General features: G+C 68.6%; 47 protein-coding genes, 1 tRNA gene, 1 pseudogene and 1 riboswitch. Of the genes and pseudogenes, 20 read left to right on the top strand and 29 right to left on the bottom strand.

What is annotated here, in order from left to right; translation table 11 throughout:
* The 3 genes from ACWCP8_RS17265 to ACWCP8_RS17255 form a co-directional block, all read left to right on the top strand.
* Positions 1–307, top strand: a 307-nt coding sequence (locus ACWCP8_RS17265) for a DUF5753 domain-containing protein (RefSeq protein WP_451116678.1), incomplete at its 5' end; no start/stop codon positions are given.
* A complete protein-coding gene (locus ACWCP8_RS17260; protein WP_451116676.1) occupies positions 307–519 on the top strand; it encodes a DUF397 domain-containing protein in 213 nt (70 codons plus the stop codon). The genes ACWCP8_RS17265 and ACWCP8_RS17260, both read left to right, overlap by 1 nt.
* A gap of 105 nt (positions 520–624) precedes the next feature.
* Positions 625–1,005: a DUF397 domain-containing protein gene (locus ACWCP8_RS17255; RefSeq protein WP_451116941.1), complete on the top strand. Its 381-nt coding sequence runs from the start codon at positions 625–627 to the stop codon at positions 1,003–1,005.
* On the opposite strand, the gene ACWCP8_RS17250 is transcribed toward ACWCP8_RS17255, so the two are convergent.
* Positions 947–1,168, bottom strand: a complete 222-nt coding sequence (locus ACWCP8_RS17250) for a hypothetical protein (RefSeq protein ID WP_451116674.1) — start codon at positions 1,166–1,168, stop codon at positions 947–949. The two genes, ACWCP8_RS17255 and ACWCP8_RS17250, sit on opposite strands and share 59 nt — an antisense overlap.
* Positions 1,169–1,413: 245 nt before the next feature.
* Here ACWCP8_RS17250 and ACWCP8_RS17245 point away from each other — a divergent pair, with 245 nt between their 5' ends.
* The gene (locus tag ACWCP8_RS17245; RefSeq protein WP_451116672.1) at positions 1,414–2,484 is read left to right on the top strand and encodes a hypothetical protein; all 1,071 of its coding nucleotides are present in this window, start codon (positions 1,414–1,416) and stop codon (positions 2,482–2,484) included.
* A gap of 222 nt (positions 2,485–2,706) precedes the next feature.
* Here ACWCP8_RS17245 and ACWCP8_RS17240 read toward each other — a convergent pair whose 3' ends face one another.
* The 3 genes from ACWCP8_RS17240 to ACWCP8_RS17230 form a co-directional block, all read right to left on the bottom strand.
* Positions 2,707–5,802 (bottom strand): family 20 glycosylhydrolase, encoded by a 3,096-nt coding sequence (locus ACWCP8_RS17240; protein ID WP_451116670.1) that lies wholly within the window; start codon positions 5,800–5,802, stop codon positions 2,707–2,709.
* A 402-nt stretch (positions 5,803–6,204) separates the two neighbouring features.
* Positions 6,205–6,393: a hypothetical protein gene (locus ACWCP8_RS17235; protein ID WP_451116668.1), complete on the bottom strand. Its 189-nt coding sequence runs from the start codon at positions 6,391–6,393 to the stop codon at positions 6,205–6,207.
* A gap of 82 nt (positions 6,394–6,475) precedes the next feature.
* Positions 6,476–7,009: an HPP family protein gene (locus tag ACWCP8_RS17230; protein WP_451116939.1), complete on the bottom strand. Its 534-nt coding sequence runs from the start codon at positions 7,007–7,009 to the stop codon at positions 6,476–6,478.
* A gap of 705 nt (positions 7,010–7,714) precedes the next feature.
* On the opposite strand from ACWCP8_RS17230, the gene ACWCP8_RS17225 reads away from it, so the two are divergent.
* From ACWCP8_RS17225 to ACWCP8_RS17215, 3 genes are all read left to right on the top strand, one after another.
* The gene (locus ACWCP8_RS17225) at positions 7,715–9,436 is read left to right on the top strand and encodes an NAD-dependent malic enzyme (protein ID WP_451116666.1); all 1,722 of its coding nucleotides are present in this window, start codon (positions 7,715–7,717) and stop codon (positions 9,434–9,436) included.
* A gap of 294 nt (positions 9,437–9,730) precedes the next feature.
* Positions 9,731–10,168, top strand: a complete 438-nt coding sequence (locus ACWCP8_RS17220; protein WP_352262543.1) for a cupin domain-containing protein — start codon at positions 9,731–9,733, stop codon at positions 10,166–10,168.
* Between the two features lie 244 nt (positions 10,169–10,412).
* Positions 10,413–11,144: an SDR family oxidoreductase gene (locus tag ACWCP8_RS17215; RefSeq protein WP_352262545.1), complete on the top strand. Its 732-nt coding sequence runs from the start codon at positions 10,413–10,415 to the stop codon at positions 11,142–11,144.
* Between the two features lie 14 nt (positions 11,145–11,158).
* On the opposite strand, the gene ACWCP8_RS17210 is transcribed toward ACWCP8_RS17215, so the two are convergent.
* The 3 genes from ACWCP8_RS17210 to ACWCP8_RS17200 form a co-directional block, all read right to left on the bottom strand.
* Positions 11,159–11,728: a hypothetical protein gene (locus ACWCP8_RS17210; protein ID WP_451116663.1), complete on the bottom strand. Its 570-nt coding sequence runs from the start codon at positions 11,726–11,728 to the stop codon at positions 11,159–11,161.
* Positions 11,729–11,792: 64 nt separating this feature from the next.
* Entirely contained in the window at positions 11,793–12,383 is a 591-nt protein-coding gene (locus tag ACWCP8_RS17205) for a TetR/AcrR family transcriptional regulator (RefSeq protein ID WP_451116661.1), read from the bottom strand.
* Complete coding sequence (locus tag ACWCP8_RS17200; RefSeq protein ID WP_451116659.1) at positions 12,380–13,882, bottom strand: MFS transporter; 1,503 nt, start codon at positions 13,880–13,882, stop codon at positions 12,380–12,382. Before ACWCP8_RS17200 ends, ACWCP8_RS17205 begins: the two co-directional genes overlap by 4 nt.
* Before the next feature lie 194 nt (positions 13,883–14,076).
* On the opposite strand from ACWCP8_RS17200, the gene ACWCP8_RS17195 reads away from it, so the two are divergent.
* Positions 14,077–14,379, top strand: a complete 303-nt coding sequence (locus ACWCP8_RS17195) for a hypothetical protein (protein ID WP_451116657.1) — start codon at positions 14,077–14,079, stop codon at positions 14,377–14,379.
* A gap of 140 nt (positions 14,380–14,519) precedes the next feature.
* Here ACWCP8_RS17195 and ACWCP8_RS17190 read toward each other — a convergent pair whose 3' ends face one another.
* The gene (locus ACWCP8_RS17190; RefSeq protein ID WP_352262554.1) at positions 14,520–15,914 is read right to left on the bottom strand and encodes a DUF445 domain-containing protein; all 1,395 of its coding nucleotides are present in this window, start codon (positions 15,912–15,914) and stop codon (positions 14,520–14,522) included.
* Between the two features lie 152 nt (positions 15,915–16,066).
* Here ACWCP8_RS17190 and ACWCP8_RS17185 point away from each other — a divergent pair, with 152 nt between their 5' ends.
* Entirely contained in the window at positions 16,067–17,320 is a 1,254-nt protein-coding gene (locus ACWCP8_RS17185; RefSeq protein WP_352262556.1) for an SGNH/GDSL hydrolase family protein, read from the top strand.
* A gap of 69 nt (positions 17,321–17,389) precedes the next feature.
* On the opposite strand, the gene ACWCP8_RS17180 is transcribed toward ACWCP8_RS17185, so the two are convergent.
* The 4 genes from ACWCP8_RS17180 to ACWCP8_RS17165 all read right to left on the bottom strand — a co-directional run bounded on the left by ACWCP8_RS17180 (position 17,390) and on the right by ACWCP8_RS17165 (position 20,875).
* Positions 17,390–18,055, bottom strand: a complete 666-nt coding sequence (locus ACWCP8_RS17180; RefSeq protein WP_451116654.1) for a DUF1707 SHOCT-like domain-containing protein — start codon at positions 18,053–18,055, stop codon at positions 17,390–17,392.
* Between the two features lie 102 nt (positions 18,056–18,157).
* On the bottom strand, positions 18,158–19,147 hold the full coding sequence (locus ACWCP8_RS17175) for an ABC transporter ATP-binding protein (protein ID WP_451116652.1): 990 nt from the start codon (positions 19,145–19,147) through the stop codon (positions 18,158–18,160).
* A gap of 26 nt (positions 19,148–19,173) precedes the next feature.
* Positions 19,174–20,082, bottom strand: a complete 909-nt coding sequence (locus ACWCP8_RS17170; protein WP_451116650.1) for an ABC transporter permease — start codon at positions 20,080–20,082, stop codon at positions 19,174–19,176.
* Positions 20,075–20,875, bottom strand: coding sequence for an ABC transporter permease (locus tag ACWCP8_RS17165; protein WP_352262561.1), 801 nt, complete (start codon positions 20,873–20,875; stop codon positions 20,075–20,077). The genes ACWCP8_RS17170 and ACWCP8_RS17165 overlap by 8 nt, the downstream gene beginning before the upstream one ends.
* Positions 20,876–21,065: 190 nt before the next feature.
* On the opposite strand from ACWCP8_RS17165, the gene ACWCP8_RS17160 reads away from it, so the two are divergent.
* Positions 21,066–23,474: a transglycosylase domain-containing protein gene (locus tag ACWCP8_RS17160; RefSeq protein ID WP_451116648.1), complete on the top strand. Its 2,409-nt coding sequence runs from the start codon at positions 21,066–21,068 to the stop codon at positions 23,472–23,474.
* A gap of 18 nt (positions 23,475–23,492) precedes the next feature.
* Here ACWCP8_RS17160 and ACWCP8_RS17155 read toward each other — a convergent pair whose 3' ends face one another.
* From ACWCP8_RS17155 to ACWCP8_RS17145, 3 genes are all read right to left on the bottom strand, one after another.
* Entirely contained in the window at positions 23,493–23,813 is a 321-nt protein-coding gene (locus ACWCP8_RS17155) for a DMT family transporter (protein WP_030971037.1), read from the bottom strand.
* A 39-nt stretch (positions 23,814–23,852) separates the two neighbouring features.
* A riboswitch (guanidine-III (ykkC-III) riboswitch) is annotated at positions 23,853–23,918 on the bottom strand.
* Between the two features lie 59 nt (positions 23,919–23,977).
* Positions 23,978–24,316 (bottom strand): GroES family chaperonin, encoded by a 339-nt coding sequence (locus ACWCP8_RS17150; protein WP_327274989.1) that lies wholly within the window; start codon positions 24,314–24,316, stop codon positions 23,978–23,980.
* Between the two features lie 55 nt (positions 24,317–24,371).
* Complete coding sequence (locus ACWCP8_RS17145; RefSeq protein WP_352262564.1) at positions 24,372–24,692, bottom strand: DUF3618 domain-containing protein; 321 nt, start codon at positions 24,690–24,692, stop codon at positions 24,372–24,374.
* A 127-nt stretch (positions 24,693–24,819) separates the two neighbouring features.
* Between ACWCP8_RS17145 and bcp the strand changes: the two genes are divergently transcribed.
* The 5 genes from bcp (at position 24,820) to ACWCP8_RS17120 (ending at position 28,604) form a co-directional block, all read left to right on the top strand.
* Positions 24,820–25,287 carry a thioredoxin-dependent thiol peroxidase gene (bcp, locus tag ACWCP8_RS17140; protein ID WP_451116645.1) on the top strand — a complete coding sequence of 156 codons (468 nt, stop codon included), beginning with the start codon at positions 24,820–24,822 and terminating at the stop codon, positions 25,285–25,287.
* 112 nt (positions 25,288–25,399) lie between these two features.
* Entirely contained in the window at positions 25,400–26,896 is a 1,497-nt protein-coding gene (proP, locus tag ACWCP8_RS17135) for a glycine betaine/L-proline transporter ProP (RefSeq protein ID WP_451116643.1), read from the top strand.
* Between the two features lie 154 nt (positions 26,897–27,050).
* Positions 27,051–27,671, top strand: coding sequence for an HNH endonuclease (locus tag ACWCP8_RS17130; protein WP_451116641.1), 621 nt, complete (start codon positions 27,051–27,053; stop codon positions 27,669–27,671).
* Positions 27,668–28,513, top strand: a complete 846-nt coding sequence (locus ACWCP8_RS17125) for an HNH endonuclease (protein ID WP_352262570.1) — start codon at positions 27,668–27,670, stop codon at positions 28,511–28,513. The genes ACWCP8_RS17130 and ACWCP8_RS17125 overlap by 4 nt, the downstream gene beginning before the upstream one ends.
* Before the next feature lie 14 nt (positions 28,514–28,527).
* Positions 28,528–28,604: transfer RNA gene (locus tag ACWCP8_RS17120), tRNA-Leu, on the top strand.
* Positions 28,605–28,654: 50 nt separating this feature from the next.
* Here the strand turns inward: ACWCP8_RS17120 and rdgB are convergent.
* The 4 genes from rdgB to ACWCP8_RS17100 form a co-directional block, all read right to left on the bottom strand.
* Positions 28,655–29,257 carry an RdgB/HAM1 family non-canonical purine NTP pyrophosphatase gene (rdgB, locus tag ACWCP8_RS17115; RefSeq protein WP_326629983.1) on the bottom strand — a complete coding sequence of 201 codons (603 nt, stop codon included), beginning with the start codon at positions 29,255–29,257 and terminating at the stop codon, positions 28,655–28,657.
* A gap of 34 nt (positions 29,258–29,291) precedes the next feature.
* Entirely contained in the window at positions 29,292–29,690 is a 399-nt protein-coding gene (locus ACWCP8_RS17110) for a hypothetical protein (RefSeq protein ID WP_352262572.1), read from the bottom strand.
* 103 nt (positions 29,691–29,793) lie between these two features.
* Positions 29,794–30,531, bottom strand: coding sequence for a ribonuclease PH (gene rph, locus ACWCP8_RS17105; protein ID WP_326629982.1), 738 nt, complete (start codon positions 30,529–30,531; stop codon positions 29,794–29,796).
* A gap of 89 nt (positions 30,532–30,620) precedes the next feature.
* Positions 30,621–30,884: a PTS glucose/sucrose transporter subunit IIB gene (locus ACWCP8_RS17100; RefSeq protein WP_352262574.1), complete on the bottom strand. Its 264-nt coding sequence runs from the start codon at positions 30,882–30,884 to the stop codon at positions 30,621–30,623.
* A gap of 192 nt (positions 30,885–31,076) precedes the next feature.
* Between ACWCP8_RS17100 and ACWCP8_RS17095 the strand changes: the two genes are divergently transcribed.
* Together ACWCP8_RS17095 and ACWCP8_RS17090 are read left to right on the top strand one after the other, a co-directional pair.
* Positions 31,077–32,387, top strand: coding sequence for a PTS transporter subunit EIIC (locus ACWCP8_RS17095; protein WP_352262575.1), 1,311 nt, complete (start codon positions 31,077–31,079; stop codon positions 32,385–32,387).
* A gap of 261 nt (positions 32,388–32,648) precedes the next feature.
* Entirely contained in the window at positions 32,649–33,953 is a 1,305-nt protein-coding gene (locus ACWCP8_RS17090; RefSeq protein WP_352262577.1) for a PTS transporter subunit EIIC, read from the top strand.
* Positions 33,954–34,028: 75 nt separating this feature from the next.
* On the opposite strand, the gene ACWCP8_RS17085 is transcribed toward ACWCP8_RS17090, so the two are convergent.
* Positions 34,029–34,781, bottom strand: a complete 753-nt coding sequence (locus ACWCP8_RS17085) for an MBL fold metallo-hydrolase (protein ID WP_352262580.1) — start codon at positions 34,779–34,781, stop codon at positions 34,029–34,031.
* 182 nt (positions 34,782–34,963) lie between these two features.
* On the opposite strand from ACWCP8_RS17085, the gene ACWCP8_RS17080 reads away from it, so the two are divergent.
* On the top strand, positions 34,964–35,443 hold the full coding sequence (locus ACWCP8_RS17080) for a type II toxin-antitoxin system PemK/MazF family toxin (RefSeq protein ID WP_352262582.1): 480 nt from the start codon (positions 34,964–34,966) through the stop codon (positions 35,441–35,443).
* A 198-nt stretch (positions 35,444–35,641) separates the two neighbouring features.
* Here ACWCP8_RS17080 and ACWCP8_RS17075 read toward each other — a convergent pair whose 3' ends face one another.
* The 7 genes from ACWCP8_RS17075 to clpS form a co-directional block, all read right to left on the bottom strand.
* Positions 35,642–36,592 carry a PLP-dependent cysteine synthase family protein gene (locus tag ACWCP8_RS17075; protein ID WP_451116636.1) on the bottom strand — a complete coding sequence of 317 codons (951 nt, stop codon included), beginning with the start codon at positions 36,590–36,592 and terminating at the stop codon, positions 35,642–35,644.
* The gene (locus tag ACWCP8_RS17070; RefSeq protein ID WP_030971063.1) at positions 36,592–36,870 is read right to left on the bottom strand and encodes a MoaD/ThiS family protein; all 279 of its coding nucleotides are present in this window, start codon (positions 36,868–36,870) and stop codon (positions 36,592–36,594) included. Before ACWCP8_RS17070 ends, ACWCP8_RS17075 begins: the two co-directional genes overlap by 1 nt.
* Positions 36,871–36,971: 101 nt before the next feature.
* Positions 36,972–37,097, bottom strand: coding sequence for a putative leader peptide (locus tag ACWCP8_RS17065; RefSeq protein WP_352262585.1), 126 nt, complete (start codon positions 37,095–37,097; stop codon positions 36,972–36,974).
* Between the two features lie 134 nt (positions 37,098–37,231).
* The gene (locus ACWCP8_RS17060; RefSeq protein ID WP_030923086.1) at positions 37,232–37,663 is read right to left on the bottom strand and encodes a Mov34/MPN/PAD-1 family protein; all 432 of its coding nucleotides are present in this window, start codon (positions 37,661–37,663) and stop codon (positions 37,232–37,234) included.
* Between the two features lie 89 nt (positions 37,664–37,752).
* Complete coding sequence (locus tag ACWCP8_RS17055) at positions 37,753–39,192, bottom strand: amino acid permease (RefSeq protein ID WP_352262587.1); 1,440 nt, start codon at positions 39,190–39,192, stop codon at positions 37,753–37,755.
* Between the two features lie 378 nt (positions 39,193–39,570).
* Positions 39,571–40,152: a DUF2017 domain-containing protein gene (locus ACWCP8_RS17050; RefSeq protein WP_267004940.1), complete on the bottom strand. Its 582-nt coding sequence runs from the start codon at positions 40,150–40,152 to the stop codon at positions 39,571–39,573.
* Positions 40,153–40,216: 64 nt separating this feature from the next.
* Positions 40,217–40,531: an ATP-dependent Clp protease adapter ClpS gene (gene clpS, locus ACWCP8_RS17045; RefSeq protein ID WP_030971071.1), complete on the bottom strand. Its 315-nt coding sequence runs from the start codon at positions 40,529–40,531 to the stop codon at positions 40,217–40,219.
* 79 nt (positions 40,532–40,610) lie between these two features.
* On the opposite strand from clpS, the gene ACWCP8_RS17040 reads away from it, so the two are divergent.
* Both ACWCP8_RS17040 and ACWCP8_RS17035 read left to right on the top strand, forming a co-directional pair.
* Positions 40,611–41,939, top strand: a complete 1,329-nt coding sequence (locus ACWCP8_RS17040) for a nicotinate phosphoribosyltransferase (RefSeq protein ID WP_451116633.1) — start codon at positions 40,611–40,613, stop codon at positions 41,937–41,939.
* Between the two features lie 166 nt (positions 41,940–42,105).
* Complete coding sequence (locus ACWCP8_RS17035; protein WP_352262590.1) at positions 42,106–42,690, top strand: isochorismatase family protein; 585 nt, start codon at positions 42,106–42,108, stop codon at positions 42,688–42,690.
* Positions 42,691–42,798: 108 nt separating this feature from the next.
* Here ACWCP8_RS17035 and ACWCP8_RS17030 read toward each other — a convergent pair whose 3' ends face one another.
* Together ACWCP8_RS17030 and ACWCP8_RS17025 are read right to left on the bottom strand one after the other, a co-directional pair.
* On the bottom strand, positions 42,799–43,131 hold the full coding sequence (locus ACWCP8_RS17030; protein ID WP_326629964.1) for a hypothetical protein: 333 nt from the start codon (positions 43,129–43,131) through the stop codon (positions 42,799–42,801).
* Between the two features lie 124 nt (positions 43,132–43,255).
* Positions 43,256–43,622 (bottom strand): annotated as a pseudogene (locus tag ACWCP8_RS17025) (immune inhibitor A domain-containing protein); the annotation flags it as partial.

Raw genomic sequence — 43,622 nt, 5'->3', positions numbered from 1 at the left:
GTTCCCCCGAATCATGCGCGATCAACTGGGTCACCTGCTGGAAGCCAACGACTCGCAACACATCACCTTGCAGATCCTGCCGTTCTCCAAGGGCGCTCACGGCGCGGCCTTGGGAAGTTTCGTGATTCTCGGCGGGGTCGAGACAAGCTTGGACGTCGTGTACGTCGACCTGCATGTCGGCTCGCTCTTCATGGAGAAGGACGAGGAACTCGACCGATACAGACTTGCGTTCGACTACCTGCGTGCACAAGCGTTGGACATGGCCACGTCGTCGGCCTTGATCGAGCGCGTTCGCGAGGAGATGTAATGCATTCGGTTCCTCACTCCCACAGGCCTCTCAGCTGGTTCAAATCGTCCTACAGCGGTGCGAACACAACTGAGTGCGTTGAAGCCGCCCACCTCCCACAGGCCATCGCGGTCCGCGACTCGAAGTCCCCTGACGGTCCGACGCTGACGTTCGGCAGCGCCTCGTGGGCGGGGTTCCTCACCGCCGTACGACATCAGCAGCTCGGCGCGTGATAGACCCACCTCCTGTGAGGGTTGCCTCCGCGCTGCCTCATAGGAAAGGTCTCCAGTGCCAGGTCTGCGCGCACCGACTCCCTTCAGTCGCAAGCATGGGTGCTCATGATGGATCGGCCTCTCGTCGTCCCCAAGTGGCGGAAGAACAGTCGTAGCGGTGGCAGCGACACGGAGTGCGTCGAGGTTGCTGACCTCCAATCGACGGCCGACGTACGGGACTCCAAGCAACCCTGCAGGCCCCACATAGCCGTAAGCCGCAGCGGGTGGACACGGCTCGTTGTTTCTCTGCGCACCCAGCAGGTCGGCATCCGATCGAGCGTGGCGCCCATAGTCAGCGAGCGCCGAGGCTCCGGCGCACCTGAGCGATCGCGTGTTGCGCCTCGGCTCCGAACACGGCGGATTCGCTCAGGGTCTGCCGCACCTGCGGCTACGTGGCGAGGGCGTCCGCGTCGTCGAGCCACAGCTCGGCGTGCCAGTCCTCAGTGATCACGAGGCGACCGTCGAAGCTCCAGAAGCCGTCGACCGGAGGGACCTTCACCGTTCCGCGGAGGGGGACGATTCCGAGGTCGACGGTGTCCATGCCGATGACGCCGGCCAGGCGGTCCGGTTGCGCGACCAGGACCCGCAGAGAGCAGATCAAGGTGCGCAACGCAGCTTCCCACCCGCAGTGTGCTGACCAGCTCCGTACACCCGCACCTCATCGTCCAGTTCAACCGGCCACGGCTGCCACCGTGGCCAATGCCTTCCCCGCCTGCCCGCTCGTGATCACTGATGAAGATCATGGCGGATCGGGGCGAGACCGGTCAGGATGGGGTGTTCCCAAGAGCCCGTCCGAGTCGATGCAGCCATCTGCGTCGGCGTCTGATCAGACCGCCTCGCCCGCCGGAGGACTCCGTGCTCGCCGCCCGTCTCACCGCCACCGTCCGCACTCCGCTGGACCCAGACACCGCCGACGTCCCCGAAGTGCTGTACGAAGCCGGGCGCAGGCTGGTGGTGCAGCGTGCAGACACCGAACTCGTGTCCCTTGACTATGAGTTGGGTACCGTGACCCGCTTTCCCGCCCCCTGGCCCCGCGACTTCGGGACCGTCACGGTCTCCCCGGACGGTGACACGGCCGTGTACTGCGGGACGCACGCGGTACGCTGCGTCGACGCCTCCGGGGCCACCCGCTGGGAGGTCCGGCACGCCTGCTGGGCCGGTGAACGCCCGCACATGCACGAGGAGTTCGCAGAGTACGCCTACGACGACGAGCATGCCGCGCCCGACAGCGGCTCGGCCGCCTTCTCCAGCGACGGCAAGCTCCTCTGGGCGCACGTGCGAGGCCCCCTGGCGGCGGACGGTGACAGCGAAGCCGAGGACGAACTCTGGCTCGTCCTCGACGCGTCGGACGGCCGCGTCCTGGCCCATGCGGACACCGGCACCTTCGCCTCGGGCTCGCATCACACCCCCCACCCCGACCCGGCGCAGATGGGCCTGAGCATCGGCGAGGGCGAGGAGGGGTCGCCCGCGCTGTGGGGCCGCTGGGACGGCAAGGCCCTGGCCGTCCACAAGATTGACGACGAGACGGTGCTGCTCGACGTGAGCCCGTCGGGCCGCCACCTCCTGGCCACCGACGTCGGACAGGACGCCCTCTATCTGCACGCTGCCGACGGCGGTGCGATCCTGCGAGACCTGGACGCGGAGGGCACCGTACCTGGGCACCAGGACGGCGGACGGGTGTACTGGGACTTCGAAGCGGCCTTCATGGACGAGGACACCGTCGTCGCGAGCACGGCGGGGAGCGACGCGGGACACGGCCCGGCCCGGCACTGGCTGGTGTCCACAGGCGACATGACCCTGCGCGGCGGGATCACCTACCCTCACCCGGTCACAGGACCGGCCCGAATGGCGGGGAACGGCACCTGGTACACGGTGTCCGAGGACCGGAAGACCGTGTCCGTCTGGGAGTTGACGAACGCGGGCTGACACCGGCCGACGCGGCACGGCCCGCCGGTCCGAAGACCGGCGGGCCGCTCTCATTGAGGTGTTCAGGCCGTGCCTAGTACCGCGTGGCCAGCCAGAACATACGGAACCGCGTCTTGTCGCCCCGGCCCCGGAACGTCTTGCCACCCGACCGCCGATGAGGTCCTCGACAAGGTCGCCACCTCCTGCCGAGGAATGTCTGGCTCAGGGCACTGGGCCACGCCGTCAGGAGCAATGCACGAGGGCGTCCGCCCAGTCGACGGCGTCGTGATCGAAACCGTCCCCGGCGTTGTCGGTCACCAGACTGAGGGTGTCCGCGCCGGTGACGTCCACGTCCACATCCTTCACGGTCTCCCGGGTGATGAGCCCGCTCTCGTAGACCTTCTTGCCGTCGACGAAGACGAAGAAGTGCGACGTGCCGCCGTCCGTCGAGGAGTCCGCGGCATCGTCGATCCCGATCGTCGCCGTCAGCCGCGAGCACTTCTTCCCCAGCTCGAATGAGACCTTCGAATTGCCCGCTGCACCGAGGCCCTTCTGATATCGCACACCGTTCAGCGTCATGGGATCGCTGCTGCCGACGTACGTGTCCCGCGTCACGACGTCCCACTCGCTCGTCGCCTCGGACCAGTCGAGGTCGGACAGGTAGGGGTGGAGGCGGCTGTGAATGCGCAGTTCCACCGAGCCGGCCCGGATCTCGGGCTGCCCTGCGGAGCTGGCCGTGAGATCCAGGCGCAAGGGGGGTGTGGGGCCGTCGGCGTTGCCGGACGCCGTGGCCGTGAGGTGGGCAGACGTCGTGCCGCCCGGGGGGACCCTGACCGTGCCGGTTGCCGCGCGGATCGTGTAGCCCGGGTTGGCAGTGGGAGACCGCACCTCGTTCCAGGCGACCTCGACGGTCGCCGCGGCATGGTTGGTGACCTGCAGCTGCGTGCCGGCGGAATCGCCCGCATCGAGACCGACGGCCTCGGGACCGAGACGTGCGGTCAGTGCCTGGCCGAGCGTCGAGCGGGTGAAGCCGACACTCTCGTGGCGGGGCTCGCCCTTGCCCTGCTGGTCCTGGTAGCCGGCCCGCCCGACGAGGTGGTAGGTCCCGGTCGCCGCATCGAGCGGGACGGTGACCTTCCAGCGGGTCGAGACTGTCTGGCCCGGCTTCACGGCGGCGAATCGTGAGGCATCCAGTGCTCGCACCTGACGGGTGGTCCGATCCTGGGTGGATTCGGCGGCGAGGCTGAGCCGGACGTCGTGAAGCGGGTGGTCGCTGTTGTTGCGATAGCTCGTGACCACCCGGTTGTGACCGAGTTGACGCAGCTCGGAGGGTCCCTCGACGCTGACGTGGTCACTGCCGCCGGGGGGCGCGATGAACTCGATCTCGGCGACGCTGCTGTAACCGTCATCGGGGCTGACGTAGCGCAGCCAGCGGAAACGGGCAGGGTTGTCCACGGCGAGTTCGTTCCAGCCGAACTCCGGCCGGTCCTTCACGGTCGCCAGCGTCCGGCACCCGTCGGCCGGCCCGTCGGTGCAGCCCTCGAACCGGCCGCCCGTCATCCGGTCGAGCTCCGTGTCATTGGCACCGGGGAAGAACCGGACCAGCGAGACCCTGGAGGCGTGGTCGGCGCCGAGGTCGATGCCGGTGTAGCCGCCACTGGGTTCGGCGTAGAGGAAATTGGTGCCCGGCTCGCTGTCGAAGGCCTTGTCGAAGGTGCTGGAAGAGTGGTCCCAGGCCGGACTTGTCCCGTACGGGGTGCCGGTCAGCCTGCCGGGCAGCGCGTACTCGGGCACGCCGGGCGGCGTACCGATGGCATCGGCCCGGGCGAAGAAGTCTTCCACCGTGCCGTCCCGCGGGCCGCCCCAGAGCCGGTCGGCCAGGACCTCCCGCGGCCGCCGCAGATAGGCGTCGAAATAACTGTCGGGGCGAGTGATCGCGTTGTCCGACCACACCGAGATCAGATACCCGGACAGGCGGGGGTGTTGCTGCGGTGTCCACTTCTCGTAGAGGTACTTCGCATCCGGCAGCAGCGGGAATCCCGGAGTGACATAGAGCGTGTCACTCGCGGAGACCACCACCTCGTAGCCCTGGTCGAGGTACTTCTGCGGGCTGTGGTCCTCGCTCGTCTCCCCGCCCGTGGTCCAGGCCTCGACCTTGATGTTCTTGTCCGGGTGGATGGTGGGGGTCTGGTCGACGTCCCACCAGTTCCAGATCACCATGCGCTTGCCCTGAGAGCGCACGACCTTGTTCATCTCGTTGATGTAGTCCACGAAGACATCCGCGGTGGAACCGAACCCGTGCTCCTTCGCGTACTTCACGAGTTGCGGGCACTTTTCCTGTTCGGCCTGGCGGGCATATTCGTCGGTGGCGATGTGGAATTCCGGCCCGGAGAAGAGCGGGGCGAACTCCTCGATCAGCCCCGCGGTGAACTTCCGCGCCTCCGGGTTGGTCACATCCAGAGTTCCGCCGGACAGCGCCTGACACGGGAAGGCCAGGTCGGGCCTGCCTTTGAGGATCGCCGAAGCGTGCGACGGCATCTCGATCTCGGGAATGAGCGTCACGTGGTACGTGCGGGCCGCGGCCTCGAACCGCCGGATGTCCGCCCTCGTGTACGCCTGCGGGGCGGCGAGCCACGGGTGACGTTCGCTGACCAGCCGGAACGCGTTGTGGTCACTCAGATGCAACTGCAGCGTGTTCAGCCGCAGGTACGACATCTCCCGGATCGTCTGCACGACGAAGTCCGGGGAGTAGTACTTGCGCCCCGCATCCAGCAGGTACCCGCGCTCGCGCTGCTTCGGCCAGTCACGCGCTTCGCCCCGCGGCAGGGCCCGGTGGCCCGGTGTCGTCCTCAGGGCCTGCAGCAGGGTCTGCGTGCCGTAGAACACGCCGGTGTCGTCGTTGGCACGTATGACGGCCACATTGCCGACATCCAGTGCGTACCCCTCCGGGCCGAGTTCCCGGTCGGCACCCTGCACGGACAGAAAGATGTCGCCGTCGCGCGGGTGTGAGGCCGACACCATGGGCACATCGAGCCCGGCGACCTCGGCCAGCTCATCGCGAAGGGTCCGTGCCTCATCGGTCAGCGTCTTCTCGTTGTCGTCGTCCACCACGATCCGCGAGCCCTGTCCCAGGGCCAGCGTTCCTTGGCCTCCGGACCATTCACGCAGAGCGGGAACGACCTTCGGCGCCGGATTGCGCGACTCCCCGACCGGTGGTCGGCCTCCCCGCCCCCACACAGCGCTGGTCGCCGAGGCCGTCGGCGTCACGCTCAACAGAACGGCCAAAGTGGTGAGCAGCGCGGCGCCGAGCCGCGCCGTCCGGGCAGATGCACGGGGCATGAGAGTCCCTTTCGGGCAAGGTCAAACCATCGAGAAGATCGGCCAGTCTGTGATCGCCGATGAACGTAAGGGGGCGTGGTGGTGCGCGCAATAGCTTGAACTGAGAAAGTTTCAAACTGGTTCACGCAAGGAGGCGGGATCCGCAGGTGGCACTCAAGGTGAGGCGGGGCGCTGACTTCGAGGAATTCCGGCCAGGTCGAGCAGCTCGTGAAGGCGCTCGGCGGGCAGGCTCGGATTGCTCGCTGCTGCTTCCGCGGCCTCCGGGCCTGCAGGAGTGCCGCTGTCAGATCCGGCGGGAGCAGCGGGCCGGCGCCGGCGGCCCGGCGGACGCGCGCATCGGGGTCGGAGAGCATGGCGACAGGCGGTTCGTCCAGGGTCGCGTCGGCAGCCGCGAGCGCGGACTCAAGGATCTTGGTGATCGAGGAGCGCGTTCAGACCGATGCGCGGCAGACCGGGGTGGATCGGGAGGTACGGGCGCTGACGGGGGCCGGCAATGAACGCTTCGAGGAGGAGCTCGGGCGGCGCGAGCGGGTGGTTGTGGGCCAGGAGATGCCGGACGTGCGGATCCGGGTCGATGGCCAGGCGGCTCATCTGCTCCGCAGGCAGCTCCGGGTACGGGGTGCCTCAGAGGCGCACGCGGGTCACCTCCTCGCCGGTTCACGACCGCGTCAGCTCACCACCAGGAGGTGGGATAGACCTCTCGCTGCAGACGGGCGGAGACCATCTGCACCATGACGAGCAGCACCGCGCCGGCGGCCAGCAGGGGTACGAAGCGGGTAGCAGGCGGGTCGGTGAGCATGATCATGACGGCGGTCGCCATGGCTGGTGGATGGGCCGCCTTGAGCGCGAGCACAAGTCCGCAGGCGATGCCGCAGGCCACGACAGCGGCCCAAGGGCCGTGCCAGCCGAGGGCCAGCACCGTGAAGCAGACAAGGCAGGACAGCATGTGGCCGCCGATGACATGGCGGGGCTGCGCTAGAGGCGAGCCGGGAGTCGCGGTGACGATCGCCATCGTGGCCGCGAGCGGCGGTACAAGCACCGTCTGGTGCGTGAGGGCCCCCACGGCCACCAACAAGGCCAATCCGACCGACGTAGTGATGGCCGCCGACGCGACCGTGCGCGGGGGCAGTTGCGGCTCGTCGGATTTCCACCAGCGAATCGGAGGCCGCTTCGGTGGGTGGGTTGAGACATCCAAGGCTTTCGGCATCCCGGGCGCGTCATATGCCACGAATGCGACATTCTTGTCCGGACGGGAGACGGATGGCCGCAGAGCCGCCCAGCCGCCCCGCAGCGTGCGTCCGGGTCAGGCGGACAGGAGGCGCAGCGATCTCTGGACTGCCGGGCGGGGCACAAACCTGCTGGGCACACGGAATCAGCACGGGAACTCCTGGGAACTATCCCCGCTTCCGGCCCACGGCGGCTCGTCGTCCGTGAAGACGGGGGATCACGCCCAGCATCCTGACGTCGGCGACCAACGCCCGTCCAAGAGCATCTCCTTATCGCCCGATTGAAGGCCTCTATCCAACCGCCCCGCCAAGGTCACCGAGCAACCACCACCCCCTCGGTGGTCGACGTGTACTGCTCTTTGCACTCGGAAAACCGGTCCCGGTCGGCTCTGCCGGAGTCGTCCAAGGCCGATCGAATGCCGGCTTGGTCGACCCTCAAGGGGAAGCAAGATGTCGCCGATGGACGTCCGGCTTTCTCCAGTGGCGCCATTGGGGTGAGCCGATGGAACATGGCAATGCGCGGGCCGGAACCCACGGAGGCATGCCCATGGACGACTTTTCAGGCACACGCACATGCCTCACATGCCTCCTGTCCTTCTGGATCCGCTGATCAAGGAGGTCACCTGCATCCCCGCGTACCCCAGAATCCGACCGCGCCGACGAGGGCCGAGGACGGGAGACCGCTCATGGGCACCCAGTGGATCGCCGGGGAACACCGCTTCGAGACCACCGCGACGGGCCGGGCCGTACTCGCCGATCCACGGCTCAACCGCGGCACCGCCTTCACCCCGGAGGAACGCGCGACACTGGGCCTGGTGGGTCTGGTGCCGTCGCAGACCCTCACCCAGGACCAGCAGGCGGTGCGCGCCTACGCGCAGTACCGTTCGCAGCCCAGCGACCTCGCCAAGAACGTCTATCTGACCGGTCTGCGCGACCGCAACGAGGTGCTGTTCTACCGGCTCGTCGGCGACCACCTCGGCGAGATGCTGCCGATCGTCTACACCCCGACCGTCGGCACCGCGATCCAGCGCTACAGCTACGAGTTCCGCCGCCCGCACGGAATCTATCTCTCCGTGAACGCCCCCGAGGAGATCGAGGACGCGCTGCGCGGCTCCGGTCTCGGGGCCGGCGACGTCGACCTGATCGTGGCGACGGACGGTGAGGCGATCCTGGGCATCGGCGACTGGGGCGTCGGCGGCATCGACATCTCCGAGGGCAAGCTCGCCGTCTACACCGCGGCCGGCGGGGTCGATCCCAACCGCACGCTCGCAGTCATGCTGGATGTCGGCACCAATCGGCAGCAACTGCTGGAGGACCCCCTCTACCTGGGCAACCGCCATCCGCGCGTGGACGAAAAGGCGTACGACGCCTTCATCGACGCGTACGTGACCACCGCGAACAAGCTCTTCCCCGACGCGCTGCTGCACTGGGAGGACTTCGGCACCGCCAACGCCCGCCGCATCCTGGACCACTACCGCGACCGGGTGTTCACCTTCAACGACGACGTCCAGGGCACCGGGGCCGTCAATCTCGCCGCCGTGCTGTCAGCGACGAAGGCCAGCGGCATGGCGATGACCGACCACCGCATCGTCGTCTTCGGCGCCGGAAGCGCCGGCACGGGCATCGCCGACCAGTTCCGCGACGCCCTGGTGGCCGACGGGCTGCCGGAGGAGGAGGCCGACCGCCGCTTCTGGGCCGTGGACCGGTACGGCCTGCTGACCGACGACCAGGACGGCCTGCGCGACGCCCAGATCCGCTACGCCCGTCCGGTGGCCGAGGTGGCCGGCTGGGAACGGGAGGCGCAGCACGGCGGCGTCGCCCTCGCCGAGGTGGTCCGCCGGGTCCGGCCGACGGTGCTGATCGGCACCTCCGGGCAGGGCGGTGCCTTCACCGAGCAGGTCGTACGGGAGATGGCCGCCCACACCCGGCGGCCGGTCATCCTGCCGATGTCCAATCCGACACCGCTGGCCGAGGCCACCCCAGCCGACCTGCTGAAATGGACCGACGGGCGGGCGCTGGTGGCCACCGGCAGCCCCTTCGAACCGGTCGAGTACCGGGGCGTGACGTATCTGATCGGTCAGGCGAACAACGCGCTGATCTTTCCCGGGCTGGGCCTGGGTGCCATCCTCGCCCGCGCCACCCGTGTCACCGACGGCATGCTCGTCGCCGCCGCCCACGCGGTGGCCGGACAGGTCGACGGGGGTACGCCGGGCGCGCCCGTCCTCCCGCTGCCCGCTGCGCTGCGCGCGACCTCCGCTGCGGTGGCGGGAGCGGTCGGCCGCGCCGCGGCCCGCGACGGCGTCGCGCGCACGGAGGTCGACGACGGCTTCGGCAAGCTGGTGCGGGGCGCCATGTGGCAGCCGGTCTACCCGGAGATCAGGGCCATCCGCGACGCCGGAGGATCCTGACCGGGTCGTCGCCCCCTGCACCGGCTGAGACCGGCCCGGCCCGGCCCGGCCGCGCCCGAGCAGGCCGGCCCGCCAGGACTCTCGACGGTGTCAGGCTCCTGGCTCAATGCGGGTCACTGTTTCCCCGCGATGATCCTGATCGACATGCCATGGCACCCGGTGGAGGCCTCGGCCCCGCCGAGCCGACGTCACACGCGCCCGGGACGGTGCCCGAGCCGTGCATCGGGCGACAGGCGACACGTACGGGCCGGTGCGAGACTGAGCCGTGCAGCCCAGGCCACTGGAGGCTTCACCATGTCGAGCAACGAGCCCGCGAACACGGAGCAGGAACCACGGTCCGAAGCATGGAAGACCGCGCTGACCGTGCTGCAGACGGCCAAGCCGCCGTTCATCCCGGAAGGGGCCGAGGCGATGACCGTTCTCATCGAATTCCCCCCGGGCGACCCGGGCACGCCTCCGCATCGGCATTCAGGGCCGGCATTCGGCTACATGCTGGAGGGGGAGATGCTCTTCGAGCTCGAAGGTGAGCCGGAGCGTGTGATCAAGGCCGGGGAAACCTTTTGGGAGCCGGGCGGCGATGTAATCCACTATCAGGACGGAAACAACCGAACGGACTCCCGGAGCCGTTTCCTCGTGACGATGATGTGCGCGCCGGGCCAGCCCATGCTTACCCTGGTCGATGACGAGGAGCTGGCACAGCGCAAGGACCGGCGGGCTCCGCGGCCTGCCTGACCGCGATCATCCGGGCCGCGACGTGAACTGGTTCCCGGACGCCGGCGAATCGACCGGCATACGGCTGATGACCCACCGCGCGATCGCATCACGGTGAAGAAGAAATCGTCGGCCCATTGCCGGAGAGTGAAGCGAAGAAGGGGCACCGGTCCCGATTCGGATCCGCTGTCAGCGCCCTTTCCCTCCCCAGTGCGCCATCGGGGCTCCAGAGAGCCACCCAGTGGTGCGCGACGAAAGGTGACCCATGAAGTTCGCAGTAATGGGCGGTACCGGCCGGATCGGGTCGCAAGTCGTGAAGAAGCTCAAAGCGGCGGGACACGAGGTCGTGCCGCACTCGCTGTCCACCGGTGTCGACATCATCACCGGCCAGGGCCTGGAGGAGGCGGTGGCCGGCGTCGATGTCGTCGTCAACCTGACGAATTCCCCGACCTTCGACGATGCCTCCCCTGCGTTCTTCCAGACCTCGATGGACAACCTCCTGGCCGCCTGCCGGAAGGGCGGGGTGGGCCATGTCGTCATCCTGTCGATCGTTGGCATCGAACACGTGCCGGACCTCGACTACTACCGGGCCAAGGTCCTCCAGGAAAACATCCTCAAGACCGGGTCGATCCCCTACTCGATCGTTCGCGCCACTCAGTTCATGGAGTTCATGGATTCGGTTCTGGCCATGACCACCGATGGCGACACCGTCCGCCTGCCTCCTACGCCGATCCAGCCGATCGCTGCCCAGGATGTCTCCGACGCTGTCGCCGAAGTCGCTGCCGGCACCCCTCTGAACGGCATCCTGAACGTTGCCGGGCCCGACGTCTTCCCTCTCGACGAACTCGGCCGGATGACCCTGAACGCCCGCCCCGACGGCCGCACTGTCGTCACCGACGACACCGCCGGCATGTTCGCCGCCGTCCGGGGTGACGTCCTCACCGCCAAGGGCGACGCCCGTATCGCCCCCACCCACTACGCCGACTGGCTCTCCTGAACGACGCGGTTCCGTCAGCGGTAGTCCTCCGGGTGGCCCTGCATCCACGTGTTGATGCGGTCGCGCGTGCCGAACAGATCGGAGCGGTGCTTCTCCAGGTTCTCCGTGGAGGTGTCGCCCCTCAGCGTCCTGTCCAGGGTGGTCATCCAGGCCACGGGCTCCTTGAAGTGCCCCGGGTCCTTCGGATACGCCTTCATCGACGCCTCCAGGCCCGCCAGTTCGTCGTGGACCCGGCCCAGGACATAGGCGCAGTCGCCCGTGCCCGCGATGCAGGTGTCGTCCAGGGTCGCCTGGAGGGTGGCGAACGCGTCGCGGACCTGCGCCGGCCTGCTCGCGGGCTTGTCGGAGGACATACGGGCGGCGTCCTCCGCATCGGCCGACGCCTGGGCGTCCGCTTCCGCCTGCGCCTGCGCCGCCCGGGACGCGGCCGCCGCGTTCGCCGACGGCGCCACGTACGGAACGTCGCCACCGGGCCCGTCCGACGTCTCGACGCTGCTGCAGCCCATCAGACACGCGCCCAGCAGCACGATCAGCCCGGCGGTGGCACGCATGCGGGTACGGGCACGGGTGGTACGGACAGACATGAGGCCCCCATCGTCGATTGGCCCAGACCATACCGCCACGGTCGGCCCTCCACGCCCGGCGGCCTCAGCCCGTGATCAGGGTCTGGAGCGCCGGCGCGTACAGATCGGCGAGGTGTTCGGGGGTGGCCAGTGAACCCGCGCCCTCGCGGTGCAGGCTCAGTGTGGCGCCGAGGCCGAGAAGGTGGCCGGCGATCAACTCGGCGCGCAGGGTGCGTTCACGGCCGGGGAGGCGGGCGATCAGCGCCTCGGTGACCTGCTCATGGAAGCGGTCGCGCAGCAAGGAGCGTTCGTCCTGGTTGCCCAGGGAGAACACGACGCGCAGGAGCGGGTCCGACTTCAGCTCGCGCCGACGGCGTACGAGAGTCACCACCATGTGGCGGCCCAACATGCCGAGCGGGGCGTCGAAGAGTTCCTCGGCGTCCGGGCCGAAGTCGGCGACGGTGTTGAAGAGTTCTTCCTTGCGGCCGAAGTGCTTCACGACCAGGGAGGGGCTGACCCCGGCCTCCGCGGCGATCCCCCGGATGGTGACCTCGGCGTACGGGCGCTGGGTGAACGCCCGCCGCGCCGCGCGCAGGATCGCGTCCCGGCCCGTGCCCTGGTCGGCGGGGACCGGGGACGGCGAAGGGGCCGGAACGGCGGCCCGGCTGCCGGTCATGCGCTCTCCTCGATCGGGATCGTCCGCGCACCGCCCTTGCGGTCGTTGCGGTTCTCCCCGACCGTACCTGTCTCAGGTGTACGGCTGCCGGGCAGGAACAGCGTGACCGTCAGCGCCAGCAGTGCCGCGCCCGCCGCGATCAGAAAGACGGCCTGGTAGGCGTGGAGCGTCGGGGCCGTCCGGCCGCCGGCCTGGAACGTGATGTTGGCGAGGACCGCCGCCACCGTCGCACTGCAGAAGGCCTGTCCGATCGACCTCATCAACGTGTTGAGGCCGTTGGCCGCACCCGTCTCGCTGACCGGGACCCCGCGCATCACCAGGGCGGGCAGCGCCGAGTACGCGATGGCCGTGCCCGAGGCGACGACCGTCGCACCGGCGATGATCAGCCACAGGCTGTGGCTGGTGAAGTACCGCACCACATAGCCGACGGCGATGATCCCCGCCGCCAGCGCCAGGCTGACCTTCGGCCCGTACGTCGCCGAGATCCGGGCCGACACCGGCGAGAGCGCCACCATCGCCACACCGCCCGGCAGCAGGCAGAGCCCGCTGACGACGAGCGAGGCGCCGAGCCCGTAGCCCGTCGCCTTCGGCTCCTGCACCATCTGCGCGGTGACCAGCGAGTTCGCGTAGAAGGCGAAGCCGATCAGCAGGGCGGCGACGTTGGTGAGCAGGACGGCCGGGCGGGCCGAGACCCGCAGGTCGACCATGGGTGTCGGCACGCGGAGCTCGTACGCGCCCCAGAGCAGCGCCACCACCACGGCCGCGACGAGCAGGCCGACCGTACGCGTCGACGTCCAGCCCCAGTCGGCGCCCTGCGTCACCGCGAGCAGCAGGCAGACCAGGGCCGCGGACAGACCCAGCGCGCCGACGGCGTCGAAGCGGCCGCGGGTGCGCAGCGGGGACTCCGGTACACAGCAGAGCACCAGCACGATGTCGAGGAGGCCGATCGCACCCGACACCCAGAACATGGTGTGCCAGTCGAAGTTCTCGACGACGAGCGCCGCGACCGGCAGACCGACGGCCGCACCGATGCCGAGCGTCGAACTCATCAGGGCGACCGCGGAGAGGACCCGCTCGGGCGGGAGTTCGTCGCGCAGGATGCTGATGCCCAGCGGTACGACGGCGAGCGCGGCGCCCTGGAGGGCGCGGCCGGTGATGAGTACGCCGATGTGGGAACTGACCGCGCACAGCACCGAGCCCATCACGAGGACCGCAAGCGACGCGACGAGCACCCGCCGCTTGCCGTACATGTCGCCGACCCGGCCCAGGACGGGCGTGAAGACGGCGCCGGTGAGGAGAGTGACGGTGACCAGCCAGCTCGCGGCCGTGGGGGTCGCGCCGGTGAGAGCCGGGATGTGCGGGAGAAGCGGGACGACGATCGTCTGCATGACCGCGACCACGACGCCGCAGAACGCGAGGACGCCCACGGCGAAGCGGGGGTGGTGCGGGGTCCGGGTCTGCCCGGTTGCCCCGTCGGGGGCGGATAGGTCCGCGGACATTCATTCTCCGTACGGTGCTCGGCGGTGGTGACGGTGGCGGAAACCTGAGGGGGGTGTACATGCGTTCACCCTCAAGGTAAACGCATGTACACCCCCTCCTGCAACCCGAGCTCCGCCCGCCGCGTTAGCCTCGGAAGCCGAGAAGAGCCGGACAGCGAGAAGAACCGGCCGGCGAGAAGACGAAGGTGGCGGCTATGGCGAAGGTTCCGACAGCGGTAGTGGCGGCGAGCGGACTGGTCGGCGGGTACGCGATCGCGCGTTGGACCAAGAAGCGTCCGCTGGGCGGCGTCGCGCTCGCCGCAGCGGGATCCGTCGCCGCGTACGAGTGGAACCGGCAGGCCGGACCCCGCGCGGCCACCGCTCTGACCACGGCGTACGTCGCCGCGTTCGCCGGATCGCACCCGCTGGCCAAGAAGCTCGGCGCCTGGCCGGCCGTCTTCACCGTGGCGGGCACGGTCGCCGCCGCGTCATGGGCGGTCACCCGCCGCGCCGCCTGAGAAATATTTCCCGAGAGGCCCGCGGAACACTGAACGCGAGTGCGCCGGGGTCCGTATTCAAGACCACTCCCCCGCGTAAGCCGGGTGCGTACCCGTACGACAGGACGGGTACGCACCCGGAACCCTCACAAGGGGTGTCGTCACGCGCCGAACGCCCGCGACACCGTATAGATCAGCAGCCCCGCCAGCGCACCCACCACCGTGCCGTTGATTCGGATGAACTGCAGGTCACGGCCGATGTGCGCCTCGATCTTCTTCGACGTCTGGTCCGCGTCCCAGCTCGCGACCGTGTCACTGATCAGCGACGTGATCTCCGTGCGGTACGTCGTGACGACATACACCGCCGCGTCCTCCAGCCAGCCCTCCAGCTTCGCCTGGAGCCGGCCGTCCGTCGCCAGCCGCGCCCCCAGCGACATCAGCGAGGCGCGCGCCCGCAGTCGCAGCTCGCTGCGCTCGTCCTCCGCAGCCGTGATGATCATCGTGCGGACGGACGACCAGGCCGACGCGATGACGTCCTGGACCTCGCGGCGCCCCAGGATCTCCGACTTCAGCCGCTCCACCCGCGCCCGGGTGTCCGAGTCGGTCTGGAGGTCGGCGGCGAAGTCCGTCAGGAACGTGTCGATCGCGTAGCGCGCCGGATGCTCCGGCATGTCCCGCATCTCGGTCACGAACCGCAGCAGCTCCTTGTAGACCCGCTCCCCCACCCGCTTGTCGACGAACCGTGGCGTCCAGCCCGGCGCCCCGCCCTGCACCGCATCCATCACCGAGTCACCGTGCAGGATCAGCCAGTCGTGCGCGCGTACGCAGATCAGATCCACGACCCTGCGGTGGCCGCCGTCCGCGACGATCGTCTCCAGCATCTTGCCGAGACCGGGGCCGATCTCCACCGCGTCCGCCCGCCGGGTGATCGCCTCACCGACCACGGCCTGTACGTCGGAGTCGCGCAGGACGGTCAGCGCACCGCGCAGCGCGGTCGCCAGCTCGGCGGTCACCCGGTCGGCGTGGTCCGGCTCCGCCAGCCAGGCGCCGAGCCGGCCGCCGATACCGAGAGCGTGTATCCGGCCGCGTACGACATCGCCCGAAAGAAAATTCTCCCCTACGAAGGAACCCAATGAGGCTCCGAGCTGGTCCTTCTTGGTAGGGATGATGGCGGTGTGCGGGATCGGCAGGCCGAGCGGACGTTTGAACAGCGCCGTGACGGCGAACCAGTCGGCCAGCGCACCCACCATCCCCGCCTCGGCGGCCGCGGCGACGAAGCCCGGCCAGCCGCCCACACCCGCGTTCTTCGCCCAGGTGGCGAGGACGTACACGAGCGCGACAAGCAGGAGGAGGCCGGTGGCCGTGGTTTTCATACGGCGTACGCCACGCCGCTTCTCCGCGTCGGCAGCCGTGTACGCGAAGGAGGCGAGGGGAGCGTGGTGTACGCGAGCGGAGGCTGCCGTGCCGGAGCTCCCGTCCGCGCCGCCCAGTGCCCGTGCGGGTTCGACCGGTCCCCCGCCCGGCTCGTCCGACTTGGTCCGCTCGATCCGTTCCATCCGCTCCACCCGTCCGCGTACACGTACGCATCGCCCCGGTGCCCCGTACGCATTGTCCCTACCTGACCTACTCCCGGGCCGCATGTCGAGTTCCCCCGCGCCCTGCTTCATCATGAGATCAGCCCGCACCACCACGAGGAGACACTCCGCCCATGCCCAGGCGCCACGGACCCGCCCTGCTCACAGCCCTCGTGGCGGGCACCGCCGCGCTCGCCGCCATCGTGGCGTTCGCCGGATCCGCGCTGTTCTCCGGTGGCGGATCGAAGCAGGTCGGCACGGAGTCGGTGGCCCGGACGCCCGCTGCGCCGGCCCACTCCACCGGTGTCTGGATCGGCACCTGGGCCGCGGCTCCGACAGCCGGTGTGGCGGACACGTACACCGATGACGACCTGACCCGGCGCACCATCCGTAATGTCGTGCACACCAGCATCGGCGGCGACGTGGCCCGCATCACCCTCTCCAACCTCTTCGGCACGCGCCCGCTGCTCGTCGATCAGGCCACGGTGAACACCCGGCCCGTCTCCTTCCGCAGCGCCCCGTCCGTCACGATCCCGGCGGGCGGACAGGTCGTCAGCGACCCGGTCGTCGTCCCTGTCGCCCCCGACGCCGACCTCGTCGTCACCCTGCGCACGCCCACCGCCGACGGCCCCGTCACCATCCACCCGAACAGTCACCAGACCTCGTACGTGGCGGACGGACACGGCACGTGGCGCAGCAACCTGTGGCGCTACCTCACCGCCGTGGACGTCCGCAACAAGGTGGCCGCAGGGGCGATCGTCGCCATCGGTGACTCGCTGACCGCGGGCACCGGCTCGACCCTCGATGCCAACAGCCGCTGGCCCGACGTCCTCTCCGACCGGCTTCGCGGCCGGTACGCGGTGGTCAACCAGGGCATCGGAGGCAACCGCATCCTGCGCGACGGGCAGGGCTACGGGCAGATGTACGGGCAGCGGGCGAGCGCCCGCTTCGACCGGGATGTGCTGGGCGTCGCCGATGTGAAGACCGTCATCATCGCGCTCGGCATCAACGACGTGCAGCAGTTCCCGCAGGAGCGGGACCCGCACCGGATCGCGGACGCGCTCAGGGCCATGACGGAGCGCGCCCACGCCCGCGGGCTGCACGTCGTCGGGGCCACACTGATGCCGTTCGAGGGTTCCCTCGCCTGGACGCCTGCCGAGGACGCCGTACGGAGACAGGTCAACGCGCTGATCCGGGCGGGTGGCATCTTCGACGAGGTCGTCGACTTCGACCGGGTGGTACGCGACCCGTACCGGCCGAGCCGGCTCCTCCCGGAGTTCGACTGCGGCGACCATCTGCATCTCAACGACAACGGATATCTGCGGCTGGGACAGCAGGTGGATCTGCGGACCCTGCATCAGAACAGGCCTGCGTCCGACCAGCTCTGACCGGCTCACCGGCCCCCATCCGGTGCGCCCTGCAGGGCGCACCGCCGTGTCCCCCGTCGCCGTACGGGCCTACTCCTCCCCCGAGCCCTTCTTCAGCTGCCGGGCACGCTCCCGCTCCCGTTCCTTCTCCGCCTTCGTCCGCTTGCGCTCCACATCGACCCCGCCCATCAGCGCGAAGCCGGTGATCCGCACCCTCGGCGAGCCCGGCGAGGGGATGCCCTCGCCCGACGCCCGGTCGCCGAAGCCGCCCATGATGCCGATGCCCCTGACCTCGACATCCAGCTCCGGCGGGACCGTCACCTGCATCCCGCCCATGATCGTGAAGCAGCGGACGACGACCTCACGGTCCTCGAAGCGGGCCTCGCGCAGATCGATCTCACCGCCGCCCCACATCGCGAACGCGGTGAACTTCCGGGCCACCGTCCATGTGCCCTTGCGCCTGAAGCCGCCCCAGAAAGCGAACGCCCCCGTCGAGGTGGCGGGGCCGCCGACACGTGCCGCCCAGTCGACACCCGTCGAACCCGTCCGCGCGGGCGAGCTTCCCGGACCCACCGGTGCCACCACCCCGTCCGGCCCCGGAAGGTCACGGACCAGCGGCTCCAACTCGCCGTGCGTACGAGCCTTGTAGGTCGCGTCGAGCCGCTGCTCGAACTCCTCCATCTGCAGCCGCCCCTCGGCCACCGCCTCGCGCAGTACCTCTGCGACACGCTCACGCTCGGCATCGGAAGCACGCATGTCCGGATGTTCGCTCGTCATACCGCGCAGCCTATTGAACGCATCCGCCCACGTCACCGATCCCGCCGCTGTCAGCGGCAATTGACGCTGTCTCACATCCCTCTACACACTGCCGGCCGACGCGTACATCCTCGCGATCACGGCCTCGATGTCCGGCTCCCGCACCGACAGGTCCACCAGCGGATACTCCGCGGCGATCCGCGCCACCAGCGGAGCCGCCGATCCGGACGCGGGGAACGCCAGCCACTGCCGCGGCCCCTCCACCTTCACCGTACGCACCGAAGGCTCCGACTCCAGCCGGATCGCCGGGAGTTCCCGCTCCAGGTCGACGACCAGGGTGCGTTCGCTCGCACCGATCTCGTGCAGTCCTGCGAGCGCCCCGTCGTACATCAGACGGCCGTGGTCGATCACCATCACCCGCCGGCAGAGCTGCTCGATATCCGTCAGATCATGGGTGGTGAGCAGCACCGTCGTACCCCGCTCGGCGTTCAAATCGCGAAGGAAGCCACGGACCTTTGCCTTGGAGACCACATCGAGGCCGATCGTCGGCTCGTCCAGGTACAGCACCTCCGGGTCGTGCAGCAGCGCCGCCGCGATGTCGCCGCGCATCCGCTGCCCGAGCGACAGCTGCCGCACCGGTACGTCCAACAGCTCGCCCAGATCGAGGAGTTCGACGCAGCGGTCCAGGTTCTCCCGGAAGCGGGCGTCCGGGATCCGGTACATCCGGTGCACCAGCCGGTACGAGTCACGCAGCGGCAGGTCCCACCAGAGCGTGGTGCGCTGGCCGAAGACCACACCGATCCGGTGCGCCAGCCTCGTACGCTCCCTGGACGGGTCGATGCCCGCGACCCGCAGCCGGCCGCCGCTCGGGGTGAGGATGCCGGTCAGCATCTTGATGGTGGTCGACTTGCCCGCGCCGTTCGGGCCGATGTAGCCGACCATCTCGCCGCGCGGCACGCGGAAGCTGATCCCGTCGACCGCGCGGACCTCGCGGCGCTCACTGCGCCGCAGGAAGCCCGTCCTGCGGCGCACGTCGAAGACTTTCTCGACGTTGTCGAGCTCAATGAAGTCGGTATCCGTGTCCATGCCCATGTCCGATGCCCTCGTTCTCCCGCCGGTCAACTTCCCGTGCTCCGGTACGAGCGCAGGCCCGCCCGCCACGCCGTCCCCGCGAGCACCCAGCACACCGCCGCCACCACCGGAGGCAGAAACGCCACCCACTCCGGCAGCCCCAGCGGGTAGTCCCGGCCCAGCACATACAGCGCGGGCAGCCAGTTCACGAAGGCCAGCGGCACGACGAACGTCACCCCGCGCACCAGATCCTTCGCGAAGATCGTCGGCGGGTACTGGAGCAGCGTGTTCCCGCCGTACGTGAAGGAGCTCTGCACCTCGGCGGCGTCCTGCGCGAAGAACTGGAACGCCGCCCCGCACACGAACACCGCCCCGAAGATCGCTGCCCCGGTCAGCAGCATCATCGGCACCATCGCCACCCGCAGCGGTGTCCAGTCGATGTCCAGCGTCGCCAGGGCGTACCCGAACACCAACAGTCCCTGCGTGATCCGCCCCAGCCTGCGCAGCGCGAACCGGTCCGCCGCCACCTGGGCCAGCACCGGCACCGGGCGCACCAGCAGCGTGTCCAGCGTGCCGTCCCGGACCCGGCGGCCCAGCCGATCCATCGACCCGAGCACCAGATCGGCCAGGCCGAACGCGGTTCCTGAAGCCCCGTACAGCAGGGCGATCTCCGGCAGCGTGTAACCGCCCAATTCGTCGACGTGCGCGAACATCAGCATGATCGCGACGAAGTCGAAGCCGGTCGCAGCGAAGTTCCCGAGCGTCGTCATGACGAACGAGGCCCGGTACGCCATCGTCGAGCGCAGCCACATCGAGGCGATCAGCCCGTACGCACGGACCCCCTCGACCAGCCTCGACCGTTCGGCGAACGCCATCTCAGGCGCTTCGACGCCCCCTCCGGCCTCCGCCGCCTGCGCTGCCTGCGCTGCCTGCGCTGCCTGCGCTGCCTCAGCCACCCTGGACCACCACCCTCCGCGTCGCCACCGACTGCACCAGCCGCCCGGCCAGCAGCAACGCCAGCGCCCAGCCGCCCTGGAACGCGAACGCCTGCACCAGCCCCCACCCCGTGTGCTTGCCGAGGAACACATCGGCCGGTACCTGCAGCAGCGCCGACCACGGCAGTGCCCGCGCCACCTCGCCCAGCAAACCCGGGAACAGCGTCAGCGGAAGCAGCATCCCGGAGAAGAACAACCCCGCCAGAAAAGCGATCTGCGACGCGCCCGCCCCGTCCATCAGCCAGAACGCGGAGAGCGCCACCAGATACCGGACCGCGAAACTGACCACCACACCGAGCGTCACCGAGACCAGATACGCCAGCCAGATCCCCGGCGACGTGGGCAACGCCAGCGGGAAGGCGAGCGCGCCCAGCACCATCGGTGCGATGCCGCGTGCCATCAGCTGATACGCCGCACGCCCCAAGTCTCCGGCCAGCCACCACATTTGAAGATCGATCGGCCGGTAGAGATCGATCGCCACATCGCCGGTACGGATCCGCTCCATCAGCTCGTCCTCGAAACCGCCGCCCATCATGGCGCACGTCGCCAGCAGCGCCTGGCCCAGCCACACATAGGTGAGCGCCTGGGACATGTCGTAACCGCCGAGCTGCGGCCGCTCGTCCCACAGGGCCATATAGGTGTACGCCAGGATGAAACCGAAGACGGTGTTGGTGAACACCCCCGCCGCCGTCGCGATCCGGTAGGTGGCATAGCGCCGGAACCCACCCGCCGCGACCACCGCGTACAGCCGCACCTCAATCGCCCCCGCACTCGTTCGCACTCGGACGCCCAACGGCGCCGGGCACCAAAGCGCACGACCCTAGTCCAGCGGAAGCAGCCGCCGCGACCGCTTTTCGGCCCTCCTCCGGAGGTCGATCCGGCGCTTATTGCACAGAAAAGTGCAGTATGGGGGAACTGACCGCGGCCGAGGAGTCTTCACCGACATGAGCGACGAGCCACAGCAGCAGAGCGGGGATCCCGGCAACGGGAACCGGCCCCCGAAGGACCTCTCTGCCGGCACCGGCGCACCCGCAGGCCAGGCGGCTACGCCCGGGGGGCAGAAGGGGCGCACCGGCCGGCCCAGGCGCACCGGCTGGCGCCGGGCCGTCCCCACCTGGCGGGCCGCACTCGCCACGCTCCTGGTGATCGCCCTGATCCTCATCGGCGGCTTCATCGCCGGATACCAGCTCGTCGGCATCCCGCCCGCCAACCCCACCGCCACCGCGCAGTCCAACGTCTATCTCTACAAGGACGGCACCGTCATCGCTCGCGACGGCGACGTCAACCGGCAGAACATCCAGCTCGCCCAAGTCCCCCTCCCCGTCCAGCACGCCGTCCTTGCCGCCGAGGACCGCAACTTCTACTCCGAGCGCGCCGTCGACATCAAAGCCATGTTCCGGGCCGGCTGGAACACCCTCACCGGCAAGGGCAGGCAAGGCGGTTCGACCATCACCCAGCAGTTCGTGAAGAACTACTACCTCGGCCAGGAACAGACCGTCATCCGCAAGATCAAAGAGTTCTTCATCGCGATCAAGCTCAACCGCGAGGTGAGCAAGGACCACGTCTTCGAGGGCTACCTCAACACCAGCTACTTCGGGCGCAACGCCTACGGCATCCAGGCCGCCGCCCAGGCGTACTACGGCAAGGACATCGGCGACATCACCACCGCCGAAGGCGCGTACCTCGCCTCCCTGCTCAACGCCCCCAGCGCGTACGACGTCGTCGTCCACCCCGAGAACAAGGCCGCGGCCGTCGCCCGCTGGCACTACGTACTCGACGGCATGGTCAAGGAGAACTGGCTCAGCGCATCCGACCGCGCCACCATGCAATTCCCCGTGCCCGACAAGGTGAAGAGATCGACCGGCCTCTCCGGACAACGCGGCTACATCGTCCAGGCCGTCAAGGACTACCTCACCGCCCACCAGGTCATCGACGAGGAGACGCTGGCCACCGGCGGCTACCGGATCACCACCACGCTGGAGAAGAAGAAACAGAACGCCCTCGTCGAAGCCGTCGACGACAACGTCATGTCGCAGACGAGCAACGAGCGCACGGCCGACCGCAACGTCCGCGTCGGCGGCGCCTCCATCGACCCCGCGAACGGCCGGGTCGTCGCCATGTACGGCGGCATCGACTACACCAAGCAGTACGTCAACAACGCGACCCGCCGCGACTACCAAGTCGGCTCCACCTTCAAACCGTTCGTCTTCACCTCCGCGGTCGCCAACGGCTCCGGGACCCAGGACGGCTGGCGCATCACCCCCAACACCGTCTACGACGGCACCAACAGGCGCATGGTCCAGGGACCGAACGGACCCACCGGCTACGCCCCCGCCAACGAGGACGACGTCAGCTACGGGCCGATCAGCGTCCGTATCGCCACCGACAGTTCCGTCAACGCCGTCTACGCGCAGATGGCCGAGGACGTCGGCCCCGACATCGTCAAACAGACCGCCATCGACCTCGGCATCCCCAAGAACACCCCCGACCTCACCGCATCGCCGTCCATCGCGCTCGGTACCGCCACCGCCAGCGTCCTCGACATGACAGGGGCGTACGCGACCCTCGCCAACCACGGCAGGCACACCACGTACACCCTCGTCGACAAGGTCAGCAAGGACGGTGAGGACCTCACCCTCCCCGACAGGAGCACCGAGCAGGCCGTCAGCCGCGAAGCCGCCGACACCACCACCTCGATCCTGCAGAGCGTCGTCGAAAACGGTTCAGGAACGGCAGCCCAGGGCGCCGGCCGCCCCGCCGCCGGTAAGACCGGCACCGCCGAGGAGGACAAGGCGGCCTGGTTCGCCGGCTACACGCCCGACCTCGCGACCGTCATCGCCGTCATGGGCCAGGACCCCGACACCGGGGTGCAGAAGCCGCTGTACGGAGCGCTCGGCCTGTCCCGGGTCAACGGCGGCGGAGCGCCCGCCCAGACCTGGGCCCAGTACACCGGCGCCGCGCTGCAGGGCACCAGCGTCCAGGACTTCGACCTCACCCTCGAACGCGGCGCCGAGGAACCGTACCTGCCGACCGGCGAAGCCACCGAACCGACCGACACCGGCACCCCGTCCGCGACACCGTCGGCCACGCAGCCGAGCGGCCCGGCCATCGAGCCCACCGCCCCCACGGACAGCGAACCCGCCTTCCCGCCGGAGCCACCCGCCGACGAGCCGCCCAGCGAATTCACGGACACCGGCGGAGGGGGCGACGGCGGCATCGACGACTTCTTCCCCCGCGGCGCGGGCGGCGCCCGCCCGGCCTCGCCCCCGGTCCCGGACCCGGCCTCGCCCCCGGACCCGGCCTCGCCCCCGGTCCCGGACCCGGACCCGGCCCCGGACCCGGACCGCCAGTGAATCCGGCCGACCGACGACTCAGTGCCCCGAGGTCGCCTTCAGCCCCACCACGGCCACCAGCAACAGACACACGAAGAAGACCCGGGCGGCGGTCACCGGCTCATGCAGCACCACCATGCCCAGCACCGCCGCCCCCGCCGCACCGATACCGACCCACACGCCGTACGCCGTACCGATCGGCAGCGACTTCGCCGCCTGCGACAACAGCACCATGCTGGCCACGATCCCGAATCCGGTGAACACACTCGGCCACAGCCGGGTGAACCCGTCGGTGTACTTCATCCCGATCGACCAGCCCACTTCCAGCAGACCGGCCACAGCAAGCAGAACCCACGCCACGACGGCACCTCCGACACTCACAGACACACGGACATCACGGGTGCGTCGTCTTTGCGAAAGCCCGGTACGGCGCGTCTCGTCGGGGTCCCACCAACATAGCAAAGAACAGGCAAAAGGCCTGGTGACGACTGTCACCAGGCCCTACGTCGGGCACATCGGGAGAGCTACAGATACAGCCCGGTCGAATCCACCGAACCCTCGAACCGGTCCGCGGCCACCGCGTGCAGATCCCGCTCCCGCATCAGCACATACGCCACACCGCGCACCTCGACCTCCGCACGGTCCTCGGGGTCGTACAGCACCCGGTCACCCGGCTCCACCGTCCGCACGTTCTGGCCGACCGCGACCACCACGGCCCAGGCCAGTCGACGACCGACCGCAGCCGTCGCCGGAATCAGGATGCCGCCGCCCGAACGCCGCTCGCCCTCGGGCGCATCGGACCGGACCAGCACGCGGTCATGCAGCATGCGAATGGGCAGCTTGTCGTCGGTGTTCTCGCTCACGACCCGAAACCTACCTGTCCACAGCCGCGCCGCACGCCCCCGGGGGTCAGCCTTCTCAGCGCTTCCTGCGCCGCGCCGACGCCACAACCAGTCCGATCACACCCGCTGCCAGCAACGCCACCGGAATCACCCGCTCCAGACGCGGCGCGCCATCCTCCGACACAAACTGCGCCTTCACATCGGACACCGTTCGATTCACCGCGACATACGCCCGCCCGGCCGTCCGGTCGGCGGCCTCGACAGCCTTGGCCTTCGCATCGCCGATGATCGTCTTCGGGTGCACCCGCACCCCGATCTCATCGAGCACCACCGCAAGCTGCTCACGCCTGCTGATGATGTCCGCCTCGATCTGCGCAGGGGTCCTGGCATCCGACACTGCGCCGCCTCCGTGGTCGTCGTCCGGTAAACCTTCATCGACAGTCTGTCAGCTCGGCCGCCCGCACACCCGGCGGCACCCCTATTACGCTCGGTCCCGTACACCCCACACGCCCTTGAGGAGAACCATGAGCGAGCGACTCCAGCCCGGCGACACCGCCCCGGCCTTCACCCTCCCCGACGCCGACGGCAACGACATCTCGCTCGCCGACCACAAGGGCCGCAAAGTCATCGTCTACTTCTACCCGGCCGCCCTCACCCCCGGCTGCACCAAGCAGGCATGCGACTTCACGGACAACCTGGGGCTCCTGGCCGGCGCCGGATACGACGTCATCGGCGTCTCCCCCGACAAGCCGGAGAAGCTCGCCAAGTTCCGCGAGAAGGAACACCTCGAGGTCACGCTGGTCGGTGACCCGTCCAAGGAGACCCTCCAGGCCTACGGCGCATTCGGCGAGAAGAAGCTCTACGGCAAAACAGTGACGGGCGTCATCCGCTCCACGGTCATCGTCGACGAGGAGGGCAAAGTCGAACGCGCCCTCTACAACGTCAAGGCAACCGGCCACGTAGCCAAGATCATCAAGGACCTCGGCATCTGACCGCCGCCACGCCCCTGTGACGGGCGTCGCACTTTCACCCCCCATCGGTTTGCGGCCGCCATGACCGCGCAGAAGCCTTTCCTGGAACACCCACCGAGGAAAGGATCCGGCCATGGCGGCCTCCGACCTTCAGCAGGTGGCCGACCCCGAAGCGGTCAAACGCCACCCCAACCTCTTCCGCGCCATCCGGAAGCGGAGGAACCCCAGGCTGCGCCGGTCCGACATCACCGTCACCGACGACCAGGCAGTCAAGCGGGCAGTGAAGGCGGCCTCCCTCGGCAACGCCATGGAGTGGTTCGACTTCGGCATCTACTCCTACCTGGCCGTCACCCTGGGCCACGTCTTCTTCCCGTCCGGGAACAACACCACCCAGCTGCTCTCCTCGTTCGCCACCTTCGCGGTCGCCTTCCTGGTACGCCCGCTCGGCGGAATGTTCTTCGGCCCCACGGGCGACCGGATCGGCCGCAAGAAGGTCCTCGCCCTCACCATGATCATGATGGCGGTCGGCACCTTCGCCATCGGCGTCATCCCGTCCCACGCCTCGATCGGTCTCTGGGCACCCGCCCTGCTGATCTTCTTCCGACTGGTCCAGGGCTTCTCCACCGGCGGGGAGTACGGCGGCGCATCCACCTTCATCGCCGAGTACGCCCCCGACAAGCGCCGCGGCTACTTCGGGAGCTTCCTCGAATTCGGCACCCTGGCCGGATACGTCGGCGCAGCCGGTCTCGTCACCGCACTCACCGCCGTCCTCGACACCCCCGCCATGGAGTCCTGGGGCTGGCGCATCCCGTTCCTCGTCGCCGGCCCCCTCGGCCTGGTCGGCCTCTACCTCCGGCTGCGCCTCGACGAGACCCCGGCCTTCCAGAAACTGGAGGGCGGCAACGCTCAGGCCACCGAGGCCGCCGACAGCGTCGAGACCACCGCCAAGGGTGACCTCGCGAAGATCTTCCGGCAGTACTGGCCGACGCTGATCCTCTGCATCTGCCTCGTCGGTGCGTACAACATCACCGACTACATGCTGCTGTCGTACATGCCGACGTACCTCTCCGACGAACTCGGCTACAGCGAGACCCACGGCCTGCTCATCCTGCTCGCCGTCATGGTCTTCCTGATGCTGATCATCAGCCAGGTCGGCAAGCTCTCCGACCGCTTCGGCCGCAAGCCGCTGCTGATGGCGGGAATGCTGGGTTTCCTCTGTCTCTCGCTCCCCTCCTTCCTGCTGATCCGCCAGGACGGCATCCCGGCCATCACGATCGGCATGCTGATGCTGGGGCTCTCCCTGGTCTGCATGCTCGGCACGATGTCCGCCGCACTCCCCGCCCTCTTCCCCACCCAGGTCCGCTACGGCTCCCTGTCGGTCGGCTACAACCTCTCGGCCTCGCTCTTCGGCGGTACGACCCCGCTGGTGATCACGGCGCTGATCAGCTGGAGCGGTACGAACCTGATGCCGGCGTACTACGCGATGGCGGCGGCCCTGGTCGGTGTGATCGCGGTGGCCTGCATGAAGGAGACCGCCCAGCGACCGCTGGACGGCTCACCCCCGTCGGTGGAGACGGAGGAGGAGGCGGCGCAGCTGTGCGCGGCCCAGACTCCTGAGCCCAAGTTCTGACCCCTGACCCCGTCCCCGGGGACGGCCCGCCCCGCTTCAGCCGAAGCGGGGCGGGCCGTTCCATATCTCACCGCATTTCGGACGTGACCATCCGATAAACGGTTCGTTGCTCCGTACGAGACCGCGAACGCGCGGTCGGGAACGGAGGGGATCGATGACGGCTCGATACACCCGTGAGCTGCTCGAAGAGGCAGCACGTGAGGTGGCCAACTTTGACGACGCGGTCCGCTGGTGCGGGGGCACTCCCACGGCGGGCAGCAGGCGCTACCTGCGCCAGAAGATGGCAGAGGCGAAGATCGACACGTCACACTTTCCGAAGACATGGGTGCGCTACACGGAGGACACCCTGAGAGCGGCGGCCGCAGCCTCTTCCTCGGTCACGGAGGTCCTGCAGCGGCTGGGGATCAGCCCTGTCGGAGGTAGCCACACGCACATCAGCAGGCGGATCACATCTCTGGGCATCGATGTGTCCCACTTCGCAATGCGTCGAGGCCGGCCCAAAGGCTCACGCGACAACCTGCTCGTGCTGGGCTCTCCGCAGGACGGGCGGATCGCCGGCGCGCGGCTCCGTCGAGAACTCCTTCGGATCGGGATACCGGAACGCTGCACGGAGTGCGGCACGGACACCGTATGGAACGACAAACCACTGCGGCTTGAGGTCGATCACAAGAACGGCAGTTGGTGGGACAACCGACCGGAAAACCTGCAGTTCCTCTGCCCCAACTGCCACTCTGCGACGGACACTTATCGCGGGCGGAAGCGGAGGGCGACGTGAGCGCTCCCATGTACACGCGCGACCGATTGGCAGCGGCCGCTGCAGAGTCATCCAGCATGGTGGATCTGATGCGCAGACTTGGCGCCACACTCGGCAGCGGCTCGCGCGGCTACCTGAACCGGCGACTGCGGCACTATGGCATAGACACGTCCCATTTCCACGAGGAACCACTGCCGGAGCGAGAACGCCGCTCGTACTCGAAAGAACTTCTCGCCAAGGCTGCGGCACACTCCCACAGCATCCGAGAAGTGCTGGAGTACATGGGCCTTCCACCCCGGGACAGCCCGTACGGCCATATCCGCAAGAAGCTCGATCAGTACGGCATCGACACATCTCATTTCACGCGTGGCCGCCGATATGGAGCAGGCATCCTGGCCCGAGACGATCTGGTGGCGGCCGTGGAGGCATCATTCAGCCTCGCCGGCACGCTCAGGCATCTCGGTCGTGTCGACAACGGCGCCGGTCGTGCTCTCGTGAAGCGGAGCATCGAAGCGCATGGCATTTCAACCGAACACTTCACAGGGCAAGGCCACTTCCTCGGGTCCCCTTCCCCCTACCGCAAGCCTGCACAGGAGATACTGAGGCGGCTCGACCCACCCTCACCCCGGACAAGGACCGCTTTTCTGCGACGTGCGCTTGATGATCTGGGTGTCCGGCACGAGTGTGCTGCGTGCGGCATCGGCGATCTCTGGCGGGGCAAGCGCCTGGTCCTGGAGATCGACCACATCAACGGCGACTGGCTGGACAACCGCCCTGCGAACCTTCGGTACTTGTGCCCGTCCTGTCATAGCCAGACGGCGACTTTCGCCAATCGATCTCCGTCCCTCAGCGGAAGGCAGTAAGATCTGGTTGGCATGCGCCCGTACGCCAACTGGTGAGCGGCGATCTTTAGGTGGTCGTGTTTTTGTGTCGGTTCGAATCCGACCGGGCGCACCTGCCACGAATGCCTGGCCCTCCTCCCCGGAGGGCCAGGCATTCGTGCATCACCCCACCAGCTCCCGCACCACCGGCACCAGCGCCCGGAACGCCTTCCCCCGGTGGCTGATCGCGTTCTTCTCCGCCGGGGTCAGCTCCGCGCAGGTCACGGTCATGCCTTCCGGCTGGAGGATCGGGTCGTAGCCGAAGCCGTTCGTGCCGGACGGGGTGTGGCGCAGGGTGCCGAGGAGGTGGCCCTCGACCACGTGTTCCGTGCCGTCCGGGAGGGCGAGGGCTGCCGCGCAGGCGAAGTGGGCGGCGCGGTGGGTGTCGTCGATGTCGGAGAGCTGGGCCAGGAGCAGGTCCAGGTTGGCGCGGTCGTTGCCGTGGGTGCCGGACCAGCGGGCGGAGAAGATGCCGGGGGCGCCGCCGAGCACGTCGACGCAGAGCCCGGAGTCGTCGGCGATCGCGGGGTGGCCGGTGGCCTGTGCGAGGGCGTGGGCCTTGAGGAGGGCGTTCTCGGCGAAGGTGACGCCGGTTTCCTTGACGTCGGGGATGTCGGGGTACGCGTCCGCGCCGACGAGTTCGTGGGTGAGGCCGGCGTCGGCGAGGATCGCGTGGAGTTCGTTGACTTTCCCGGCGTTGCGGGTGGCGAGGATCAGGCGGGTCATGTGCCGATTATCGCGGGGCCGCCCGGGCCCGGTGCTACGAGGTACAGACGTTGCCGATCTCCTTGGCGGCGTCGGTGACCGGGGTGATGTCGGGGGTGGCGTCGCCGTTGTCTATGGAGGTGCGGACGTTCTTGACGCCGGTCTGGAGGTCGTCGACGGCCTTGGAGAGGTCGGCGTTGTCGGTCGTGTCGCCGAGGTTGCCGAGTTCCTTGTCGATCTCGTCGAGGGCTTCGGCCGCCTGGGTGGGGTCGTTCGAGGCGTTGGAGACAGCCTGTTGGAGGTTGTTGACGCTGGTGGCGATGGCGTCGGCGGTGCGGACGCAGTCGAGCGCCTTGTCGACGGCGCCGCAGCCGGTTGCTGCGGTGAGAGCGACGGTGAGGGCGGTCAGGGTCAGCGCGACGGTGGTGCGGCGGTGGCGGGTGGCCTTGGCCATGGTGCGGGTTCCTCCCCGGATGCGGATACGCGGACGGGCGCACGGTTCGACCCGTGCGCCCGTACTCGTCACGACGCTCTGTGGTGCGTACTTGGTTGCTTCTTTACTCGCCGAGGGTGCGGGCGAGTGCCACGTGCTGGTAGGCGGTCAGGTCGACGCAGCCCGCGGTGGCGAGGTCGAGGAGCACGTTCAGTTCCTTGCGGTCGAACGGCTCGGCCTCGGCGGTGCCCTGGACTTCGACGAAGCGACCGTCGCCGGTGCAGACGACGTTCATGTCGGTCTCGGCGCGGACGTCCTCCTCGTAGCAGAGGTCGAGGAGCGGGGTGCCGTCGACGATGCCGACGCTGACCGCGGAGACGGTGCCGGTGAGCGGCTTGCGGCCGTGCCTGATGAGCTTCTTGCCCTGGGCCCAGGTGATGGCGTCGGCGAGGGCGACGTATGCGCCGGTGATGGCGGCGGTGCGGGTGCCGCCGTCGGCCTGGAGCACGTCGCAATCGAGGACGATGGTGTTCTCGCCGAGGGCCTTGTAGTCGATCACGGCGCGCAGGGAGCGGCCGATGAGGCGGCTGATCTCGTGGGTGCGGCCGCCGATCTTGCCGCGTACGGATTCGCGGTCGCCGCGGGTGTTGGTGGAGCGGGGCAGCATGGAGTATTCGGCGGTGACCCAGCCTTCGCCGCTGCCCTTGCGCCAGCGCGGGACGCCTTCGGTGACGGAGGCGGTGCAGAAGACTTTGGTGTCGCCGAAGGAGATGAGGACTGAGCCTTCGGCGTGCTTGCTCCATCCGCGTTCGATGGTGACGGGGCGGAGCTGTTCGGAGGTGCGGCCGTCGATACGAGACATGGCGTCGAGCCTATCGGCTGCGCCGCAGGCCCCGGTCCGGGCGGGAGCGGGGCCTGTGGGGTGTGGAGCCGGGCGGGCTCAGCGGGTGGTCACATCATGTCTTCGATGTCGGCGGCGATGGGGTCGGCGTCGGTGCCGATGACGACCTGGATCGCGGTGCCCATCTTGACGACGCCGTGGGCGCCGGCGGCCTTGAGCGCGGCTTCGTCGACCTTGCTCGGGTCGATGACTTCGGTGCGGAGGCGGGTGATGCAGCCTTCGATCTCTTCGATGTTGTCGATACCGCCGAGCCCGGCGACGATCTTCTCAGCCTTGCTGGCCATGTCGTTCTCCCTGGTTGTTCGCGTCCGCATGCCGGCCCACCATGGGTCCGTTTCGTCACGTTAACGCACGGTTGGCGCAACTTCGCGAGCGAGCTGTCGCCCCATCACCAATGATGACGATCACCGGCGCCCTGCCTTCCGGGCGGGCTCCGCACCGTGACGCAACTGGTCTACACCAGTTTGCGTCGACCGCCAAACGTGGCCTGTTCCGGGAGGACGACGATGAGCTCCGACAGCGCCGCCGTGCCACGGAAACAGTGGTGGAGCGGTCTGTTCCAGGGCCTTCAGAAGATGGGTCGCAGCCTCCAGCTCCCGATCGCGGTGCTCCCGGCCGCGGGTATCCTCAACCGGCTCGGCCAGGAGGACGTGTTCGGGAACAAGGGGCTCGGCTGGAACAACGTCGCCAAGGTCTTCGCCGCGGCCGGTGGTGCGCTGCTCGACTCCGGACTGGGACTGCCGCTGCTGTTCTGCGTCGGTGTCGCCATCGGGATGGCGAAGAAGTCGGACGGCTCGACGGCGCTCGCCGCGGTGACCGGTTTCCTCGTCTATTACGCGGTGCTGCACGCCTTCCCGGTGGACTGCGCCCCGGGCTCCACGTTCACCGCCGGCGGCACGTGGTTCGGCACCTGTGTCACCGGCGACGCCAAGGTGACGGCCGCCGAGTACCAGAACCCCGGGGTGTTCGGGGGCATCGTGATGGGCCTGCTGTCCGCGTGGTTCTGGCAGCGGTACCACCGCGTCAAGCTGGTCGACTGGCTGGGCTTCTTCAACGGCCGCCGGCTCGTGCCGATCATCATGGCGTTCGTCGGGCTGCTCTTCGCGGCCCTGTGCGCCTGGCTGTGGGCGCCGATCGGTGACGGTCTGATCAGCTTCTCCAAGTGGCTGACCGATCTGAACTGGCTGGGCTCCGGGATCTTCGGCGTCGCCAACCGCGCACTGCTGGTCATCGGCCTGCACCAGTTCCTGAACACCTTCGTCTGGTTCCAGTTCGGCGACTTCACCAAGCCCGACGGGACGGTGGTGCACGGTGACATCAACCGGTTCCTGCAGGGCGACCCGACGGCCGGGCAGTTCACCACGGGGTTCTTCCCGATCATGATGTTCGCGCTTCCGGCGGCAGCCCTGGCGATCTACCACTGTGCCAAGCCGCATCGCCGGAAGGCGGTCGGCGGCATGATGCTCTCGGTCGCCCTGACGTCGTTCGTGACGGGTATCACCGAGCCGATCGAGTACTCGTTCCTCTTCGTCGCCCCGCTTCTGTATGCGATCCACGCGGTGCTCACCGGTGTGTCGATGGCGGTGAGCTGGGGGCTGGGCGTGAAGGACGGCTTCAGCTTCTCGGCGGGTCTGATCGACTACGTCATCAACTGGAGTCTGGCGACGAAACCGTGGCTGATCATTCCGATCGGTCTCTGCTTCGCAGTGGTGTACTACGTGCTGTTCCGGTTCGCGATCACCAGGTTCAACCTCCAGACCCCTGGGCGGGAGCCCGACGAACTGGAGGCCGAGATCGAGAAAGACCTCGTCAAGTAGGTCTACGACCGGGCTCCACCCCGGCCGGCAAAGGCCCCCGGACCTCACGGTCCGGGGGCCTTCGTCATGTCACTGAAGGTATCGATGAGCTACTGCGAAGTAGTCGACATTTGCAGGTTCCTTATCCAACCCACACCGTGCTAAAACTGGTCTACACCACTGAGTGGTCCAGACCACGTGACGCCCGTCACGTTTCCAGAGTCGTCGCCCCCCAAAAAAGATCCCTGTTCCTGGCGGCGCCTTGCCTACTGGAGGTAGTTGATGAGTACGGCCACCGCCTCGGCGGCCCCCGCAAAGAAGCGGGGCTCCGGCCTGTTCCAGGGCCTGCAGAAGGTGGGGCGCAGCCTCCAGCTGCCGATCGCCGTGCTGCCGGCCGCGGGGCTCCTGCTCCGCCTCGGCCAGGCGGACGTCCAGGAGAGGCTGCACCTGCCCACAGAGGTCGCGAAGGTCTTCGCGGGAGCCGGCGGCGCCATCCTGGACAGCTCGTTCGGGCTGCCGCTCCTCTTCTGCATCGGCGTAGCGATCGGTTTCGCGAAGAAGGCTGACGGCTCCACCGCCCTCGCGGCTGTTGTGGGCTTCCTCACCTACTACGCGGTGATCCATCAGTTCCCGATCGAGGAGGGCCACAAGGGCGCCACCTACACCGGGACGGGTCTCGGCGGCGGTTTCTGGCAGAAGGGCACCGAGGCGGCCACCGCTGCGACCTTCCAGAACCCGGGCGTCCTCGGCGGCATCATTCTCGGTCTGCTGACCGCCGTGCTCTGGCAGCGCTTCCACCGCACCAGGCTGGTCGACTGGCTGGGCTTCTTCAACGGCCGCCGTCTCGTCCCGATCATCACGGCCGCCGTCGGCACCGTGCTCGGTGTGCTGGTCGTCGTGGGCTGGGAGCCGATCGGCAACGTCATCACCAACTTCGGTGAGTGGATGACCGGCCTGGGTGCCACGGGTGCCGGCCTGTTCGGCCTGATCAACCGCGGTCTCATCCCGATCGGCATGCACCAGTTCGTGAACTCGGTCGCCTGGTTCCAGATCGGCGACTTCACGAACTCCGCGGGTGACGTCTTCCACGGTGACCTTCCGCGCTTCTTCGCCGGTGACCCGAACGCCGGTATGTTCATGACGGGCTTCTTCCCGATCATGATGTTCGGCCTCCCCGCAGCCGCTCTCGCCATTGCGCACACTGCTCGCCCCGAGCGCCGCAAGGCAGTGATGGGCATGATGATGTCGCTCGCGCTGACGTCGTTCGTCACGGGCGTGACGGAGCCGATCGAGTTCTCGTTCATGTTCATCGCGCCGCTGCTGTATGCGATCCACGCGGTCCTCACGGCCATATCGATGGCGGTCACCTGGGCGCTGGGCATCCACATGGGCTTCAGCTTCTCCGCCGGCCTCACCGACGTCCTGATCAACTGGGGCATCTCCACCAAGCCGTGGCTGATGATCCCGGTCGGCCTGGTCTTCGGAGCGATCTACTACGTGGTCTTCCGCTTCGCGATCACCAAGTTCAACCTGCCGACCCCGGGCCGGGAGCCCGAGGAGGAGCTCGAGGACCTGACGAAGGCGTAAGCCCGAGCGGCACCAACGCAGAAGCCCCCATCTTCCGCCCGGAAGGTGGGGGCTCTGTCGTACGTGCGCGGGGTCCTAGATCTCGTAGACCGCACCCGGGACCGCCAGTTCCACCGGGCCGCCGTAGATCGCGCGGGCGTCCGCCAGATTGCGGTCCGCGTCCGTCCACGGCGGGATGTGGGTCAGGACGAGCTGGCCCACCTTCCCGCGCGCGGCGATTTCGCCTGCTTCGCGGCCGTTGAGGTGGAGGTCCGGAATATCCTCCTTGCCGTGGGTGAACGACGCTTCGCAGAGGAACAGATCGGTGCCCTCGGAGAGTTCGTCCAGCACCTCGCAGCTTCCGGTGTCGCTGGAGTACGTCAGCGAGCGGCCGTCGTGCTCGATGCGGATGCCGAAGGTGTCGACGGGGTGGCAGACCTTCTCCGTACGGACCGAGAAGGGGCCGATGTCGAACGAGCCGGACTTCAGCGTGTGGAAGTCGAAGACCTCACTCATCGCCCGGTCGGACGGGGTGTCGCCGTGCGCGGCCGTCAGCCGCTGCTCGGTGCCGTCGGGGCCGTAGACCGGGATGGGATCCGGTCGTCCGCCGTCGTGCCGGTAGTAGCGCACCACGAAGTACGCGCACATGTCGATGCAGTGATCGGCATGGAGATGGCTGAGGAAGATGGCGTCCAGGTCGTAGAGACCGATGTGGCGCTGCAGCTCGCCGAGGGCGCCGTTACCCATGTCGAGGAGCAGCCGGAAGCCGTCGGCCTCTACGAGGTAGCTCGAGCATGCCGAACCCGCGGACGGGAACGAGCCGGAGCAGCCGACGACGGTGAGCTTCATGGAGCGTGAACCTCCGAGACGTGGGAACGGGGAGGGTTCGTGCGATTTGTTGAGCGTAAGGCGCCAAACACCTGGTCGCTCCTCCAGGGCCTGCCGTTGTGGGCGAACTCACCTGCTCTGTCACCGGTTCGATGGAAGCGGTTGCGAGGTGCGGGCCGGCGGGGCGCCGGTACCGTCGGTGCATGAACATGTCCTGGTGGCCGGCGCTCGGCGCGGTCGTACTGCTGGCGCTCATTGCCGCGATTGCCGACGGGCGGGGCCGGCTCGGACGCGGTGACCGGCGCCCGGGTGGGCGCCCGAGGGGACGGACGCGCCCGCCGGGGAGGACGGAGGAACCCCGGGGCGGGCCGGAGCGCACGCCGCGGCCGGGTGAGATCTGGTGGGCCGAGGTTCCGTACGAGGACGGGCCCGGGTCGAAGGACCGGCCGTGCCTGGTGCTGTCGGTACGGGATGGCGCCGCGCGCGTCGCGAAGATCACCAGCAAGCATCACGAGGAGCGGCCGGGGGTGATCGCGCTGCCGCCGGGCGCGGTGGGCGATCCGCGGGGGCGGGCGAGCTTCCTGGAGACGGATGAGCTGCGGGATGTGGCGGTGCGGGGGTTCCGTCGGCGGGTGGGGGTGGTGGATCCGGGGGTGTGGGATCAGGTGCGACGGTTCGGCTGAGGTGCAGCGGGGCGGTGGCGGTGGGACGCATGCCGCGGGCTGTCCGCCACTGCCCCTTCCCGGCTATGAGAATGTGCGGTCCGCCGCGTGGGGGCTCCGCCGCGGACCCCGCTCCTCAATCGCAGGAGGGGCCGAAAATGCCGGGCGGGCTGGATGTTTCCAGCCCGCCCGGCAGGTGGGAACCGCCTGAGCGACGCGCTACGCCCAGAGCTGGCCGTGCAGCGTTTCGATGGCCGCTTCCGTGGTCGGGGCGGTGTAGACGCCCGTCGACAGGTACTTCCAGCCGCCGTCCGCGACGACGAAGACGATGTCGGCCGGCTCGCCTGCCTTGACCGCCTTGTTGCCGACGCCGATCGCCGCATGGAGTGCCGCACCGGTGGAGACGCCCGCGAAGATGCCTTCCTGCTGGAGGAGTTCGCGGGTGCGGGTGACGGCGTCGGCGGAGCCGACGGAGAAGCGGGTGGTGAGGACCGAGGCGTCGTAGAGCTCGGGGACGAAGCCCTCGTCGAGGTTGCGGAGCCCGTAGACCAGGTCGTCGTAGCGCGGCTCGGCGGCGACGATCTTGATGTCCGGCTTGTGTTCGCGCAGGAAGCGGCCGACGCCCATCAGCGTGCCGGTGGTGCCGAGGCCCGCCACGAAGTGGGTGATGGAGGGCAGGTCGGCGAGGATCTCCGGACCGGTGGTGGCGTAGTGGGCGCCGGCGTTGTCCGGGTTGCCGTACTGGTAGAGCATCACCCAGTCGGGGTGCTCGGCGGCGAGCTCCTTGGCGACGCGGACGGCCGTGTTGGAGCCGCCGGCCGCCGGGGAGGAGATGATCTCGGCGCCCCACATGGTGAGCAGGTCGCGCCGTTCCTGGGAGGTGTTCTCCGGCATGACGCAGACGATGCGGTAGCCCTTGAGCTTGGCCGCCATGGCGAGCGAGATGCCGGTGTTGCCGCTGGTGGGTTCCAGGATGGTGCAGCCGGGGGTCAACCGGCCGTCCTTCTCGGCCTGTTCGACCATGTGGAGCGCGGGGCGGTCCTTGATCGAGCCGGTGGGGTTGCGGTCCTCCAGCTTGGCCCAGATGCGGACGTCGTCCGACGGTGACAGCCGGGGCAGACGGACGAGCGGGGTGTTGCCCACCGCGGCGAGCGGGCTGTCGTACCGCATCAGTTCATGCCGCCCGCGACGGCCGGGAGGATGGTGACGCTGTCGCCGTCGCTGAGCTTGGTGGAGATGCCGTCGAGGAAGCGGACGTCCTCGTCGTTGAGGTAGACGTTCACGAAGCGACGGAGTTCGCCGCCGTCGACGATGCGCTCACGGATGCCGTTGTGGCGGCTGTCGAGATCCGTGAAGAGGTCGGCGAGGGTCTCTCCGTTGCCTTCGACGGCCTTCGCGCCGTCGGTGTAGGTGCGGAGGATGGTGGGGATGCGGACCTCGATGGCCATGGCGTGGGCTCCTGTCGAAAGCGGAGTGGTGGCGTGGGGCGCGCGGCTCTGCCCCCGCGCAGGGAAAGTGCGATGGTCGGCGCTTCGGGCCGGGACCCGGCTCAGGCCTTGCCTGCGGCGGGGAGGCGGCTCGTACAGATCGCGCTGGAGAGCCTGCACAGGTCGACGTGCAGGCGCGCGACGAGCAGCGTGCCCGGCGTCTTCTCGCTCACGTCATGGGGAACCATGGGCTCATCGTATCGATTCCCGGTCCGGATTCCGGCATGCGATCTCACCTGCTGGATGGTGAGCGTTCGCCTGGTGGACTGCTGTCGGCGGGGAAGGGCCCGGGGGCGGGGCGCCGGGCCCGGGCCGCGGCCGGTCAGGCGGGTTCGTACGCCTCGACGACCTTGACGTCCTCCTCGGTGATCACGCCGTCGACGATGCGGTACGAGCGGAACTGGAAGGGGCCCGCGTCGTCCGTGTCGGCGGTGGAGACGAGCACATAGTGGGCGCCGGGCTCATTGGCGTAGGTGATGTCGGTGCGCGAGGGGTAGGCCTCGGTCGCGGTGTGCGAGTGGTAGACGATCACCGGCTCCTCGTCGCGGTCGTCCATCTCGCGGTACAGCTTCAGCAGGTCCGCGGAGTCGAACTCGTAGAACGTGGGCGAGCGGGCGGCGTTGAGCATCGGGATGAAACGTTCGGCGCGGCCTGTTCCGGCCGGGCCCGCGACCACGCCGCACGCCTCGTCGGGGTGGTCCGCACGGGAGTGCGCGACGATCTGGTCGTACAGCGCCTGGGTGAGGGTCAGCATGGCGCCAGGATAAGCAGAGGGCCCCCGCGACTCCGAGGAGTGGTACGCGAGGGCCCGCATGCTGGACAGAAAGTGCCGAAGGTGCTGGGTCAGCGCTTGGCGAAGGCCTTGTTCTCGGGGTTACGGGCCTTGAGCACCAGGTACGAGACGCCGAGGATCAGGGCCCAGAGCGGGGCGCAGTACAGCGAGATCCTGGCGTCCTTGTCGACGGCCATCATGACGATGACCATGCCGATGAAGGCGAGCGCGAAGAAGCTGGTGTACGGGGCACCGGGGGCCCGGAAGGTGGACTGCGGGAGCACCCCGCGGTCGGCCAGGAAGCGGTAGCGGATCTGGCAGACGAGAATCATGATCCAGGCCCACATGCCGGAGATGGTGGCGAAGGAGACGACGTAGGTGAAGGCGTCGCCGGGCCACTGGTAGTTGATCCACACACCGACGAGCATCAGTGCGGCGGAGAAGGTGGTGCCGGCGAGCGGGGTGCCGCTCTTGGTCAGCTTGGTGAAGAACTTCGGCCCCTGTCCGTTGAGCGCGAGGTCGCGCAGCATGCGTCCGGTGGAGTACATGCCGGAGTTGCAGGAGGAGAGGGCCGCGGTCAGGACGACGAAGTTGACGATCGCGGCGCCGACGCCGAGGCCCATCTTCTGGAAGGCGGCGACGAACGGGGAGATGCCGGGCTCGAACTCGGTCCACGGGACGACCGACAGGATCATGATCAGCGCGCCGACGTAGAAGACGGCGATGCGCCACGGCACGGTGTTGATGGCCTTGGGCAGGACGGTCTTCGGGTCCTTGGACTCGCCCGCGGTGACGCCGACGAGCTCGACTGCGAGGAAGGCGAACATCACGATCTGCAGGGTCATGAGGGTGCCGCTGATGCCGTGCGGGAAGAAGCCGCCGTCGGACCAGAGGTGGGTCACGCTCGCGGTGTCCCCGGCGTCGGAGAAGCCCAGGGTGAGAATTCCGGCGCAGATGAGGATCATGCCGACGATGGCCGTGACCTTGACCATCGAGAACCAGAATTCCAGCTCACCGAAGAGTTTTACGGAGATCAGGTTCACGCCGTACAGGATGATCGTGAAGATCAGCGCGGAGACCCATTGGGCGATGTCGAACCAGTACGTCATGTACTGGGCTGCCGCGGTGACTTCGGTGATTCCGGTGACGACCCAGAAGAGCCAGTAGGTCCAGCCGGTGACAAAGCCTGCGAAGGGCCCGACGAATTCGCGGGCGTACTCCGAGAAGGAACCCGAGACCGGGCGGTACATGAGGAGTTCACCGAGCGCCCGCATGATGAAGAAGATCACCAGGCCGGCGACGGCATAGGCCAGGATGAGGCTGGGCCCCGCCTTGGCGATGGCCTTGCCCGCACCGAGGAAGAGGCCGGTGCCGATGGCCCCGCCGATTGCGATCATCTGGATCTGGCGGGCGCCGAGGGCGCGCTGGTATCCCTCGCCCGAGGCGGCCGCGTCCGTTGTTGCTCCGGCCGGACGGCCGTCTTGTCCCTTGTCGACCTTCGCCGATGTCATGGTGATGCGCCTTTCTCCACGCCGATCCGCGCCGTTGAGGCTGCGGATCAGGTCCTGATCCCCCCGGATATGGATGGAGTGCGACCGGCGATCCGCCGGCTGTAGCGCCCCCGGGAACAGGGGTGGCGTCCCCGGGTGGTCGTGAAGATTTATCACGGGCCAACCGGCGATCCGCCGGACATTATGTGGCGCACACCACAGGAAAAAGCGGACAAGCGTTTCCAGCCGCCGCAAAAAAGGCCGTTCAGGTGACGGGATCGTTATTCGGATTTGAGCGTTCGTTGAGCGAACACTCGGCGGGAACGGCAGGGGTGATCTTCGGATCCGCCGACATGGGAATGGCCGTTCGGTCCGGCCCCGGGAACGGCCGGACACCCCTTACGGCATCAGGGTCTCGACGAGGGTTTCCTGAAGCGCGCCCAGCCAGAGATAGGCCATGACCATGGGCTTGCGCGGGTCGCTGTCGGGCAGCCGGTAGAGCGATCCCTCGCCGCCTTCGTCCTGGTCGGAGACGTCCAGGCGGGTACCGATGGTCAGCCTGAGGTCGTTGAGCGCGCCGAGCCAGTTGCGGCATTCGTCGGCGGTGAGCGTGAGGATCCCGCCGTCCTCCCCGGCCGGGATCGCGTCCAGGGTGCGTACGACGGTGAGGGCGTCGTCGCGCTTGCGGGAGCGCAGGTCGTTCTCGGTGTACCGGCGGAACTCGGCGGACGCGGCGCGCAGTTCGCTGTCATCGTCGCCATACGCCTCCGGGAAGAGGCGGGCCAGGGCCGGGTCGGTCGGCGGTTCGCTGGGTCCTTCGGCGAACAGGGCGGCGAGCGGGTCCTCGCCCTCGGCCGGTTCGTCACCGGGGCCGATCAGCTCGAGCAGCTGGACGGCGAGGGAGCGCAGGATCGCGATCTCCACCTCGTCGAGCGCGACGGCCGCGCCGCCGCCGGGGGTGGCCTCGAAGTGGCCGGCCATGGGTTTTCTCCGATGGTGGGTCGGGCGGGGCAGAGGACGGGGCGGGTCGGGGGAAGGGGGCGTGCTAGTTGCGGTCCTGCGTGAGGGTGGCCCAGAGCCCGTAGCCGTGCATGGCCTGGACGTCGCGTTCCATCTCTTCACGGCTGCCGCTGGAGACGACCGCGCGGCCCTTCTGGTGCACGTCGAGCATGAGCTTGTGCGCCTTGTCCTTGGAGTAGCCGAAGTAGGCCTGGAAGACATAGGTCACGTAGCTCATGAGGTTGACCGGATCGTTGTGGACCAGCGTCACCCAGGGCACATCGGGCTCGGGGACAACGAGGTTCTCCTCGGCCGATTCTGGACGCTCGATCTCTACGGGGGCGACGCTCACCCACCCCATGCTGCCACTCAGGAGGGGGTGGCGCACAAACAGACCCTAGATCTCGTCACTTTGACGAAATAGGGGTAGCATCCGAGCCATGAACTCTGCGGACCTTGGGCGACGGGTCGGTGTGCCGTCGACAGCGCTCTTCACCGACCAGTACGAGCTCACGATGGTGCAGGCCGCACTGAAGGCGGGCACGGCCGACCGGCACTCGGTGTTCGAGGCATTCACCCGCCGGCTGCCCGAGGGGCGGCGCTACGGCGTGGTCGCGGGCACCGGACGGCTGCTCGACGCGGTGGAGAACTTCCACTTCGACGACGAGATGATCACCTTCCTGCGCGACCGGAACGTCGTCGACGGGCCGACGCTCGCCTGGCTGGCGGACTTCCGCTTCAGCGGCGACATCTGGGGCTACCCGGAGGGCGAGGTGTACTTCCCCGGCTCGCCGATCCTGCGGGTCGAGGGGTCCTTCGCCGAGTGCGTGCTGCTGGAGACGGTGATCCTGTCGATCCTCAACCACGACTCGGCGATCGCCGCGGCGGCGTCCCGCATGTCGGTGGCCGCAGGCGGGCGCGGGCTGATCGAGATGGGTGCACGACGTACCCATGAACTGTCGGCGGTGGCGTCGGCGCGTGCCGCATACGTCGGCGGCTTCGACACGACGTCCGATCTGGCGGCGGGGTTCCGCTACAACATCCCGACGGTCGGGACGAGCGCGCATGCGTTCATCCTGCTGCACGACAGCGAGCGCGACGCGTTCCGGGCGCAGGTCGACTCGCTCGGCCGGGGCACGACGCTGCTGGTCGACACCTACGACGTCGCCGAGGCGGTCCGTACGGCGGTCGAGGTCGCCGGGACCGGGCTGGGGGCGGTTCGGATCGACTCCGGGGACCTGTTGCTGGTCGCGCACCGGGTGCGCCAGCAGCTCGACGAGCTGGGCGCCACCGGGACGAAGATCGTGGTGACGTCGGACCTGGACGAGTACGCGATCGCGTCGCTGGCCGCGGCGCCGGTGGACGCGTACGGCGTGGGCACGCAGCTGGTGACCGGCAGCGGTCAGCCGACCTGCTCGATGGTCTACAAGCTGGTCGCCCGGGCGGTTTCCGCCGATCCGGCGGAACCGCTGCAGCCGGTTGCGAAGAAGTCATTGGGGGGGAAGTCCTCGGTGGGCGGTCGCAAGTGGGCCGCGCGGCGGCTGGACGAGTACGGGGTGGCCGAGGCCGAGGTGATCGGCACGGGTCCGATACCGGGCGGCCTGGCCGACCGGCAGCTGCTGGCCGAGCTGGTCAGGGGCGGTGAGGTGGTCGCCCGCGAGCCGCTGGACGCGGCCCGGGAGCGGCACATCGCGGCGCGGCAGGGGCTGCCGATGTCGGCGATGCAGCTGTCCAAGGGAGAGCCGGTCATTCCGACGGAGTACGTCTGAACGTGCGACGGTGGGAAGGCGACGGGCGGCGATAGCAGCGGACGCCCCCTCCCGCAAGACGGCCCCAGTCTCTAGGCTCGATTCCGGCCCTCCTCCCACCGTTCCGCTCGCATTCCCCCCCGGTCGGACCTCCCCCGTCGGACCGCCCCATCGAAGGACACCCGCCATGCATCGCGCGTTGATCGTCGTGGACGTTCAGAACGACTTCTGCGAGGGCGGCAGCCTCGCGGTGGCGGGGGGCGCCGATGTCGCCGCCGCCATCACCGACCTGATCGGCGAGGCCCAGGCCGGTTACCGCCATGTGGTGGCGACCCGGGACCACCATGTCGACCCGGGAGACCACTTCTCCGAGCAGCCGGACTTCGAGCACTCCTGGCCGGCGCACTGTGTAGCCGGTACGGAGGGGGTCGGCTTCCACCCCAATTTCGCCCCGGCGGTCGCCTCCGGCGCGATCGACGCCGTGTTCGACAAGGGGGAGCACGCGGCGGCGTACAGCGGCTTCGAGGGCCTCGACGAGAACGGGGTGGGGCTGGCGCGGTGGCTGCGGGACCGTGGTGTGACGGAGGTCGACGTGGTCGGCATCGCCACGGACCACTGTGTGCGGGCCACGGCGCTGGACGCGGTGCGGGAAGGGTTCACGACGCATGTCCTGCTGGACCTGACGGCGGGGGTCGCCGCGGCGACCACAGGGCAGGCGCTGGAGGAGCTCCGGGGAGCCGGCGTGGAGCTTTCCGGCAAGCCGGTGGTGTAGGGCGAGGGCTTGCCGGGGTCGCCCGGCGGCCGCTTCGTCCTCGATCTCCCCCATGGCCACGATGGCATGCGGGGACCCTCTCGACGGGCTTGTTCCTGCCGGCCCGGCCTAAGTCTGCTGGGCCGGCACCGATGGGGTGAGCAGCGTTCGTATGGGGTGCCAGAGTTCCTGGGCGTTTTCGGGCCTTGCCCGCCAGAGGAGTCCGTCCGGGTGGTGCAGCACTGCGGTGACCTCGTCGGGGGTGGGGGGTTCCGCGTTGCCGCGGAGGTAGACCGCGCGCAGGCCCAGGTTGCGCAGGCGGGTCAGTGCGCGGGCCCGGTTGGCCGCGTGGACCAGGACGCGGACCGGGCTGCCCGGACCCGTTCCGTCCGCCGGACCGGTCAGGGTGATCGCGACCACCACACTGCCGTTCGGCAACTTGCTGAATCCTCCGCCGGCCATACTCCGCACTCCCCCGTGAGACGTCGTGTCAATAAGAATCCGAACAAGAGGCACCTAAACACGATCGGCCGCCGCCCGCTAGAGGGCGACGGCCGATCATGCTCTGACCTGCGGTGATGCGGAATTACTTGTGCGAGGCGCCAACCTTGACCGTGATCGTCGAGCCGCTGAGCGGCTCGCTGACGATCGTGATCCGCGTGTTGGTGTCAGCGACCTTCACGCTTCCGGTCTTGTTCTCCTCGTACCAGTAGGTGCCCTTGTGGTCGTCGAAGACCGGGACACCGAGCTGCGACTTGATCTTGACCGCCACGTCGGCCCTGTGCAGCGTGAAGCCGTCGGTCGGCCACCAGCTGAACGGCGCGTCGAAGGGCTGGATCTTGTTGCGGATGACGGTGCCGTCGGCCCACTTCAGCGGCTTCGCGTGCGCGTCGATCGGCAGGATCAGACCCTTGCCCGGGTGGGCGGAGACGTTGTTGTCCTTCTGGGAGGTG

The sequence above is a fragment of the Streptomyces sp. NPDC002206 genome, assembly GCF_053593595.1.
Note: the sequence above shows the minus strand (reverse complement) of the source record. Positions and strands in the feature narration are given on the sequence as shown.

What these genes read in the sequence shown, in the direction of transcription:
- ACWCP8_RS17190 (WP_352262554.1), bottom strand. Translation starts at nt 15,914, where the DNA reads ATGGAACGGATCGAGCGGACCAAGTCGGACGAGCCGGGCGGGGGACCG.
- ACWCP8_RS17160 (WP_451116648.1), top strand. Translation starts at nt 21,066, where the DNA reads ATGAGCGACGAGCCACAGCAGCAGAGCGGGGATCCCGGCAACGGGAAC.
- ACWCP8_RS17035 (WP_352262590.1), top strand. Translation starts at nt 42,106, where the DNA reads ATGCATCGCGCGTTGATCGTCGTGGACGTTCAGAACGACTTCTGCGAG.
- ACWCP8_RS17195 (WP_451116657.1), top strand. Translation starts at nt 14,077, where the DNA reads ATGGCGAAGGTTCCGACAGCGGTAGTGGCGGCGAGCGGACTGGTCGGC.
- ACWCP8_RS17240 (WP_451116670.1), bottom strand. Translation starts at nt 5,802, where the DNA reads ATGCCCCGTGCATCTGCCCGGACGGCGCGGCTCGGCGCCGCGCTGCTC.
- ACWCP8_RS17100 (WP_352262574.1), bottom strand. Translation starts at nt 30,884, where the DNA reads ATGCGGACGCGAACAACCAGGGAGAACGACATGGCCAGCAAGGCTGAG.
- rph (WP_326629982.1), bottom strand. Translation starts at nt 30,531, where the DNA reads ATGTCTCGTATCGACGGCCGCACCTCCGAACAGCTCCGCCCCGTCACC.
- ACWCP8_RS17095 (WP_352262575.1), top strand. Translation starts at nt 31,077, where the DNA reads ATGAGCTCCGACAGCGCCGCCGTGCCACGGAAACAGTGGTGGAGCGGT.
- ACWCP8_RS17235 (WP_451116668.1), bottom strand. Translation starts at nt 6,393, where the DNA reads ATGAGCCGCCTGGCCATCGACCCGGATCCGCACGTCCGGCATCTCCTG.
- ACWCP8_RS17175 (WP_451116652.1), bottom strand. Translation starts at nt 19,147, where the DNA reads ATGGGCATGGACACGGATACCGACTTCATTGAGCTCGACAACGTCGAG.
- ACWCP8_RS17260 (WP_451116676.1), top strand. Translation starts at nt 307, where the DNA reads ATGCATTCGGTTCCTCACTCCCACAGGCCTCTCAGCTGGTTCAAATCG.
- ACWCP8_RS17055 (WP_352262587.1), bottom strand. Translation starts at nt 39,192, where the DNA reads ATGACATCGGCGAAGGTCGACAAGGGACAAGACGGCCGTCCGGCCGGA.
- ACWCP8_RS17205 (WP_451116661.1), bottom strand. Translation starts at nt 12,383, where the DNA reads ATGACCGGCAGCCGGGCCGCCGTTCCGGCCCCTTCGCCGTCCCCGGTC.
- ACWCP8_RS17080 (WP_352262582.1), top strand. Translation starts at nt 34,964, where the DNA reads ATGAACATGTCCTGGTGGCCGGCGCTCGGCGCGGTCGTACTGCTGGCG.
- ACWCP8_RS17070 (WP_030971063.1), bottom strand. Translation starts at nt 36,870, where the DNA reads ATGGCCATCGAGGTCCGCATCCCCACCATCCTCCGCACCTACACCGAC.
- ACWCP8_RS17185 (WP_352262556.1), top strand. Translation starts at nt 16,067, where the DNA reads ATGCCCAGGCGCCACGGACCCGCCCTGCTCACAGCCCTCGTGGCGGGC.
- ACWCP8_RS17215 (WP_352262545.1), top strand. Translation starts at nt 10,413, where the DNA reads ATGAAGTTCGCAGTAATGGGCGGTACCGGCCGGATCGGGTCGCAAGTC.
- ACWCP8_RS17255 (WP_451116941.1), top strand. Translation starts at nt 625, where the DNA reads ATGATGGATCGGCCTCTCGTCGTCCCCAAGTGGCGGAAGAACAGTCGT.
- ACWCP8_RS17110 (WP_352262572.1), bottom strand. Translation starts at nt 29,690, where the DNA reads ATGGCCAAGGCCACCCGCCACCGCCGCACCACCGTCGCGCTGACCCTG.
- ACWCP8_RS17090 (WP_352262577.1), top strand. Translation starts at nt 32,649, where the DNA reads ATGAGTACGGCCACCGCCTCGGCGGCCCCCGCAAAGAAGCGGGGCTCC.
- ACWCP8_RS17040 (WP_451116633.1), top strand. Translation starts at nt 40,611, where the DNA reads ATGAACTCTGCGGACCTTGGGCGACGGGTCGGTGTGCCGTCGACAGCG.
- ACWCP8_RS17220 (WP_352262543.1), top strand. Translation starts at nt 9,731, where the DNA reads ATGTCGAGCAACGAGCCCGCGAACACGGAGCAGGAACCACGGTCCGAA.
- ACWCP8_RS17050 (WP_267004940.1), bottom strand. Translation starts at nt 40,152, where the DNA reads ATGGCCGGCCACTTCGAGGCCACCCCCGGCGGCGGCGCGGCCGTCGCG.
- ACWCP8_RS17060 (WP_030923086.1), bottom strand. Translation starts at nt 37,663, where the DNA reads ATGCTGACCCTCACCCAGGCGCTGTACGACCAGATCGTCGCGCACTCC.
- ACWCP8_RS17210 (WP_451116663.1), bottom strand. Translation starts at nt 11,728, where the DNA reads ATGTCTGTCCGTACCACCCGTGCCCGTACCCGCATGCGTGCCACCGCC.
- ACWCP8_RS17200 (WP_451116659.1), bottom strand. Translation starts at nt 13,882, where the DNA reads ATGTCCGCGGACCTATCCGCCCCCGACGGGGCAACCGGGCAGACCCGG.
- ACWCP8_RS17230 (WP_451116939.1), bottom strand. Translation starts at nt 7,009, where the DNA reads ATGCCGAAAGCCTTGGATGTCTCAACCCACCCACCGAAGCGGCCTCCG.
- ACWCP8_RS17065 (WP_352262585.1), bottom strand. Translation starts at nt 37,097, where the DNA reads ATGGTTCCCCATGACGTGAGCGAGAAGACGCCGGGCACGCTGCTCGTC.
- rdgB (WP_326629983.1), bottom strand. Translation starts at nt 29,257, where the DNA reads ATGACCCGCCTGATCCTCGCCACCCGCAACGCCGGGAAAGTCAACGAA.
- clpS (WP_030971071.1), bottom strand. Translation starts at nt 40,531, where the DNA reads ATGGGGTGGGTGAGCGTCGCCCCCGTAGAGATCGAGCGTCCAGAATCG.
- ACWCP8_RS17075 (WP_451116636.1), bottom strand. Translation starts at nt 36,592, where the DNA reads ATGCGGTACGACAGCCCGCTCGCCGCGGTGGGCAACACCCCGCTCGTC.
- ACWCP8_RS17130 (WP_451116641.1), top strand. Translation starts at nt 27,051, where the DNA reads ATGACGGCTCGATACACCCGTGAGCTGCTCGAAGAGGCAGCACGTGAG.
- ACWCP8_RS17225 (WP_451116666.1), top strand. Translation starts at nt 7,715, where the DNA reads ATGGGCACCCAGTGGATCGCCGGGGAACACCGCTTCGAGACCACCGCG.
- ACWCP8_RS17180 (WP_451116654.1), bottom strand. Translation starts at nt 18,055, where the DNA reads ATGCGTGCTTCCGATGCCGAGCGTGAGCGTGTCGCAGAGGTACTGCGC.
- bcp (WP_451116645.1), top strand. Translation starts at nt 24,820, where the DNA reads ATGAGCGAGCGACTCCAGCCCGGCGACACCGCCCCGGCCTTCACCCTC.
- ACWCP8_RS17030 (WP_326629964.1), bottom strand. Translation starts at nt 43,131, where the DNA reads ATGGCCGGCGGAGGATTCAGCAAGTTGCCGAACGGCAGTGTGGTGGTC.
- proP (WP_451116643.1), top strand. Translation starts at nt 25,400, where the DNA reads ATGGCGGCCTCCGACCTTCAGCAGGTGGCCGACCCCGAAGCGGTCAAA.
- ACWCP8_RS17085 (WP_352262580.1), bottom strand. Translation starts at nt 34,781, where the DNA reads ATGAAGCTCACCGTCGTCGGCTGCTCCGGCTCGTTCCCGTCCGCGGGT.